Genomic DNA, 57671 nt, shown 5'->3' on the forward strand with positions numbered 1-57671 from the left:
GGGATTCGAACCCACGCGCCCTTTCGGACAAACGGTTTTCAAGACCGCCTCGTTATGACCGCTTCGATACCTCTCCGTATCATTGCCCGATAAGCAATAATAATTATACTACCAAAACGAGGCGGTGTCAATCCTTTTCCATATCTGCGTGAGTTTTTCCTGCTTAGCGGACTTTATCCGCCCATTCGCCTTCCTTAAAGCCCACACAAACAAAATCATCCGCTACAAGCAGCGGACGCTTAACCAGCATCCCATCGGTCGCAAGCAGCGCGTACTGCTCATCTTCCGACATCTCCGGCAGGCGGTTTTTCAGATCGAGCTCCTTATATTTCAAGCCGCTCGTGTTGAAAAAACGGCGCAGCGGCAACCCGCTCTTCGCATGCCAAGCGCGCAGCTCGTCCTCGTTGGGGCGATCCTGCTTGATATCGCGAACCGTAATTTCAGCCCCCTGCGCCTCCAGCCAGTTCTGCGCTTTTTTGCAGGTAGAGCAATTTGGATAACAAACAAACAGCATCAGTTTTCACTCCTCTGTAAGCGGTGCGTCCATGTTTTTCGTAGCGGCGCGGGGGCGGGTGAGCATGGCCAATTCGGCCAGCAGCATAATGCAGCCCGCGGCGGCCAGAATGCTTCTGGTAAGCGTTTTCGCATCCCACGCGACCGCGCGCATGCCCATCAGGTAAGCAATGCAGTAGCCGCCCAGATCAGAGAAAACGACGGTCACAGCCAGCGCGCTGAAAAAGCCAAGTTGTGCCGGACGCGGCTTGGCAAACAGCAGCCGAGCGAGATGGTAAAAGCCGAGCACCAGCAAAATGTCCGCGATCAAACCGACGGCAAAGGACGGCAGCTTGGGGTCGACACAGGTCATACGGTAAGTGACGAGCAGATGCAGACAGCTCCAGATCAGCGGAGCCAGCGTCAGCTTGGCCTGTCCTTCGGTGATGGTGTCCGTATTCTGCGCTTTGCACAGGCCGATCAGGCAAATGCCGGCTACCACCGTGATCACGGCGTAGATCGATTCTAGCACACGCGCCCAAACCGCGGCGTCCAGCTCTACCGTTGTGACGGTTAAGAACAAATAGTATGCGCCGCCCGCAATCAGTAGCATGCCCGCGATCACCGCGGCCATACGGAAACCGGTGGAGCGGGTGCCTAGCAGCGTTTCAAACGGCGTATCGCGCTCCGCCTTGAGCGGCATGGCACATACCGCGTAAAGCACCGCGGCAACGGCAAACAGCGCCAGCAGCGCGTACAGCAGCTTATTGCCGGGTATAGGCAGGCCGGTATTCAACTCAAACCCGCCCAGCAGGTGCGCGGTACGCAGGGCGACGCCCGGTATACAAAGGCCCACCGCCAGATACGGCAGCACTTTTGATCGATTCATGGTTGTATTCCCTCCAGAAAAAACGCTTACTGATAAGCGAATGCTATACCATTATAGCACGATTTTTGCCAGCGGCAAAGCTCTTTTTTGCGGTGAAACGGAATAGAGCCATGCGTCCCACAGGGTTGCACATGGCTCTTTTGCACGCATAGCGTGTTTTAGATATGGTCGGTGCGGGGCATTTGCGCCGCTTCCTTAGGCGAAAGCTCGGTATTGCCCGGTGTTTGCCGGCGCATGCCGACCTTGAGCAAAATAGGCGTGATAAGCGTCGTAACGATGACCATCAAAACGATCGGCGGGAACAGATCGGGCGCGATCAGGCCGGCCTGCTCGCCCTTCTGCGCAACGATCAGCGCGACTTCGCCACGGGATACCATGCCCAGACCGATGGATACCGCGTCGTAGGTCTCGAAGCCCATCAGCTTTGCGCCCAGACCGCAGCCAATGACCTTGGTCAAGATCGCGATGACCGTGAGCGTGACCGCGAACAGGATCAGCATACCGGTCAGCCCGTCCAGCTCGGTCTTGATACCGATCGAGGCAAAGAACAGGGGCGAAAACAGCATGTAGCCTAAAACGTTCATCTTCTTGCCCGCATAGTTGCGCGTATCGCTGATGTTGCACAGGATCAGGCCCGCGAAATACGCGCCCGTGATATCGGCGATGCCGAAGAAATGTTCGGCCACAAAGCTTAGGATAAAGCAGAATGCCAGCGCATAGATCGCAATACGGCGATGCTGCGCCCACAGGCTGTCCATCTTGGAGAAGGCCTTGTGCATGATGAAGCCCACAACGGCAAGGAATACGAAGAACAGCGCGATGCGGCCGAACACCATGAGCGGCTGCACGTCCGGATCGGTAAAGCCGGTCAGCACGGTCAGCACGATAATGCCGAGAATATCATCGATCACGGCGGCGCCCAGAATAGCGGTGCCCACCTTGCTTTTCAGCTTGCCCATTTCGCGCAGCGTTTCCACCGTGATGGAAACCGAGGTGGCCGTCAGCACGACGCCGACAAAAATAGCCTTGAGCATTTTCTGCGGATCGTCGGGCATTGCGTCAAACAGCATGAAGCACGCGGTGCCGCCGATCAGCGGCACGACAACGCCGATCAACGCGATAATGAACGACGCAAAGCCGGTGCTCTTGAGCTCGTCCAGATCGGTATCCAGACCGGCGGTGAACATCAGGATGATGACGCCAAGCTCACTGGCCTTCATCAAAAAGTCGGTCTCGCCGACGACATTGAGCACGCTCGGCCCCAGAATAACGCCGGCGATCAGCGCGCCGACGACCTGCGGCATGTGCACCTTTTCCGACGCAAGGCCGAGCACCTTGGTCGATAGCATGATCAGTGCGATCACAAGTAAAAAAGTATAATCCATAGAATCCTCCCCCGGAGCAGTTGGTTTACTGTCCCTTACCTATTAAATATAGGCCCCTGTTAAAAACAGATTTCATTATAACCCTCTGCCCCTGTGCGTTGCAAGTAATTTCTATGAAAAATATGACGTATTTTCCGCAAAATAAACCTGCTTTTCTTGTATCAAATGTGCACACGCAAGCCGATCGCTTGTAAAAAAAAGTAGTAAAGTGTAGCGGCCTTGTAACCGTGTATTTTGAAAGAAAAAACGCAAACCCGTATCGTTACTGGGTTCTATGACCTCGCGCTTTGTGCGGCGGACATTGTTGTTTTAGGCAAAATCCATTCCCAAACGAAATACGGGCGCGAATGATTCAACGTCATTCGCGCCCCTGCTCTGCTTTTCTCGGCTATTCCTTTTCTTGCCGTACTCCATCCGGGCCGATCTCGTAGCCGTCGATTTCGGTATTAACGGCCATAGCGCCGTCCGGGTAGAAGTAGTATCACTTGCCGCTGATTTCCTGCCAGCCCCCGGCTTGCATGAGGCCTGAACCGTCGAAGTAGTGCCATGTGCCGTCAATCTGTTTCCAGCCGCCAGCGGCGGCGGGGTCTATGACGATTTCCACGAACCGGCGCAGCACGGCGGCGGCCTCGGCGTGGGTGGCGGGGTCCTTGGGGGCGAAACGGTTATTCCCCTCATGGGCAGCATATGCCCTTCGGGCTTCCCCCAACGAGGGCATATGCGTACACTTAAGCAGCGTATGCATAGAGCGCTCTTTGGGCTTCCCCCGACGAGGGGAAGCTGGCACGGCGAAGCCGTGACTGATGGGGGCGCATGAATTGGCAGCATTGATGCGCGTGGCGGCCTTAAAGTGCGCTATTGGTTACGCCCCCCATTCGTCACGCGCCTACGGCGCGCGCCACCTTCCCCTCGTGGGGGGAAGGCCAGAAAACGGTCTTTGCCCCCCGCGCATTGCTTAAGTTTACGCATATGCCCTCGTCGGGGGAAGCCCAAATGCATACGCTGCTTAAGTTTACGCTTATGCCTCGTCGGGGGAAGCCCAAAGGGCTGCGACGAATTGCGTTTCGTCGCAGCCCCATGATTTTATGTCATACTGTTCCGCCGGAATAACGCTGGAGGATGGCGGCGAGCTGGGCTCTTGTGGCCCCGGTTCGGGGGGAAAGGGTGGCGCCGCCGGTGCCGCTGATGATGCCGCTCCCGCAGGCCCATTGGAATGCCGGGACCGCCCACTCCGCCACGTCAAGGGCGTCCGAGTAGCTGAGGATGTTGGTATCCCCGCCCACGGACACATCCATGCCCGCGTTCTGGGCGTAGCGGTACAGCATGGTCACAAGCTGCTCCCGGGTGACAGGGCCGTCCGGGTCCGTGCCGTCGCTGACGCCCTTTTTCACGGCCCACGTCTGGGCGGGGGCGTACCAAGGCGCGCCGCCCGAGGTATCGGCCCCGTCCAGACGGGCCAGCACCGTCCACACCTGAGCGCGGGTGACGGGCCCATCGGGGCCAAAGGCGGTCTCGGTAACGCCCACCATCAGGCCCTTTTGGTGCACGTACTTTACCGCGTCATAGAACCAGTCGCCTACCTTCACATCCGCAAAGGGGTTTTTCCAGCCGGGCGCGGCTAGGGCCTCAAGCTCGGCCTGCGTGTAAACGCCGTCCAGCACCGCGAAGGGGGAAAGGCTATCCGTTTCTACCTTGGCAAAGCCTTCGGATACCTTCACGCCCGACAGGGTCAGCTTGCCGTCCACACAGTGGGCCACGGTCAGGGTTTGGCCGTTCCGGTCCGCTACGGGGAGGGAAACGGTGAGTTTCCCCCGGAAGCCCCGGGAGAGGGACACGTCCCAGACCCCCGGCAGATGCCCGCTGGCCTGCGCCGCGCGCAGCAGGTCGCAGCCCGCGTCCCCTGTGCCGTGGAGCTCTCCGGCCTTAACGGTCAGCGCGGCGCTTCCGTGGATTTGGGTTCCCTTTACCACAATCCCGGTGGGCTTGTCGGTCAGGGTGCGGGAGAAGTAGCTGGAGCCGCCGCCCCCGCCGCTGGAAACAGTTTCCACGGTAACGGTGCAGGCGGCTTCATAGCTCCCGTCCTCCGTGGTGGCGGTGATGGTCGCCGTGCCGCTCGAAACGGCGGTCACGTTGCCGCTACCGTCCACCGTGGCGATGTTGGTATCGCTCGATTTCCAGCTTACCGCCTTGTTGGATGCGTCAGCCGGTTCCACCGTGGCGGTAAGCGCCGCGGTCTTGGGCTCTTTGTTGGTGTAGAGCAGCAGCTCGGATGGATGCAGCGTCACGCCCGTTACCGGCGTAAGCACGGTGACGGTGCAAGCGGCCGTTTTCCTTCCTTGCCGGGAGGTGGCGGTGATGGTCGCCGTCCCTACCGCCACGGCGGTTACGCTGCCGTTCTTGTCCACCGTGGCGATATTGGTGTCGCTGCTCTCCCAAAGAAAAATAGGCACGGCGTCGTTTGGCGTGGGTGTGACGGTCAGCGTACCGCTTTCATTTGGCCGCAGTTCCAGTGTGGCCGGAAGGGAAATAGACGTAGTGGGGCTGTATTTCACCGTGTTTAAGCTCTCCCACCCGCCTTTGTCATATCCCGTTCCGCCCTTGGGGACGTAGAAAGTGATGTTTGTGTCCCCAAAAACGTCTTCCCCCAGCGTCGGCGCGGCCGTAGATTCCATGATGATCTCGTTAAGGCTCGTGCAGCCGTAAAACGCCTGCTCCTCAATTTGTTTCAGACCTTTCGGCAGCGCGTCCAGAGTAATCCCCGTGCAGCAGTTAAACGCATAACTCTCAATATAGGTCACGCCGTCCGGCAGCTCTTTCAGGGTAATCCCCGTGCAGTACTGAAACGCACGCTCCCCAATATAGGTCACGCCGTCCGGCAGCTTGGTCAGTTTTAACCCCGTGCACTTGGAAAACGCACCCGCCCCAATTTGTTTCACGTCGTCCGGCAGCGCGTCCAGAGTAATACCCGCGCAGTTCCGAAACGCAGAATCCCCAATTTTGGTCAGCTTTTTCGGCAGCGCGGTCAGTTTTAGGCCCGTGCAGCCGTTAAACGCAGAATCCCCAATTTGTTTCACGTCGTCCGGCAGCGCGTCCAGAAGAATACTCGTGCAGCCGTAAAACGCATAATCCCCAATTTTGGTCAGCTTTTTCGGCAGCGCGTCCAGTTTTAGGCCCGTGCAGTAGGAAAACGCAAAATACCCAATTTCGGTCATGCTGTCCGGGAGGGTCAGCGTTGTCAGTTTAGTCAGCAGACCCATCGAAAAATAAGTATCATTCCGTATTGCTTCAAGGTTCGTCATGCCGGACAAATCAAGGGCGGTCAGGCTGTCCCAGCCGCTATCTCTGTTGTACTGGTCTATCAGGTATTTCCAGTTCCAACGGGTGATCTCCGTCACGCTGCCGGTGAGCTTGATGGTGGTGATATTCGCTTGATTGGCTCCGCTGCTGGTAAAGGCGGCGTCAATGGCGGTTTTCATGTCGTTGTCATTGTCGCTCTTACCGCCGCTGCCGTTGTCGTTAAACTTCACGGTCAGCACTTTGTCTTGCGCGTCAAGGGGGACGGCCGGCTCGCCAATCCGCACATAAATTTCCGGCGGCTCCACCTTATCGGTCAGCACATAACCAGCCGGAAGAACCGGGGCGAAGGTATAGCCGCCCTGCTCGGCGGTGTCGTCCCACGGGCTGTCCGGCTCCCACGTCACGCCCTCGATCTGGATATGCGCCGGAACGGGTTGGGTATCGGCGGCCACGGTGTAGACCGACGCGCCCAGCGTCGCGGGCAGGGACAGGCCGTCCAGCGGCGTTCCGGCGGGAACGGTCTGATACTTCACCGCCTCGTCCAGCCCGTCAAAGGCTGTGACGGTGACCTTCCCCGTATTTTCCGGCTCCTCCGCGTAGGCCGTGGCCCCCAGTTGTCCTATGACCAGCGCGGCGGCCAGCAGCAGCGCCCCGATTCGTTTTCTTGTTCGCAACATAGACGATACCCTCCTATCGTTTTATCGGTGGACAGATTGAGGGAAGCCTTTCCTGTAGCTCCTAATGGAGCTACAGGAAAGGGGTATACCCCTTTCCTGTAGCTCCTAATGGAGCTACAGGAAAGGGGTATACCCCTTTCGGCCCAAAAATGTTTACTTGTTGTAAATCCCTTGTTTTCCAGTTACCCGGCGCTAACGAGCATGCCCCGCCTGCGCGGCCTCCTTTCCGTGGGGCTTGCTTTTCATACTTTCAGAATAGGCGAAAACGCGGCGGTTTTCAAGGGGTTGGCCTGAACTTGCAGTTTTTGGCCTGAACTTGCAAGGCCAAAGCCGGATTTTCCGAAAAAAAGGGCTTGACAGACATGGGCGGCATATGCATAGAGCGCTCTTTGGGCTTCCCCCAACGAGGGGAAGCTGGGCCGCGCGAAGCGCGGGTCTGATGGGGGGCGTAAGAACCATTGGCATTGATGGGCGCAGTAACCTTCCAATGCGCTATTCGTTACGCCCCCCATTCGTCACGCGCCTACGGCGCGCGCCACCTTCCCCTCGTGGGGGGAAGGCTAGATCGCGCGCTGCTTAAGTTTACGCATATGCCCTCGCCGGGGGAAGCCCAAATGCACGCGCTGCTTAAGTTTACGCTTATGCCTCGCGGGGGGAAGCCCAAAGGGCTGCGACGTTTCGTCGCAGTCCCATGATTTTATGTCATACTGTTCTGCGTAATGGTATAAGGTCCTACACGGCCTTTTGCGCTGTTTTTTCGCGATTGAAGCAATAAAAAATCCGTTCCATAACGGAACGGATTTTTTATACGCTTGTGTTAAGTAGGATCAACCCTGATTGATCGCGCCTACCGGGCAGGAACCCGCGCAGGAACCGCAATCGATGCACGCATCCGCGTTGATCTCGTACTTGCCGTCGCCTTCAGCGATCGCGCCGACCGGGCACTCGCCCGAGCAGGAGCCACAGCTGATGCAAGCGTCAGAAATTACATATGCCATTGGTAATTGCACCTCCCAAATGATTTACAAACTTATTGTAACACAACCGAACTAAAAAGCAAGTGGAAGAGTTGGTTAGCTTCCACTAACTTTTGCCTATATTAAAAAACGTAAAAAACATCAAAAACAATAGAATAAACGAGATATAATGAGATATCATTATATTAATGCATTCTCACCCGTTTTAATAGTCAGAAATGGTCAGAAAAAGTGCTTGCATTTTCCTCAGGCCCGTGTATAATAGAATCATAGGTCAGGAATGGTCAGATACCAGCCCGATCTTTTTGAAGGAGTGTGCTCACCATGAAAATGTCGGATCTGATCGCCGAGTTTATCGGCGAAATGCTGTCGGACGGCGGCGGCGTGGCTGAGTTACAGCGCAAAAGTCTTGCCGACCGTTTCGACTGCGTGCCCAGCCAGATCAACTACGTGATCGAAACGCGCTTCACACCGGAGCACGGCTATCTGGTTGAAAGCCAGCGGGGCGGCGGCGGTTATATCCGCATTATCCGCCTGATGAACGATAAGCAGCGCACCTTGGTGGAAGCGGCGCGCGGACTGGGCGGGCGTCTATCGCAAAACGACGCGGCCCGCATGACCCGTGCCCTCGTCAGCGCCGAGCTGCTCAGCCCGACCGAAGGACAGTTGTTGCTCTCCGCCTGTTCGGACGGCGCGCTGGCCGAAGTAGACAAGGCGGACCGCGACCGCCTGCGCGCTTCGATCTTCCGCTGCGCGATCTTGGGCATCGCCACTTAAAAATTAGTAAACAAACCACTTTTTATAGCCTATGAAGGAGGAACCTCTTATGAAATGCGAAAAATGCGGTAAGAATGAAGCAACGACCTTTTACAGCGAAAATGTGAACGGCCAGAAACGGGAAATGCACCTGTGCAGCGATTGTGCGAAGGAAATGAACCTTGGCGGCGCGTTTGAAAACGCCTTTCAGGGCTTCGGAGAGCTTTGGAGCGATCCGTTCCACTCCTTCCTTGGCAGCGGCTTCGGCAGCCTATGGCAAAACATGCTGGGCGCGCCCACAGCGGCCATGCTCGGCACCGAGCGCAAATGTAAGACCTGCGGCATGACGGAAAGCGAACTGCGGAGGACCGGCCGCGTCGGCTGTCCGGACTGCTACGGCGCCTTTGCCGACATTCTGAATCCCTATGTGCAAAAGGTACACGGCGCGAGCCAGCACATTGGCGCGGCGCCCGCCGCCGAAGAACCCAAGCAAGACCCGGTCGAAGCGCTCAAAGCGCAGCTTCAGACCGCGATCCAGAACGAAGAATATGAACAGGCCGCGCACCTGCGCGATGAGATCCGCAGATTGGAGGGCGAACAGAAATGAGCATGTTTGAAATATCCGGCGGCTTTACCGGACTGGCGGCCTCCTCCCGCGTACGGTTGGCGCGCAACCTAAAGGGCTACCCGTTTCGAGGCTTGACCGAAGCGCAGCGCGCTGAAATCGCCGACAAGGTGTTCGCCGCCCTGCAAAAACCCCCTGCCATTGCCGCGGAATTTACCAAGCAGCAGCTCGCGCCCCGTTCCGCGGAGGCCGCCGCGCTGGTAGAGACCCATTTGATATCGCCCGAACTGGCGCAAAACGGCGGCTGGCTGATTTTTTCGAGGGATAAGGGCGTTTCCATTATGATCGGCGAAGAAGACCATTTGCGTTTGCAGGTGATCGGCACGGGCCTGTGTCCCAAGGAATGCCTTGAGACCGCCGAACGCATCGCCAAGCTGATCGAAAACGAACTTCCCTTTGCGTATGACGAACGCCTCGGCTACTTGACCGCTTGCCCGACCAACGTCGGCACCGGCCTGCGCGCTTCGATCATGCTGCACCTGCCCATGCTGACCGCGACCGGCAGCATCCAGCAGCTGATCGGCTTTGCCGGCAGCCGCGGCTGCGCGGTGCGCGGCGCTTACGGCGAAGGCTCGGAAGCGGTGGGCGGCTTCTATCAAATCTCCAACCAAGTGACGCTTGGCTCCTCCGCGGCCGATTTGACCGATAAACTGATCGCCGCCGCGACCGAGGTGATCGAAGCGGAAAAGAAGGTGCGCGAACAGGTACGCGCCCAGAACGAACCCGCCCTGCGCGACCGTATTTGCCGCGCGGCAGGCGCCATGCGTTCGGCTTATTTGATGCAGACCGGCGAGGCGATTGCCTGCATATCCGATGTGCTGATCGGCCTGCAAATGGGCTACCTGACCGGCCCCGCGCCGGAAGCGCTCTACGCGCTTGAGCAAGCGATCCGTCCCGCCGTGCTCGGCGGCGCGGCGCAGGAGCGCGACCAAAAGCGCGCCGCGCTGATGCGTGAAACGGCGCAGAGCATTACCATTGTTTAAAATAAATTTTACCCCCATGAAAAGGAGTTGATTTTCATGTTTTTTCAAAACAACCGATTTACAGAGCGCGCGGCCAACGCGTTGACCCTTGCCCAAAAGGCCGCGGGCGAATTTGGACATAGCTATATTGGTTCCGAGCACCTGTTGCTTGGTCTGCTGCGCGAGGGCGGCGGTCCGGCCGCCAAGGCGTTGACCGCCTGCGGTGTGACCGAGGATAAACTGCTGAGCGAGATCGAAGCGCTCTCCGGACGCGGCACACCGGACGCCGCCGCGCCGCAGGGCATGACCCCGCGCACCAAGCGCATTATTGAGCTGGCGATCTCCTCCGCCTCGCAGATGGGCGCGGGCTATGTCGGCACGGAGCACCTGCTGCTCGGCCTGCTGCGCGAAGGACAAAACGTGGCGCTGACCGCGCTGCACAACCTCGGCGTTACCCCGAACCAGCTGGCCGCCAAGCTGTCCGACTCGTTGGGCGGCGGCGGAGAAGCGGGCGAATTCGCCGCCGCGGGCGCGCCCTCCGGCTCTTCGGGCGACGCGCTCGACCAGTTTGGCCGCGACCTGACCGCCGCCGCCAAGGAAGGCAAGCTGGACCCCGTTATCGGCCGCGCGGATGAAATCCAGCGCGTGGTGCAGATCCTTTCCCGCCGCACCAAAAACAACCCCGCGTTGATTGGCGACCCCGGCGTTGGTAAAACGGCCGTGGTGGAAGGGCTGGCGCAAAAGATCGTGGCGGGCGACGTGCCCGAAACGCTGAAAGACAAGCGCATCGTGTCGCTCGACCTGACCGGCATGATCGCGGGCACCAAATACCGCGGCGAGTTCGAGGAACGCATCAAAAAAGTTATAGAAGAACTGATTAGCAAGAAGGACACCATCCTCTTTGTAGATGAGATGCACATGCTGATGGGCGCGGGCGCTGCCGAAGGCGCGGCGGACGCGGCCAATATCCTAAAGCCCGCGCTGTCTCGCGGCGAGGTGCAGGTTATCGGCGCGACCACGCTGGACGAATACCGCAAGCACATCGAGAAGGACGCCGCTTTGGAACGCCGCTTCCAGCCCGTGCAGGTGAACGAGCCCACGCCCGAGGACGCGGTCTCTATCCTGCAAGGTCTGCGCGACCGGTACGAAGCGCACCATCGCATTAAAATTCCGGATGAAGCGATTGAAGCCGCCGTCAAGCTCTCGGTCCGCTATGTGTCGGGCCGCCAGTTGCCTGACAAGGCCATCGACGTGATTGACGAAGCCTGCTCCCGCGTGCGCCTGTCCGCGCTGACCGCGCCGCCCGATCTGGAAGGAGCTGGAGGACGAGATCGCCTCCATCACCGCCCGCAAGGAAGAAGCGGTAAAGGGTCAAGATTATGAGACCGCCGCCCGCCTGCGCGACGAGGAAAAACAGAAACACGACGCGCTGGAAGCCCGCAAGCAGGAATGGACGGATAACCAAACCAAATCCCACGGCTCAGTCACCGAGGCCGATATCGCGGCCGTGATCGCGGGCTGGACTGGCATCCCCGTTTCCCGCCTGACCGAGGACGAGGGCGAACGCCTGCTGCATCTGGAGGATACGCTGCATGAGCGCGTGATCGGCCAGAACGAAGCCGTTACCGCCGTATCCAAGGCCATTCGCCGCGGTCGTGTCGGCCTGCGCGATCCTAAGCGGCCGATCGGCTCCTTCCTGTTCCTTGGCCCTACCGGCGTGGGCAAGACCGAGCTGTCCAAGGCGCTTGCCGAAGCAATGTTCGGCGATGAAAGCGCGATGATCCGCGTCGACATGTCCGAGTATATGGAAAAGCACGCGGTTTCCCGCATGATCGGCTCGCCTCCGGGCTACGTCGGCTATGACGAGGGCGGCCAGCTCTCGGAAAAGGTGCGCCGCCACCCCTATTCGGTCATTCTGTTTGACGAGATCGAAAAGGCGCATCCCGATGTGTTCAACATTCTGCTGCAAATTCTGGAAGACGGCGTGCTGACCGACGGCCAAGGCCGCCATGTGGATTTCAAGAACACCATTATCATCATGACCTCCAACATCGGCGCGCAAAAGATCACCGGCCAGAACCGCAAGGCGCTGGGCTTCCAGACCGGCGGCGACGAAGCCGCGCAGACCTTTGAAAAGATCAAGGAAGACGTGCTCGCCGAGCTCAAAACCACGGTGCGGCCCGAATTCTTAAACCGCATTGATGATATCATCGTTTTCAACCGTCTGAGCGAGGACGAAATCGCGGAAATCGCGGACGGCATGCTCCGTCAGGTAGCCGACCGTATGCGCGATATGGAGATCACGCTTACTTGGACCGAAGGGGCGAAAAAGCACCTTGCAAAGGCCGGCTTCGATCCCATCTATGGCGCGCGCCCGCTGCGCCGCGCCGTGACCAGCGAGGTGGAGGACCTTGTAGCCGAAACCATGCTGCGGGGCGAGATCACAGCCGGTTCCCGCGTCACGCTGGACGTGCAGGACGATAAACTCACCCTGCGCCCCGCGGAAACGCCGGTCGAAGCGTAAAACCGATACAAAAAGACGCACCGCCAGCAAGGCGGTGCGTCTTTTTCTGCGTGTATTTGTGCTTATGCATTGATCGGCGCAATGGAGAACTTGGCTTCTTTCTGTTTCACTGCCGAAGCGTCATTGATCGTGAGCGTCACGTCAAAAGCCTTACCCTTCCATTCGATATCGACCACTGCTGTCAGTCCGCTCGTATAGGTACGGGAGCCGACGAGAGCGTGTGAACCGATCATCAGATGGCCCTCATCATCATCTATGCCGTTTGTAATCGAAACGCCTTTGCCATAGGTCTGGCTGGTAAACGGCGGATTGGACGCATCCGTTTCCGGCAGATCGGTCGCATAGCGCAGCTCGTCCGCGATCGCCTCCGTCAAGGTGGATGCAAGCACGGCGGCTTCGGAAAAGGTGGTTGATTGGCGGTACACACGGGTAGCCGCGCTGGTGCCCGCGCCAATGGCCGTGCCGAGCAAGGCCAACACCGCCATCGCGGCAAGCAGCTCGGTAAGCGTCATACCCGCCCGCGAGCGGAGCTTGCGTTTGAGGGTTTTCATGGTGTGACGCCCCCTCCCGCGCTGCGGTAGGCGCGCAGCTTTTCCTGCTCCGTCCAATAGATTTTTACGCCGGTATCCGTACCAACCGTGACCGTTCCGTGCGTTGCGCCATCATTCTTTTCCACGGTTTCCAGCGCCGCATAATAGGTTTGATCGATCTCCGCGGCCTTGCTATTGAGCTTGGACGCGGACATGATCATCGCCGCGAACGCCGCAGAAGCCAGCGAAACAACAAGGATTGCTGCAATGGTCTCGACCAGCGTTTCGCCCTTTTGACTTTTTAATTTACGAAACAATCGGCGCGCCCCCCTTCGTGACGGTGCCGGTTTGCCAAGTTACATCTGTTTTCCAATACTCTATTTGCGTCGAGTGGTGATGGGTTATCGTTTGCGTCTGCCCGTCCACAGTTTTTGTAGATTGCGTAGTCCATCGTACGGTACGCTCACCGCTATCGGGATTTACCTTTGCTGGAACCGTTAGCGTCATAGGGCTATGATATTTCTCATCTTTTTCGGTATCAAGTTGTATTGTCAGCACATAATTCTTATCTATTTCCCAAGATACTGTTACTTTTTTCAGGTCTTCTCCGGCATCCACGGTAAGCGTATGTGTTTCGATCGTATCAGATGTGGGCCAGCCCGCTTGTTTATCAAACCAACATGCCGCGTCTGTGTGGATATTCTCCATCAACGTAGTTAAGGGTTCGGTCTTTTCCGTAAAATCGTTTTTTTGCTTTGGCCCCTCGTTTCTGTCATAGCTAGCGGGTTTCACACCTTCTGGATTGCTGCTATAATCAGACCCCTTCCACCGCTCATGCTGTGCTGAAAAATGCTTTCCTTGTATTTCATCCCTTAGCAACTCCGCCGCCGAACGCACGGCAAAATACGCCTGCTGCTGGTTTTGGATACGGGTCACACGCCCCACGTTAGCGGTGGCGGCGGTCAAAACGACCGCCCCCACCGTTAAGCACAGCAGGAAAAAAATCAGCGCAATGACGATCGAAGCGCCGGACTGGCTATTCAGTTTTCGGCGAATGATCGACATGATACGACTCCTTAATTAATTATTCGCTTCATATTTTGGCGGATCACTATTTGTAAGTGCAAAGTCCCAACCCGCTGGCGGGTTTCCTTTACCGTCTGGTTTTTTGTCGTAAAAATAAGTCTTCTGACCCGCAACATGCAAATTATTTGCCGTATAGAACTTATAGCCAGAAAGTGTAATATCATTTGCTGCTGTTACTTCAGGCAAGTGTTTCGCTTCCGTATCGCCTCCAAGCTGACTGTTCCAAAAATACCAACGTCCATTTCCACTCATGCCCGGGCCTGTACAGGTAAAATACGCAACATATACGGCTTTATTAACTGTAAAAGTAGTAACCGCCTTGTCAGACCATTCACCGTCTTTATTAATACCCCAAATTTCAAAAGAAGTTTCCTGACGGCTTTCATTCACACCTTTACGCACGCAAACACCAATCACAACATCCCCAAACGTTTTTTCGGGCTCCTCCCCCTTCTCCGGCCAATCGCCGTAGTGCACATATTCTCCATTTGCGTTTTCCACAAACGCGGGGAATGGATAGGGAGGGGTACTCGAATACGGGAATGTGTGGGCTTCATCAGCCCTACCTCCAAAGTCGTTAAAGTCGGCTAACTCGTCATAGGATAGTCCTTCAGCCACTTCACCATATGGCTGCGTCGGCTGGATGGTATTTTTTAAATAGTAGCAATCGTCAACGCCTTCACCTTGTGCTACACCGATGACCGACTGTGCCTTATCCACTGTACATGCGGAATAGCAATTTATTATCTTCGCACTAGCCGAATTAGCACTGGCTATACCAAACACCGCACCATTTGCCGACAGTGTCCCCGTGGCATAACTGGACTCGATCTTTCCTGACTGCGCTAGTGCTCCAACTATGCCGCTTGCTTGATTTCCGCGCACTTGTTTACAAGCGGCTGAACTATTAATAATAGTACCGACATTATAGCCGACCAAGCCGCCTGCCGTGCCATTTGCTGTAACTGTCAGGCCTGCAACAGCGCAGTTACGTATGGTACCGCCATTATATCCAGCCAATGCGCCGACATTTGCGCCGCCCGTAATACTCTTATCCGCATCTCGGAACACGATATTTACCAAAGTGCTGCCTTTGGCATAGCCGAACAGACCCACATACTGCATTTCACCACCATCTATTCCGGTGCCGGTAATCTGATGAAATTGACCATCGTAACTTCCTGTAAAAGCAGCATCTTCTTTAGTGCCAATGGGATACAGCGCCAGTGCAGCAGCATATTCCATATCGTACTTGGTGAAATCAATATCCAGTTCCTGCGTAAGCGATAGCCCAAGCAGATTTTCCTTTTTCCCAAGCTCGCCGAGCGCTGCAAGCTGCCGTGCCGACCGAATGCTTGCCGCGCCATCTAGCGTAGGCGCTTCGTCTTCCGTTTGGTATACGACCGCTTTCGCAACATAAGGATTGAAATACAGCTTTGTCTTGACGTCGTTTACGGAAAGCTGGCGGTAAAAACTGCTGCTATGAAGCGCAGGTCCGATCAAGTCTTCATACTTGATCGGACAGACTGTTATATCAGTCATGTCCAGCATTTTCGTCAGCGCTTCGTCCTTAACGACCGTTATCGAGTTGGTTCCGCCAAATCTAAGATTTGCCGCTTGCGCATAGCCCACATAGGCATAGCCGTCCCGCACGACAACTCCAGCGTTATTCTTCAACGGATGTCCGCTTACAAAAGCCGTCCCGTCAGCCCCAAAGCCGTGCATGCCGATTGTTTCGCCGTTTTCGTAAACTTCATAATAAACAAGCGCGCCGCGCTTTGCCGGCAGCGGCCAATCGCCGTAATGGTCGAACGCGGCAAGATGCGGGAATGGATATTCCTCATGGTTGCCATAAAGCTCTTTGTCTACCTTGCTTTGCAGCGCTCCCAGATCTTCAAACGGCTTCATATTATACTCGTTCGTATTGTCTTTATCGCTCCCGCTCCAAAGGTCTTTGGTGCCGAAACCTGCCCAGTTTTTCAGGCGTTCATAGCTCACCGGCTGCGGTTGTCCTACCTCTACCTTTTCAGGGTAAAGCGGCCCATTTACTACGTCCGCGACATAATAACAACCATCAAACGTTGTATTTGTCATCGTTTTGCTCGTTGCCGCAAAACCATAAAGTCTTTTTAAATAATCAGGATTCTCTGAATTCAAAGTAACCGCCGCATAACAGTTTCTTGCAATACTACCTGTGAAACCCCAACAAAATCCTGCCGGAGATACATTGCTCGAAAATTCAATTTGACTAACTGCATAGCAATTCTGTACTACTGAATTCTGCATCTCACCAACAAAACCGCCCACATTAGTTCCTGCTAGCTTCAATGTATCTGCATAGGATTCATTAATTGTTGAACCGCCAACTTCCCCAGACACCTGTCCAATCAAACCGCCTACTACACCCCAGCTATCAGTGTCGCATGTTACCGCAGGTAATGCAGCAAAACACCGATTTAACACCACCTTATCTGCGTGACCAATTAACCCCCCAACATAAGGTGCTGTTAATTTAATAGGCGCATTCGCTCCGTATGTGCGCTTTTTACTTATCCATTTTTCCAAACCGCTTTCATCTATATAAGCACGGCAGTTTTCAAAACTTACGTTTTCCGCATATCCGACCAATACCCCAACGCTATAATAAAATTTTTGTACATTATTTGCTTCCGCAAAGGGATTGACCAATGAAATATTTTTTAACTGTATAGGAGCCTTTTTCCCGATAAGCCCTGCAAACAATCCAGTAGACTTTCCAATCTTTCCTCCAGATCCATAATCTTCATCGTCGTTCTCATTAATCCACAAGTTGTGTATACCCGCTTCGCTGCCGGTAAAACTCTGGATCGTCGGGTTTGTGATTGAAATAAACGCATTTTCAGCAAACGTTATCTGTGGAGTAGTTCCCCCGGCGCTGATATCGCCCAATTTATATTCCGTTACCTGCGCATGTTTATCAATATAAGGCTGCCAGTCTATCTTCGCTGTTTGCTCCACCTTCTCGACACGATACTTTGAATCTGCCGCAGTGGAAACGCCGGATATGCGCTCCTCTAAATTTTGCAGATGACGGCCGCAGGCGACCTGCACGGTTCCCGGGTCATCATCTTTTTCTGTTACTCTTGCCTTAAACAGGCTGTTTTCCACCTGACTTTCCCACTTCACCGGTACAGACTGATGGTTTGCGCTATCCGTAAAATCGATCGTCACCTTAACGGTAATATCGGAACCCGGATCGATCGCAAATCCGGTACTATCCTGCATCAGCGTGGCAAAATGCTTGCTGTCCAGGCTATCCAGAATAAGCGTGCCCTCTGTGTAATCTCCATTCAAAAACTCAATTGGCGCGCTGTCAGTGCCCGGCTTCGTAATTTTCTTGTAGTTTTCTTTTTTATCCGCCTGCTGCACTTCAACCGTGTACTTAAGGTTCTCTAGAACCTCGGTCCGATAGTTGGGATTCTTCTTTTCCGCTTCCGCAATGACATCTTTAAAGCTGATCGTCAGCTTAAGCTCTTCCCCATTTTGGAGGGCGATTTTAGGCTCCGCGATCACGTCAATGCTCGGAATCCCCGCCGCGTCGCCGCCGTAATATCCGATTAAGTTCTCCCGACGCTCCGTCTTGCCCGCGTCGTCATTACGGGGCATATCTGCCGGATCGTAGGTGAATGGCGCTTCCGCATAAAACACCGCGTACACACTGGCGCTATCCGGGTTATATTCAATCACGACCATTTGCTGGCCGTCCAAAATCGTGGAATCGATCGCGCCGGTAGGCATCATCGCTGCAAACTGCTTATCTTCCGCGCCCGCCTTGCTCTGGGTATAGTAAATATTATCCATCCCATCGGGCGTATCTACCTTTTCCGCGCCGCCGTCCGGACTCACCGCATTTAACCCATCCGCCCCCCTCAGCGCGGTCAGCTGGTTCTGGGCGGCGATAAAAATTTGGCGGGCGGTGTCGTTTAGCTCCAGCAGCTTTAGATCGCGCTGAATCTTTACGGCCGAGGGGATCGCAATAGCCGCCAAAATTCCTAGAATTGCCACCACGGCCAGCAGCTCGGCTAAGCTAAACCCCCCTGTTTTACTCTTTTTCGACCAAAAGCGCAGCATGCCGCAACCTCACTCCAACTCAGCTTTTAGCGGATATCACTTTAACGCGCATATATGCGCCTACCCCTTGGATCTCCACCCGCAACATTTTAGCATATTTTCTCCTCTATCATACCATATATTTTGCCAAAACAACAGCGTTTGGGGTAAAAAGCATACACAATTATGGTCTCATTTACTTGCAACCGCATGGGGGTTATGGTAAAATGGATATTACAAATAAGTAGAGAAAAGACAGACCTAAGCAGACCGGTAACCTGTAAGGGTGCGGTTGCATCGCGCACGCACCTGCTTTTTACGCGTCTTTTAGTTCAATTTTACCGGTAAAAGCGGCGGCCGTAATGAGGGGGGATACGGTTTATGGCCTACATGCGCCTTGGCGACCTTTTGGTCTCTAACGGCCTGATCACGAACGAACAGCTTACCGAAGCGCTTGGCCTGCAAAAGCAAACCGGTGAACGCCTTGGCACCGTCCTTACCAAATACGGATTTATCGGCGAACGCCAACTGATTGAAGCGCTTGAGATGCAGCTTGGCGTTGAGTTTATCGACCTGTCGGCCCACCCGCCCGGCCCCGAAATGGCCACGGTGCTGCCCAAGAATATCGCAAAGAAATATCAGGTCGTCCCCGTGCGGATGAACAAGGATGAGCTTTATCTCGCCATGGCCGACCCGCTGAACTTTGTGGCGCTGAAAGAAGTGCGCACCGCCACGCGCCGCCGCGTGATCCCCATGATCGCAACGGGCGACGGCGTTGACCGCGCCATCATGACCCTGTACGGAAACGAAGGCGCGGCCCGCGCCATCGAGGAAATGAAGCGCGAAAGCCACCGCCAGACCGAGGACGACGCCTCCTTTACCGCCTCCGCCATTGGCGGCGAGGAAGCGCCCGCCGCGCCGACCGTCCGTCTGGTCAACTCCATCATCGAACGCGCCGCGACCGAGCGCGCGAGCGATATCCATTTAGAGCCGCGCGAATCGGAAATGCAGGTGCGCATGCGTATCGACGGCCTTCTGCGCAACATCCTCACCGTGCCGAAGAATTTGCAAAGCTCGGTCATTTCGCGCCTTAAGGTCATGGGCGGCATGGATATTGCCGAACGCAAGATACCGCAGGACGGCCGCGCCGCCGTGCGTATTAAATCCGCCGATATCGACCTGCGTATTTCCACCCTGCCCACGATCTACGGCGAAAAAATCGTAATCCGTCTGCTGGATAAGGCGCACGGCCTGCTGGATAAGGCCGGAATCGGTCTGGAAGGTGAAAACCTTGTCAAATACGACCGCCTGCTTGCCAACCCGAGCGGCGTTGTGCTGATCGTCGGCCCAACCGGTTCGGGCAAATCCTCCACCATGTACACCATGATACGCCAGCTCAATACCGAGCAGGTCAACCTTGTCACGCTGGAAGACCCGGTAGAGTATAATCTGGACGGCGTCAATCAGGTGCAGATCAACGAAAAAACCGGCATGACCTTTGCTAACGGCCTGCGCGCCATACTCCGGCAGGACCCGGATATTATCGCCGTGGGCGAAATCCGCGACGGCGAGACCGCCGAAATCGCCATGCGTTCGGCCATCACCGGCCATTTGGTGCTATCCACCATCCACACGAACGACGCGGTTTCCACCATCGACCGTTTGCTCGATATCGGCGTGGAGCCGTACCTGATCGCGGACGCGGTGCGCGGCGTTATTTCGCAGCGTCTGGTGCGCCGCGTGTGCCCGAACTGCCGCAAAACCTATACCCCGCCTATTGAGGAATTGGAATTTCTCGGCCTGCAAAACCGGAGGGACGTAACCTTTTATAAGGGCGAAGGCTGCCCCATGTGCTTCCATACCGGTTACCGGGGCCGTATTGCCGTGTTCGAGATACTGACCGTCAACCGGGCGCTGCGCGATAAGATCATCTCCGGCGCGCCGCGCGATGAACTGCTCGATACCATCCGTCAGGGCGATTTCACCTCGCTGCGGGAGGGCTGCCGCGATTTGATCTTAAGCGGCGTGACCACCGTGGAAGAGGCCTACCGTACCCTGCACGCAAGTGAGGATTAACGCCATGCCTGAACTAAACGCGATTATTTCAGCCGCCCTTGCGGCGCGCGCGTCCGATATCCATTTTGTGTACGGCCTGCCCATTCGCTTCCGCGTGGACGGCAGCTTGACCGATATGGACGACCACCGACTGACGCACGAGGAGTGCGAAATGCTGGCGCGCGAGCTTACATCCCAGACCCTCGGCCCCATGGGCGAAATTGACGACGCGCTCTCCTTTCCGGACGGCACGCGCGTTCGTATCAATTTATTCCGCCAGCAGGGCCACGCTTCCGCCGCCGTGCGTATTTTGAGCGACCATATCCCCGAACTGCAAAGCCTTGGCCTGCCCCCGGCGGTGAACGAATTTCCAAAGCTGGGGCGCGGCATCGTGCTTGTCACCGGTGAGACCGGCTCCGGTAAATCCACCACGCTGGCCGCCATTTTGAATGAGATCAACCATACCCGGAACGATCATATCATCACGCTGGAGGACCCGATCGAGTATCTTTACACGCCGGACCGCTGCATCGTCAACCAGCGCGAAATCGGGCAGGACACCGCGTCCTACGCGGACGGCCTGCGCGCTATCTTGCGCGAAGACCCGGATGTAATCCTGATCGGCGAGATGCGCGACCTATCCACCATCGAGATCGCCCTGACAGCGGCGGAGACCGGACATCTGGTATTCTCCACCCTGCACACCGGCTCCGCGCCGGACGCGATCGACCGCATGGTAGAGGTCTTTCCCGAGGGCCGCCAGAGACAGGTGCGTATGCAGCTTTCCATGACCCTGCAAGCGGTCATGAGCCAGCAGTTGCTTGTCCGTAAGGGCGGCAAGGGCCGCGTGGCCGCGTGCGAACTGATGATGGTCACCCCCGCGATTCGCAATTTGATCCGCGAGGGCAAGACCCCGCAGATCATGAACGCCCTTGCCACCTCCGCGAGCGAGGGCAGTATCACCATGGACAACCGATTAATCAAAATGTTTAAAGATAAGCAAATCGACGCGCAAACCGCCCGCGAAGCCGCGCACGATCCGGATTATGTGAAGAAAAACACGATGTTTTAACCATAGATGGCTCGCTCCGCTTCCCCGTTCTAGCCTTCCCCCACCGAGGGCAGTCCCGTTCTGGCCTTCCCCCGACGAGGGGAAGGTGGCGCGCGCCGATAGGCGCGTGACGAATGGGGGGCCGAACGATCAGCGCTCTCGAACCCCCTTGCACACAAAAACCCCAATTCCCTGCGCCCCCATCAGTCACGGCTTCGCCGTGCCAGCTTCCCCTCGTCGGGGGAAGCCCAAACAAAGGAGGTGACCACTTATCAACACATTCAAATACAAAGCGCAATCCGCATCCGGTAAGACGGTCACCGGCGTGATGGAGGCCTACGACGAATTTGACGCGGTATCCCGCATCAAAGCCACGGAATGCCCCATCGTCCTCTCGATTGCCGAGGTGCAGGAGGGCAAAGGCAATATCCTCACCCGCGACATCGGCGGCCCCAAAAAGATAAAAGAAAAGCAGCTTGCCCTTGTTTGCAGTCAGTTTTCTATTATTATCTCGGCGGGCTTGCCCATGGTTCGTTCGGTGGAGCTTGTTGCCGATCAAACCACGGACAAAACGCTGCACAAGCTTTTAAAGCAAGTGGCCGGGGACGTTGCCGCCGGTAATTCCTTGGCGGACAGCTTTGAAAACAAGGGCGGCAAGCAACTGCCCATTACGTTTATCGAAACCATCCGCGCGGGCGAGGAATCCGGTACGTTGGAAGAATCCTTTCGCAAGCTTTTCGTTTACTTTGAAAAATCCGCGAAAACACGCGCAAAGGTTACCAGCGCGTTGATTTATCCCGCGTTTCTATGCGTGCTTTCCGTGGTCGTTGTAGCGATTATGATGGTAAAGGTTATTCCGATGTTTACCGAAATGTTTGCCAGCATGAACGCTGATTTGCCGCCCATGACCGCGATTATCATTGCCGCGTCTAACTTTATGGTGCACTATTGGCTAATCCTGTTGCTGATCGTCGTCGTACTTATTTTTGCATTAAAGTTTTGGAGCAAGTCACCAAACGGCATGAAATTCTTTGCTGTTTTAAAGCTTAAACTGCCTCTTGTCGGGCGTGTGCAACGCATGAACGCGGCTTCCCAATTTGCCAACACCATGTCGACTATTCTAGCCGCCGGTATGCCGATGACACGCACAATTCAAATAACCGCTAAAGTGCTTGACAATTATGTGATCGGCATGCAAGTCGGTGATATGGTAGGCGGCGTGGAGGAAGGCATCCGGTTAGGTCAATGCGTCAAGCAATGCCCGTGGTTTCCTCCTCTGCTTACTGAAATGACCGGCGTAGGCGAAGAAACCGGCTCGCTGGAAAACACGCTTACCATTATCGGCGACTATTATGATAACGAAGTGAATCTTGCCGTTGAACGCGCACTGTCCATGCTGGAGCCGATCATTATTTGCGGCATAGCCGTTATCGTTGTGATTGTTGTTCTCGGCTTCTATCTGCCTATGTTCTCTATGTATAATAACATGGCTTAATTCACGGTTTCTAACGGGCCGCTTTTGCAACCCAGCGCCCGGTCGAAATATAACTACATTTCCCGAACAGATAAAAGGAGGAGAAAGATTATGTTTGCAAAACTTTGCGCAAAGCGCAATAAGAAGGGCTTTACCCTCGCGGAACTGCTGATCGTCGTTGCAATCATCGCCGTATTGGTCGCGATTGCGATTCCGGCATTTACGTCTTCACTTAACAAAGCGAAGCATGCTGTAGACCTTTCTAATATGCGTGCTGCCTATTCAGAAGCTGTTGTGGCTTATTTGGAAAGCGCAGACAAAGATACTCCAGATACTGTAACTGCAAATGAACTAAAAAGTACCGCTGGTGTGACAAACTCGACTGTAACATGGAGTAATACTAAAATCACAGTTAAATTGGGCGATATCACTGGTGAATTCCCTATCGACTCAAAGGTTTGCACTAGTCAGGGAACTTAACTAGTTGCTTTCAGCGCCCCTCGGGTTGCGGGCGCTAACTCCCGGCTTGAACGCCGGGCGGGAGCTATTCTATTTGAGAATAGCTCCCGCATGGCGTTCAATTACCAAAGCATACTATTTCTTTAGGAGGGAACGGCAGCTTATGACTTTTTTAACGCCTGCCGTATTCGCCTACCTCCTTTTCCTCACCCTGCTGCTCGGCCTTGTCTTTGGCTCGTTCGGCAACGCTTGGGCGTGGCGAATCGTGCACGGTGAGAAAAATCTCACGCGGGCGGTCGCACTGCGCGGAATGCGGGCATGTGCTCTCCGCGCTTGACCTGTTTCCGCTGTTCAGCTACCTATTCCTTCGCGGCCGCTGCCGCTACTGCGGTAAAAAAATATCGCCCCGCTATCCCATTGCGGAGGCAATCTGCGCGGCCATTTTCCTATCGTTCGTCCTGCGCTATGGGCTGACGCTGGAGGCGCTGGAATACTGCGTTCTGGGCTTTCTGCTGTTCGTCCTGTCGCTTGTGGATTTTGATACCTGCATCATCCCGGACCGGTTTCTCGTGCTGGGCGCGGCGAGCTTTGCCGCCTTCACCGTTCTCCGTTCCGGCGCTATCGGCCATGACCTGCTGGCAGGCCTGACCGGCGGCCTTGCGCTTGCCGTGCCCATGCTGCTGCTCGTCCTTCTGGCCGATCATATCATGAAACGCGAAACCATGGGCGGCGGCGACATTAAGCTGCTGTTCGTCCTTGGCCTTTACACCGGCCCGGCGGCCGGCCTTTTCATGATTATCATCGCCTGCGCCGTCGGCCTTGTTTTCGCCCTGCTCCCCGCCGCGCGCGGCAAGGACGCTGAAAACCCCCGCGCCATCCCCTTCGGCCCCTCGCTCGCCATTGCCGCTTGGATCACCCTGCTGTTTTCCGAACCATTTCTGGCATGGTACTTCGGGCTGTTTTGAGAGAATGTGATGATTATGTCCCAAATACAGCGGGCCCGAGCGCTTCGCGCCAACGCAACGCCTTGGGAGAATAAACTATGGTACGAATATCTTCGTGGCTGTCCCGCCCGGTTTCGCCGCCAGCAGCCAATCGGCCCTTATATCGCGGATTTCTATTGTTCCAAGGCCAAACTGATTATAGAACTGGATGGCGGCGGTCATTTTAACCAAGACCAACAGCAATATGATCAAAACCGCGATGCTTATTTTAGACAAAATGGTATTATAACGATTCGGTTCCTTAATACCGATATTGATAAACGGTTTTATGAAGTATGCGACACCATACATAAAACTGTTCAGCAGCGTATCAACGCCCTTTAGCCTTCCCCCCACGAGGGCATATGCGTAAACTTAAGCAGCGCGCGATCTTGCCTTCCCCCCACGAGGCATATGCGTAAACTTAAGCTGCGCGCGCGATCTAGCCTTCCCCCCACGAGGGGAAGGTGGCGCGCGCCGCAGGCGCGTGACGAATGGGGGGCGTAACGAATAGCGCATTGAAAGGTTACTGCGCACATCAATGCCAATGGTTCTTACGCCCCCCATCAGACCCGCGCTTCGCGCGGCCCAGCTTCCCCTCGTGGGGGGAAGCCCAAAGGGCGCTCTGTGCGCGCGCTGCTTAAATTGACGCTTATGCCCCACGAGGGGAGGCCGTAGCCCTCGCTCCTTTATTTGCCACGGTGTGGCATTTATATGCGAGCGGTGGCGCGCGCCGCAGGCGCGTGACGAATGGGGGGCGTAACGAATAGCGCACATTAAGACAGCCTCGCACATCAATGCTGCCAATTCATGCGCCCCCTTCAGTCACGGCTTCGCCGTGCCAGCTTCCCCTCGTTGGGGGAAGCCCAAAGTACGCCCCATAAGGAAAGGACTTTTCACCATGCCAAAACAAATTATCGGCATTGATATCGGCGACTGCAACGTCAAAATGGCGATGTGCTCGGCGGGCGCCGTGCAGCGCATGGCTGTGCACGAGCTGCCGGAGAACATGGTCACCGGCGGGCGCATCCTTTCGCCCGATTCGATGAGCGAGTTCCTGAAGGATATGAAGCGCACGCACCATATCCCCGGGCGCGACGTCGCCGTGATCTTGCCCGAGCAATCGGTCTTTTTCCGCCAGCTTTCCATGCCCGCCATGACCGCCGATCAACTGAAAATAAACCTGCCCTATGAATTCCGCGATTACATAAACCGTGAAAAGGACAAGTATTTCTACGATTACGCGGTCGTAGACCGAACGGATGATAAGGACGGCGTGCCCGTTGAGTTTGAGCTGACAGCCGCCGCGGTTTTGAAGGAAACCATCTCGGAATACCGGGATATGTTCCGCCGCGCGGGACTGAAACTGCGCGTGGCTCTGCCGCAGGAAATGGCATGGTCCAACTTGTTGCGTAACTATGAGGAAAAGCACCCCTTGACCGGCGAGGGGACGGTTCTTCCGTCAGGAAAAGAACCGTCCCCCGCCGGCGACGGTGCCGACGCCGACGAACCGCAAGAGCGCGAATATTGCCTGCTCGACATTGGCCACACGGCCACGCGCCTATACCTGTTCCATGGCCGCCGCCTTGAAATGAGCAAGCTGATCGACAACGGCTGCTCGCTGCTGGACGCGGCCATTGCGGAGACCATGGATGTGGACCAGCACGTGGCCCGCGTATATAAGCAGACCAATTACGAAAACGCGCTGGACGCGGAAGCCTGCCAAAACGTTTACGGCGCGATCGCGTTGGAAGTGATGAAAGCGCTCAACTTCCACTCCTACGAGCACCGCGACAACCATTTGGAGACCGTGCATTACTGCGGCGGCGGCTCGCGCATCGCCCCGTTGATTGAAGCGATCGGCGGCGCGATCGACCTGCGCCTAGTCAGCATCGAATCGCTGCTCCCCTCCCTGCCCGATGAAGCGGAGGACGCGCTCAGCTGCGCCGCCGCCATCGGCGCGACACAGCAGTAAGGGGGGGCGTAAAGCGATGAAGATGACGAAAAAGAAGCTGATCTATCCCTCTAAGACCTCGCTCAACCTCGCCATACGCGAGCGCACGATCAACAGCCCCAGCCGCATCATTCCGCTCACGCTGCTTGTGGCGCTGCTGATCTTTGCTTTTGCGAAATTCGCGGTCATTGACCGGCTGTTGCAGGTCAGCGCCGCCCAAAGCGAGGTGGACGGCTTGCGCAGCCAGCTTGATACGCTGAATGAGGCGAACGCGGGCTATGAAGACTTGCTCACAGAATACGCGCGCAACTCCTCCGGCTGGATGAGCGCCGAGGAGGTCGCGCTGGTGGACCGCAACACGGTGTTCGACCTGCTGCAAACCGCCGTGCTGCCCTCGGCCAATTTGCGCGATATGTCGGTCAATTTGAACGTGCTTTCGCTCAACCTGACGGGTCTGTCGCTGCGCGACGCTTCGACCATCGTGAACCGTCTGAAAGCGCGCGACGATGTGATAGACGTGATGGTGTTCACCGCCGGTTCCAAGGCGGAGGGCGCGCTGGACCAGACCCGCAAGGGCTCGGTTTCCATGACGATCGCGCTCACCAACGGCTATCCCATGCCGAGCGAGTCCGAGGAAGGGGGCGGGAACTGATGATGTATCGCAGCTTTACCACACGCGAAAAGGTGCTGATGCTGATCCTCGCCGTCCTGATGTGCGGCTTGGCGTATTATTATGTGATCCATTTGCCGGTCACCACGCAGCTTACCCAGCTTACCACGGAGAAAAGCGAGATCGAAACCGAAATGCTGATCGCGCAGGCCAAGCAAATACAGATGCAAAACATGCAGAGCGAACTGGAGGAGCTTGCCGCCGCGCCGGGCGGGCCGATGGCCGCCGTGCCCGAATACGACAATGTGCAAAACGTAATGAATTTGTTGAACCAAACGCTCGCTGGCACGCTCGATTACAGCGTGCGCTTTCAGCAGTTTGATCTAAGCGAGCAGTTCGTCCGCCGCGTGGTCACGCTGACGTTCACCACGCCGGATTACAATCAGGCCAAGGCCACGGTGCAGACCCTTGCGGCTGCCCCCTACCGCTGTCAGGTAGGTAATTTGAGCATTGGCGTAAGCGAGCAGGGTGTGACCACCGATATGACGATCACCTTCTTTGAAGCGCAATCGAATTACGTTGCCCCGCCCGCCGCGGATGAGACCAAGGGCGAGGAAGAACCGGCGGCGTAAACAGCGCGCCTCAGGTCAACGGCCGGGTGCGTCACCCGGCCCTACATTTGGGGGACGCACCGTTTCGGTGTAGGGCCGAGTGACCTCACGCGGCCGAAAACGAAGCGTCGGGCGGCTCACCATCAAATAAAAAAAATCCCCATCGCCGCGGCGATGGGGATTTTTTTATTATGTTTGCTCTTACTTAGCAGCCTTGACAGCCTTAACAGCGTCGATCATCATGGGAACAACCTTGAACAGGTCGCCGCAGATGCCGTAGTCGGCCACGTCGAAGATCGGAGCGCCGTCGTTCTTGTTCACAGCAACGATGCACTCGGAATCCTGCATGCCGGCCTTGTGCTGGATCGCACCGGAAATGCCCAGCGCCACATACAGCTTCGGATGTACGGTCTTGCCCGTCTGACCAACCTGATGGTCGGCCGACAGCCAGCCCGAGTCGATCGCCGCACGGCTGCCGCCCACTACGCCGCCGAACTGGTCAGCCAGCTCGTGCGCCAGAGCGATGCCCTTATCGATATCCTTGGAGATACCGCGACCTACGGATACGACTACCTCGGCGCCGGTCAGGTCGACCAGCTCCTTGGCTTCCTTGACAACTTCCAGTACCTTGGTCTGGATGTCCGCGTCGGATACCGCTACGTTCAGCTTCTCTACCTGTACGGCGGCAGCCTTCGCTTCGTCGTACTCGCCGCGCTTCAGCACGCCCGGGCGTACCGTTGCCATCTGCGGGCGGAAACGCGGGCAGATGATCGTCGCCATCAGGTGGCCGCCGAATGCCGGACGGGTCATCTTCAGGTTGCGGTCCGCGCGGTCAAGCGCGTCGATCTGCTCTACCGGAAGCGTGGAGGCTTCCTTCAGGAATGCCGCGTACTTCTCTACGTCCACATCGAGGTGGGTGCAGTCTGCCGTCAGGCCGGTGTGCAGGCGGGCTGCGCAGCGCGGGCCGAGGTCGCGGCCGATGTTGGTCGCCGCGATCAGCATGATCTCCGGCTTCTTGTCCATTACAACGTCGCAAATGACCTTCGCAAAGCCGCCGGTCGTGTATACGCCTAGCTTCTCGTCGGTGCAGACATAGACCTTGTCGGCGCCGTACGCGCCAAGTTCCTTCTCCATGCCGGCTACTTCCTCTTCGGAGCCGATCAGCAGACCGCAGAGCTCTACGCCCATGTCGTCCGCCAGCTTACGGCCCTCGGAGATCAGCTCAAGCACCGTCGGCTGCAATTTGCCCTGACGCTGCTCACAGAATACCCATACGCCGTGGAAATCGGCGATGTTGGTGTTATTGAAATCAGCCATTTTCGTTTCTCCTTTCAATTAAAGAATGTGCTTCTTCAGCAGTTCAGCCGCAAGCGTTTCGCAGGTAGACTTTTCAGCGCCTTCCAGCATAACGCCCTTGCCCTTCTGGGGCGGCGTGAACGACTTGAAGATGTTTGTCGGAGAACCCTTCAGGCCGATGGTGTCCAGCTCGATCAGCGGATCGTCCTTGAGCGTGTTGTAATCATAGATCGATACCGGCTTGGCATAGCAGTCCATGATACCGCCGAGGGACATGTAACGGGGAGCGTTCAGCTCCTTGATGCAGGTCAGCAGGCAGGGGGTCTCGGTCTGGATGGTCATGTAGCCGTCTTCCAGCATACGCTTAACGGTAACGGCAGAGCCTTCCACCTTGATATCAGCCGCGTAGGAAACCTGCGGGATGCCAAGCTTTTCAGCGATCTGCGAACCGACCTGAGCGGTGTCGCCGTCGATCGCCTGACGGCCGCAGAAAACGATATCATCGTCGTCCAGACCGACCTTCTTGATGGCGGCAGCCAAGATCTGGCTGGTCGCAAAGGTATCGGAACCGCCGAACTCGCGGGCGGAAACCAGAACGCCTTCGTCAGCGCCGCGCGCGATCAGCTCGCGCAGCATGCCTTCTGCCGGAGGGGGGCCCATGGTGACGACAACGACCTTGCAGCCGGTCTCGTCCTTGAGCTTCAGAGCGGCCTCAACGGCGTTGAGGTCATCGGGGTTGGTGATGGTTTGCATCGAGGCACGGTTCAGGGTGCCGTCCGGATTAACCGCAACCTTACCGGAGGTATCCGGAACCTGCTTTACACATACAATAGCTTTCATGTTCTTTCCTCCTCCTTCTTAGCGCAGAACCTGACCGGCGATGACCATTCTCTGAACCTGAGAAGTGCCTTCGTAGATCTCGGTGATCTTGGCGTCGCGCATCATGCGCTCCATCGGGTACTCGCGAATGTAGCCGTAGCCGCCGTAAATCTGCACGCACTTGGTGGTAACGTCCATAGCGACTTCGGAAGCGTACAGCTTGGCCATAGCGGCTTCCTTGGTGAACGGCAGTTCATTGTCGTGGTTGAAAGCGGCGCGGCGCACCAGCAGGCGGGCGGCGTCGATCTGGGTGTACATATCGGCCACCATCCACTGCAGGCCCTGAAACTTATCCAGCGTCTTGCCGAACTGTACGCGCTCCTTCATGTACTGGATCGCCTTGTCCAGCGCGCCCTGCGCGATGCCGAGAGCCTGAGACGCGATGCCGATACGGCCGCCGTCCAGCGTCATCATAGCGATCTTGAAGCCGCCGTTTTCCTTGCCGAGCAGACGGTCCGCCGGGAGGTGGATGTCTTCAAAGATCAGCTCGGAGGTCTGGCTGCCGCGGATGCCCATCTTGTGCTCGATCTTGCCGATGGAGAAGCCCGGATCGTCCTTGTCGACGATAAAGGCCGAAATGCCCTTGTTGCCCTTGGACTTGTCCGTCATAGCGAAAACAACGTATGTATCCGCGCGGCCGCCGCCGGTGATGAACACCTTGGAGCCATTGAGGATGTAGGAGCCGTCTTCCTGCTTGATCGCAACGGTCTGCTGCGCGGCGGAGTCGGTGCCGGCGTTGGGCTCGGTAAGACCGAACGCGCCTACCTTAGCGCCTTCCTTGGGCTCGATCAGCGGACGGAGCCACTTTTCCTTCTGTTCCGGGGTGCCGAAGTGATAGATCGGCCATGCGCCCAGCGTGCCATGCGCGGACATGATGCCGCCCGTGGTACCGCAAACGCGGCTCATCTCCTCGATCGCGATCGAGTAGCAGATGTAGTTGCCGCCGGAGCCGCCGACTTCCTTCGGGAACTGAATGCCCATCAGGCCGTACTTCATCAGCTTCTGAACGGTTTCTTCCGGGTAGCGTTCCTGTTCGTCGATCTCCGCGGCGATGGGCTCAACTTCGTTGAGCGCGAACTCGCGGCACATCTTTTGGAACATTGCTTCCTCTTTCGTAAGCCTAAAATCCATGCCATAAACCTCCCAAATAATATTCGCAGAGCGCCCGGCGTGACGCGGTTTTTCCGCCCCCGAGGGGTGTGTTCCAGAGCGCCCAGCTTTGGAGCATGTCTATTTCTATTATATCGTGCGGGCGGAATATGTCAAGGATTTAACAGAGTTTTTTCCGGTGAAAATCGTCTCTCAAATTTAAGGAACTTGCTATAATTTTACCCTGCGACAAATCGGGCCCAAACATTGCATTTCGTAATCACCCAGCAGCCGCGCCGCGCGCATAATCCCCGCGCCTTCGGCATACAAAGGATGGTAGACCAGAAATGGAGAATAAAGGAGGAACGATCCTATGTGTGGAATCGGCGGCTTTGTCGATTATGACCGGGACGCGCGTGAAAGCAGCGTGATCGCGGCCCGCATGAAACGCACCCTGACCCCCCGAGGACCCGACGCGGAGGGGGAATGGTGCGATCTCGACGCATGCCTCGTACACCGCCGCCTGATCGTCATAGATCCGGACGGCGGCAAACAGCCCATGTGCTCCCCGGACGGGAACACGGTTTTGGTATATAACGGAGAGTTATATAACACAGAAGATATACGCAGAGAGTTGCTCGCGCAAGGCCACAGCTTTTTAGGCCATTCGGATACCGAGGTGGTGCTGCACGCGTTCTTAGAATGGGATGTGCGGGCGTTTGAACGCTTCAACGGCATTTACGCCTTCGCCCTGTGGCAGCAAAGCGAACGGCGGCTCATCCTGTGCCGCGACCGGCTGGGCGTCAAGCCCCTGTTCGTGTCGCACACCAAGGGCGGAATCGTGTTCGGCTCGACGATCGGCACCGTGCTGTGCCACCCCGAGGTCGAGCCTGTGATCGACGCGGACGGCCTGCGCTCGCTGCTGCTGCTCGGCCCCGCCAGACCGCCCGCTTCCGGCGTGTTTCAGCAGATCGATTCCGTGCTGCCCGGCCACTACGCCATTTTGACGCCCGAGCGGTATATCGACCGCGCGTATTGGAAGCTGGAAGCGCACGAACACCCGGACGATCTTGCCGCAACCATTGCGCGCACGCACGAACTGATCTGCGACGCGACCACGCGCCAGCTTGTTTCCGATGTGCCGCTCGCCACCTTTTTATCCGGCGGGCTGGATTCTTCGATTCTTTCCATGCTGGCGGCCAAGGACTACGCGACGCGCGGGGAAACGCTGCACACTTGGTCGGTCGACTACCGGGACAACGCGCGCTACTTTGAAAAAAGCCGTTTTCAGCCGAATAGCGACAGTGAATTCATCGGCATGATGACCGATTTCCTCCATACCGAGCACCACAACGTCATTTTAGAGCCCGAAGCCCTGTGCGCCGCTTTGTTGCCCGCGACCGATGCGCGCGATCTGCCCGGCATGGCGGATGTGGATTCCTCGCTGCTGCTCTTCTGCGGGCAGGTGAAAAAGGATTTCACGGTTTGCCTTTCCGGCGAGTGCGCCGACGAGCTGTTCGGCGGCTACCCTTGGTACCATCGCGAGGAGATCTTGTTTGAGGATACCTTCCCCTGGTCGCGCTCGGTCGATCTGCGGCTCGGCCTGCTCGCGCCGGGCGTGGTCTCCGATGGCACGGACTTTGTGCGCCAGCACTATCTTGATACCTGCCGCGCCGCCGATAAGCTGCCCGGCGACGGCAAAAAGGACGCCCGCATGCGCGAGATGTTCAAGCTCAATCTCGATTGGTTCATGGCAACGCTGCTCGAACGCAGCGTTACAAAAGAATACTATGCCGCCGCCCCCTTTCCTATGCCGATTTTAATATGCAGTCCCTTCATCGTAGGGCGGTGTGACCTCACGCCGCCGCGCCTTTTCATACCCGAACAAATGCCGCTTTTTATTTTGAGAATATTTCTCAAAAAGGAATTGACACGCCCCTCCTTTTGTGCTATTGTGATAAACACAGAGGGAAATATCGCTTCTAAGTTAGGCATTTAGCTACATTGCACCAATAAAATATACCTTTTCTATCTACTTTAAACAAGTTTGATCCTTTTCCCTTTTCTCCGCATGAATCGCGCGCCCCAAAAGTATACTATTTTAATCTGAGATAATAAGAGAACAGCAAAGGAGGCAATGTTATGTACTACCAAACAACCGATCAGCATGAGGAGCTGCGCGCTCAAATACGCGCCTTTGCCGAAGCAGAGGTCAAGCCGATCGCTTTTCTGCTGGACAAAGAAAACCGTTTCCCGCGCGAGATCGTTCAGCAAATGGCGAAAAACGGCTGGATGGGCCTGCCCTACCCGGTCGAATACGGCGGCGCGGGGCTGGATGTAAACAGCTATGCGATCGCCGTGGAGGAGCTTTCCCGGGTAGACGGCGGCGTGGGCGTTATTTTATCCGCGCACGTGTCGCTCGGCAGCTATCCGATCTTCGCCTTCGGCACCGAGGAGCAAAAGCAGAAATACCTAACCCCGCTCGCCAGCGGCGAAAAGCTGGCAGCGTTCGGCTTGACCGAGCCGAACGCCGGTTCGGACGCGGGCGGCACCGAAACCACCGCCGTGCTCGAAGGCGACCACTATGTTTTAAACGGCAACAAGATTTTCATCACCAACGGCGGCGAGGCCGACACCTACGTCGTTTTCGCGGTCACTACGCCGGATATCGGCACGCGCGGCATTTCGGCCTTTATCGTGGAAAAGGGCTGGGAGGGCTTCACCTTTGGCGACCACTACGATAAGCTGGGCATCCGCTCGTCCGCCACGGCGGAGCTGATCTTCAACGACGTGAAGGTGCCGAAGGAAAACCTTTTGGGCAAGGAAGGCGAAGGCTTCAAGATCGCCATGGCCACGCTGGACGGCGGACGCATCGGCATTGCCTCGCAGGCGCTCGGCATCGCGCAGGGCGCGTTTGAATCCGCGCTGGAATACGCCAAGGAGCGCGAGCAGTTCGGCAAGCCCATCGCGTTCCAGCAGGTCATCTCCTTCAAATTGGCCGATATGTCGACCAAGCTGCGCGCGGCGCGGCTGCTGATCTACTCCGCGGCCGAGCTCAAGGAACACCACGAGCCCTACTCGGTGGAAGCCGCGATGGCCAAGCAGTACGCCTCCGACGTGTGTCTTGAGATCGTCAACGACGCCTTGCAGATCTACGGCGGCAACGGCTACCTCAAGGGCATGGACGTGGAACGCTTCTACCGCGATGCGAAGATCACCACCATTTACGAGGGCACTAACGAAATCCAGCGCGTCGTTATCGCCGCGCATTTGATCGGCAAGCCCCCGAAGGAGGGCGCGCCCGCCAAAAAGCGCGGCCCCATCACCGGGCACCGCAAAAAGATGGTGTTAAAGGAAGGCAGCGCGGAGGAGCGCGTGACCGCGCTGGTCGAAGCGCTGCAAAAGGATGGGTACGATTTCACCGTCGGCATCCCGCTCGACACCCCGATCACACAGGCCGAACGCGTCGTTTCGGCGGGCAAGGGCATCGGTGAAAAGGATAACATGAAACTGATCAAGGCGCTGGCCGAGCAGGCGGGCGCGGCGATCGGCTCCTCCCGCCCGGTGGCGGAAACGCTCGGATATGTGCCGCTGAACCGCTATGTCGGCATGTCGGGCCAGAAATTCAGCGGCAACCTGTACATCGCCTGCGGCATTTCGGGCGCGGGCCAGCATCTCAAGGGCATCCGCGAAGCGTCCACCATCGTTGCGATCAACAAGGACGCGAATGCGCCTATTTTCAAGAATTGCGATTACGGTATCGTCGGCGACCTGATGGAGATCCTGCCGCTGCTGACGGAGGCTCTTGACAACGGCGAACCCAAGAAGGAAGCGCCCCCGATGGTCAAGATGAAGCGCGCCAAGGCCCCGAAGCCCGCGCCGGTCGGCAAGTCCTACGTTTGCGGCGGCTGCGGCTACGAGTACGACCCCGCTCTTGGCGATCCCGAAGGCGATATCGCGCCCGGCACCAAGTTTGAAAAGCTGCCCGAGGAATGGATTTGCCCCGAGTGCGGCGAAGCGATCGATCAATTCATTGAAGCGTAACGCAAAGGAGGAATTACCATGTATTGTGTCCGCAATGTGACGGAAGACCTGTATTGGGTGGGCGGCAACGACCGCCGGCTGCACCTGTTTGAAAATATCCACCCCATTCCGCGCGGGGTATCCTACAACTCCTACCTGCTGCTCGACGAGCAGACCGTTTTGTTCGACACCGTGGATTGGTCGGCCTGCCGCCAATTCCTTGAGAACATCGAGCACGTGCTGGCCGGGCGAAAGCTCGATTACCTTGTCATTAACCACATGGAACCCGACCACGGCGCTTCGATCGAGGAAATCCTGCTCCGTTACCCGGAAACCCGCGTGATATCGACCGAAAAGGCCTTTATGCTGATGCGCCAGTTCGGCTTCCATGTCGACGGCCGCATGGAAGAGGTCAAGGAGGGCGATACCCGCACCTTCGGCAGCCACACGGTCACCTTTGTCGCCGCGCCCATGGTGCACTGGCCCGAGGCCATGGTCACCTTTGACACGACAAACGGCGTTTTGTTCGCGGCGGACGCGTTCGGTTCGTTCGGCGCGCTGGACGGCAAGCTGTTCGCGGACGAAGTGAACTTCGACCGCGACTGGATCGACGACGCGAGACGGTATTTCACCAATATCGTCGGCAAATACGGCCCGCACGTGCAGCTTTTGCTCGGCAAGGCCGCGGGCATCCTAGACCAGATCAAGTTCATCTGCCCGCTGCACGGGCCGGTCTGGCGGAAGGATTTAGGCTACTTTATCGATAAGTACGACCATTGGAGCCGCTACGAGCCCGAGGAGCAGGGCGTTATGATCGCCTACGCCTCGATGTACGGCAATACCGAAGCCGCCGCGAACGCCCTTGCCACCAAGCTGTGCGAAAAAGGCATGACGAACGTCGTGATGTACGACGTTTCCAAGACCCATGTCTCCTACCTGATCTCGGAGACCTTCCGGCTGAGCCATGTCGTGCTCGCGTCGGTCACATATAATCTGGGCATTTACCCGGTGATGCACAATTATTTAATGGATATGAAGGCGCTGAACGTGCAAAAGCGCACCTTCGCCATCATCGAAAACGGCTCGTGGGCCTGCAAATCGGGCACCTTGATGCGCGAGTTCCTCGAAAACGAGCTGAAAAACTCGACCGTGCTCGACGAGCAGCTCTCGCTGCAAAGCTCGCTGCATGACGACGCGGCCCCCGATCTCGACACCCTTGCCGATGCGATCATCGCCTCCATGAAATAGGCCCTTTAAAAAACCTCCTTTGCCAAAAGCCAGCGCCGCCGGCACTCTGCCGGCGGCGCTGGCTTTTGCGTTATTCTTCTCCATAGGAGGCTTGCTGCGCTCGCAATAAAAAACGCGGCGGTAGCCGCGCGGCGTGCCGAGGGCGGCACGCCCTACAACCCATGGCTATGCTTCGCTTAAAAAATGAGATATTGCCCACCTGCCGAGTAGGGCGCGACGCCCTCGGCGCGCCGAGAACGAAGCGCCAACGCATGTGGGCGCGCTAATCAGGCCGGTCCGGCCGGACGGAGTAACCCATCCACTGAATCCCTAGGCACCTGATTTGGCACACGCCGACCCGTACAAAAAAACTAAAGGACGGCTCACGCCGCTCCCGGACAGGAGAAGGGAAAGAAATGGAGTCCTAAGGGGAAAGGAAAACCGTCAGGTGTTCCTTTCCCCTTGGCCCCTGCGGCGGGAGCCGCACCGCCCCACTCACCCCCCGTTGGACTAAAAAACAGAAGTTCTTTGCAATATTTCGGATGTGCGCCAAATCCCGTTGACGGCGGGCGCGGCGTACTTTAATTTAAAGGGATAAGACAACAAGAACTGGGGGGCAAAATATGTTTTCCGACTTGATACAGGAAGTCACGAATTGGACGCCTTTTGTCGAAAGCGTCCGGCACTATGCGGCAAACCTATCGATCAACTCCGTCATTGTGACAATCATGATGATCTTTATGCTGCTGGGCGCGATCGACAAGGCGCAGGGCAACAAACGCGGGTACGGCGCGGCGTTTGACGAAGGCTTTCACGCCATGGGCCCGCTCGCGATCGCCATGGTGGGCGTGATCGCCGCCGCGCCGGTCATCAGTATGCTGCTGCGGCCGATCATTGGGCCGATCTACGAAATGCTGGGGTCCTCCCCTTCCATATTCGCCACCACGCTGCTGCTGGCCGATTCCGGCGGCTATTCGCTGGCGGTCGAGCTGGCCGGGCAGGATATCGTCATGGGGCAGTTCGCGGGTATCATCGTGGGCTGTACGATGGGCTGCATCCTGCTGTTCGATATTCCGGTCGCGCTCAATCTGCTGCAAAAGAAGGACCGCCCCGTGCTGGCCTGCGGCATTCTGGTCGGTACGATCACCGCGCCCGTCGGCTGTCTGGTGGGCGGCTTTATTATGAACCTCACGACGGATTACCATATGCCCATGACCGTGATGCTGCTGAGTCTGCTGCCGGTCATTCTGGTCGCGGCCGCTTTGGCCGCCGGGCTGTGGTTCAAACCCATCGCACTGATGAACGGCTTTGCCAAATTCGGCGCGTTCGTGACCGGGCTGATCGCTATTTTCGTCGCGCTCGCCGTTTTGCAGGAAAAGACCGGCATCCACCTGCCGCTCTTCCGCCTGATGGTGGAGGAGGGCGCAAACGGGATTTCCCCGCTTACGAACAGCATTACCATTTTGGGCGACATCGCCTTTATCCTGCTCGGCGCGTTCCCCATGGTGGAATGGATCAAGCGCCATTTTGGCGGCAAGCTGGCAAAGCTGGGCGGCAAGATCGGCATTAACAAGGAAGCCTCGGCGGGCATTGTGGCCACGCTGGCCAATAACATCCCCGCTTTTCAAATGGTAAAGGACATGGACCCCAAAGGCAAGCTGCTGAACATTGCGTTCGCTTCCTGCGCGGCGTTTATGTTCGGCGATCATCTGGGCTTTGTGGCGGGCGTGAACGAAACCATGATCGTGCCCATGATCTTCGCCAAGCTGGCCTGCGGCATCAGCGCGCTGGTCTTGGCAAACCTGCTGGCGCCGCAGCTGCTGGCCAAGGCGGAAAAAGCGGGCGAGCAGGCCGCGCGGGAAGAAACAGCGGAGGCAAGCAAGGGATAACGGCAAGACCCATTTTTCCACCGTCGTATGAGAGGCAAAGGAGCGAGCAACGAAATGAAACCCATTCTCGTGATCGGGCATAAAAATCCGGATACGGACTCCATCTGTTCCGCCATCTGCTATGCCCATTTAAAGCGCATGCTCACCGGCAAGGACTATATCCCCTGCCGCGCCGGGCAGGTCAACGCGGAAACCAAATATGTGCTCGACTGCTTTGACATAGAGCCGCCGCGCTATTTAAGTTCACTCAATCCACGCCTGAGCGACGTGCAGTACCGCGACGTCGCCGGTATCGGCGCGCAGATGTCGCTGCGGCGCGCGTGGGAATACATGAGCGAAAAGGATATTCAAACCATATCCGTGGTGGATGAAAACAACTATATCCAAGGCATTCTCACCTTCAGCGATATCGCCCGCTTCTATATGGAGGACCAAGGCGCGGACGCGCTGGCGGAGGCCAAAACGAGCTACCGCAACCTAGTGGATGTTTTGAACGGCGAGCTGGTGATCGGCGACCCGGAGCAGCAGCTCGAGCGAGGCAAGGTCGTGGTCGCCGCCGCCAACCCGGATGTGATGGAGGAATATCTCCACGAGCACGATATCGTTATTCTGGGCAACCGCTATGAATCCCAGCTTTGCGCGATCGAAATGAAGGCCGGCTGTATCATCATCGGCCTTGGCTCCAAGGTGTCCCGTACGATAAAAAAGCTGGCGGCCGAGGCCCATTGCGCGATCATCGCCACGCCGATGGACACCTATAGCTGCTCCAAGGTGATTAATCAGGCGGTCCCCGTGCAGCACGTCATGCGGCGGAGCGGCCTGATCACCTTCCGGCCCAGCGAGCTGGTCGAGGATGTGAAAAAGACCGTATCCAAAAAGCGCATCCGCTACTATCCCATTCTGGCCGACGATGGCAAGTACATCGGTATGGTCTCGCAGCGCAACCTGCTGGATATTGAAAAGCAGGAAGTTATTCTGGTAGACCATAACGAACGCGACCAGTCCGTGGACGGCATTGGGTCGGCGCGGATCACCGAAATCATCGACCACCACCGCATCGACGCGATCGAGACCAGCAATCCGATCTATTTCCGCAATCAGCCGCTGGGCTGCACGGCGACGATCATCGCGCAGCTTTATCAGGAAAATCGCGTGGAGATCACTCCAGCCATCGCGGGCCTCCTTTGCTCCGCGATCCTGTCGGATACGCTGATGTTCCGCTCCCCCACCTGCACGCCGGTGGATCGCCGGACCGCGGAAACGCTGTCCGAAATTGCGGGGATCGATATCAAGAGCCACGCGGTCGCCATGTTCCGCGCCGGTTCGCAGCTCATTGATCGCTCCATGGACGAGATCTTCCATATGGACTACAAGTATTATCAGGTGCGCGGCAAGCGCGTGGCGATCTCGCAGGTGACGAGCGTCAATCAAGAGGAGCTGGAGGAGATTCAGCCCCAGCTGCTGGAATACATGCAGAACTGCCTGCCCACCTCCGGGCTTGCCATGCTGTTTGTCATGCTGACCAATATTATCGAAGAGACCACCGAGCTGCTTTTTGCCGGGCAGGACGCCGCCGAGATCGTCCGCGCGGCGTTCCAGCAGGACTGTGATACGAATTCCTGCCTGCTTACCGGCGTCGTGAGCCGAAAAAAGCAGCTGGTGCCGCCCCTTTTGACCGCGCTCGAAGACGAGGACTGAGCCGAAACCTTTTTAACAAAAATATGCACCAAGGGCCTGCCGCAAAATAAGAATAACCATGTGTCATTCTTTCATTTTGCAGCGGGCCCTTTAAAATTTTCAGGCGCCCATGCGGACCGCATGGGCGCCTGAAGATAAAGAAGAAAGAAAAATGAGAGGGTCTTAAAAAAAGTCGTCAGCGCGGCAGGATGATCTGGCCGAGCGGCATTTTGGGGCCTGCGTTCGCGCCGAGCAGCAGCTCTTCGAGCATTCGCTTGGTGTGCTTGCCGTCTTGGATCGCGCGCTCCGGGAAGCCGAGCGGGTTGAAGGTTGCGATAGTGTCCTCCGCCTCGCCGAAGCCCAGCTCGCGCAGGGTTTCAAAGCAGGCGTTAAAGTCCACGTCGCCGCTGCCGATTTCGCCGATGTGCGCATGGCAGCGCACGGTGCCGTCGGCGTACAGCTCGGACGGGTTGATGTTATAGCGGAACAGCTTGGTGTAGTTCCATGTATCCGCCACGATGATGTGCTTTAAGTGACGCTGCGTATATTTCAGCATGGACGCGATATCACCCTTGCCGCCGTCGTAATGGAAGGTGTGCGGAATAGAATACAGATAACCGAGCGCCGGGCTGTCATAAGAACGGATGATATCGTAAGCGTCGTTATTGCGCTCGTAAAAATCGTTGGGATGAGCCTGTACGTCAAGACGCATGCCCTTGCTCTCGAGCAGCGGCACCAACACGTCGAGCGAGCGCATCAGCTTGGCTTCGCACAGCTCGGAACGGCTGCGGTCGCCGCCCAGCTCGGTGTTGAACACCTTCACTTCCATCATTTCGGCGATCTCGATCATGCGCTTCCAGCAGTCGATCGCGTACTCGCGCATGAATTCGTCCGGGTGCTCGATGCGGAAGCCGGTCGTCAGCGACGCGATTTCCAGTCCTTCCGCGTCGATCGCCTTTTTGTGCCACATGACCTCTTCGTTGGTCGCCTTGGGGCGCTTCCAGAAGCCCGGGAAATCCGCGTTATAGGGCGAAATGTAGTGGTAGCCCGCTTCCGCCACCAGATGATAGGTCTCTTCATAGGTCATGCCGGTCGCCCAGAACGCGCTGGTATCAAATGTAATCTTCATAAGAAAGCTCCTTTCACTTCAGCATGGTTTCATGCAGGAACGCCGCCGATTTACGAATGGCGATCAGGTTGTTGGGCATGAGCGGGTCCTCGACCTCGATGCAGACCGGGCCGTGGTAATCGCCCGCCGCGAGGGTACCGAAGAACTCCTTCCACCAGAGTTGATCGTGGCCGTAGCCGACCGCCACGTAGTTCCACACGCGGTTCGCCGCGGGGCCGTTATACGCGCCCAGCTCGTATACCTCGGTGCCCTTGATGTGGGGATTCAGGCGGGTATCCTTGCCGTGCACGTGATAGATAGCCTTTTTCCTCGCACAGCTTGCGGGCGATCATCATCGGGTCGCCGCCCATGAAAAACAGATGGCTCGGATCGAGGTTGAGGCCGATGATCGGACCGACCGCGTTTCTCAGATGCATCAGCGTGCCCACGCTAAATACCATGTTCATCGGGTGGTTTTCCAGCGCGATGGTTTCCACGCCGCTGGCCTTGGCCAGATCAGCCGCCTTGCTCCAAAAATCGATGGTGACGTCCCACTGGTACTTTAAAACGTCCTCCATCTCGGGCGGATAGGTATGGATGACCCAGTTCAGCGCCGTGTCCGTCGGGCTGCCCGCCGGCAGGCCGGACTGCGAAACCACATGCTTTACGCCCAGAAGCTCGGCCAGACGCATGGTGTTCATCACGTCTGGGCCGTGGCTCGCCCAGCGCTCGCCGGGGCCGACCGCGTTGGCCGAGCAGTTCAGCGCCGCGATCTCAAGCCCGCGGCTTTCGATGGCGTGCAGAAACTCCCGGCGCGCTTCCGCGCTCTTTAACAGCTTGTCCATATCGAGATGGGGCGCGCAGGAATAGCCGCCCGTGCCAAGTTCCAATACCTCAATGCCCATGCTGACCGCTTCATCCAGCACCTGCTCGAACGACAGGTCGGGCAGGCCGTCCGTAAACAGGCCCAGCTTCATTGGGTTCGGGTTGAACGCGGCAACCGGCATATCAAAATCTTTGGGATCGATGCTCATAGCGATTCTCCTTTTATATGTAGCGTCATGATTGATTCAGCATTAATATTCGACCCAAGCGGAGTCGTGATCGGCGGATTCGACGCACTTTTCGACCCACTTGACGCCCAGCACGCCCGCGTGGATATCGGGATACCAAAAATCGATTTCCTCGCCCTTGTCGCATTTGTCGATCGCCTGCGCAAAGCGGGCGTACAGATTGCTCCAGGATTCAAATAGGCCCTCCGGGTGGCCGCCGCCGATGCGATCGTCCGCGGTCGCCTCGGGATACAGGTAGCCCGCGCCGCGCTGCATCACGCTCTGCGGCTGGCCCTGCACCTCGTAAGCGAGCTGGTTCGGGTGCTCTACGTCCCACGCGATCGAAGCCTTTTCGCCCACGATACGGAACCGCGCGCCGAACTCGGAACCCGCGTTGACGCAGCTGGACCAGATGTAGCCGACCGCGCCGTTATCGTATTCCATGATGGTCATGGCGTTGTCCTCCAGCGGCTTGCGGCTTTCCACAAAGGCCTGCTTGGAGCACATCAAACGGCGAATCTTCATTTCCGGCATCATGGCTTCGGAAAGATAGATCAGGTGCGTGCCGACGTCGCCCAGCACATAGGCGGGGCCCGCCTTCTTCGGGTCGACGCGCCACGCGGTCGAAGCCGAATTTTTTTCCACCGCCACATTGTGCGCGCCATGCGCAAACTGCATGTTGACGATACGGATTTTTCCCAGATCGCCGCGCTCGATCATCCGGCGCGCCTGCTCGATCATCTGGTGGCCCGAGTAGCCGTAAGAAACGAACATGATCTTGCCCGTTTTTTTGACCAGCTCTTCCAGCTCCCGCGCTTCCTCGGTGGTGAAGCACAGCGGCTTTTCGCAGTATACGTGCAGGCCCGCGTTCAGCGCGGCCCGCGCAATTTCAAAGTGCGTAAAGTTTGGCGTCGCGATCGAAACGGCCTGTATGCCGTCCGGGCGCTTCGCCTCCTCCGCGAACAGGGTCTTGTAATCCGGATAGCAGCGCTCCGGGGCAACGTGCAGCTTTTCGCCAAATGCGCGGCCGCGCTCCGCGTCGATATCAAACGCACCGGCCACGAGCTGGAAATTAAAATCCCTGAGCGCCGAGGAACGGTGGATGTAACCGATTTGGCTGCCCTTGCCGCCGCCCACCATGGCCCAGCGGATCGGCTCATTAACTTTCTTTTCTCCGTAAATCATATAACTCACCTTTCTAAGCAGTTATCATCGCGTAAACGCTTGTTTCCCTTGCTTTCGAGTAAATTATATCTGTTTATCCGCATTTTGTATTACCAATTCCTGCTCTATTGCCCGCCGTCTCGCCCGCCATTTCGCGCTTTTTTCAGGGCCGATTGCAATTTTTTGCTCTTGCCCTTTTATCCCCTCCGCAAAGGACCAACAGGCCGCAAAAAGGACCGCTTCCAATCGGAAGCGGTCCTCAGCTTGTCAAAGAACCCCTTCGCGCCGCAGCGCGCATAAAATAGGATTTTGCCGCTTGCGGCAAAATCCATAAAAAGCCGCGACATGTGCGTGGTTTTTTATACAAACCGGCTTCAAGTGTGCCTGTAAGGCGCGCGCAGAAGTCGGAATTCTCGATCGAAATGGGGCTTTGTTTCGATCGACAGACTGTCAAAAATAGTTTTTTGACAGTCTCAGGACCGCTTCCAATCGGAAGCGGTCCTCAGTTTGCCGGAAACCATATGGTTTCCGGTTTTTTGGCGGCGAAGCGGAGCGTTTTTCAGTCAAGGCAGACAGTTCGCTTCCGCTCCCCGCCAAAAAAAATAGGAGGAAAAAGAGAGAAGAAAGAGCGATCAAAATTTGCGGTGAAAGCGAAGCCTTAACCGTTGACCAGCGAAGCGTCGCCAACCTCAGCCGGTGAAACATATTGGGTCACTTCATCTGTGTTCAGGTTTTCTGGGGTAATGAGCATAAAATCCATGGGGATGTATTCGGGTTCCTTGCGTACGGTATTGCCCATCGCTAGGTCATAGGCCATCTGGATCGCCTTCTGGTGCATGCCATAAGGGTTTTGCTGAATAATGCCCGAAATCCACTTTTGATCGCAGAGCTTGCGGGCGTCTGGGTCCAGATCAAAGGTCACGTTCAGCACTTCGCCGGGTGCTTTGCCCATTTCCTGCAACGCAACGCTCGTGCTGTTTGCAATTTCATTGAACGTTGAAAAAATAATCTTAATATCCGGGTTTGCGGTCAGTAGGTCATACGCGATGCTGTAGGACTTGGTCTGGTCATAGTTGGTATACTGCGTGCCGCCGCCGACCTGAACCATGCCCGGGTACTCCGCCAATGCGTCATAGAATCCCTTTTCCCGCTGCATTTCGGTAGAAGCGCCCGTTGTACCTGAAATCATCGCGTATTTGCCCTCTCCGCCCAACTGCTCTAAAAAGACCTTAGCGGCGGAGTAGCTTGCCTGATAATTGTCTGTTGAGTAGAAGTAATCATAGGTGTCGCTGTTGATATTGGAATCGCAGGTGATAACGGGAATTCCCTTTTCATATAGCTTTTCCGCAACTGGGGCGAGGATGTCAATATCGATGGGGTCCATGACTACCGCTAAAGGGTTTGCGATTTCGATCGTTTCAGCGAGTTGGATCTGCTTTTCAAGTTCCGCGGACGAGCTGGCCGCATACACGACAACTTCGGTCCCGCCAATAGAATCCGCCTTATTCATATTAAGGGTACCGGTCATCGCCATTTCCCAAAAGCCGCCGGTGGTGTTTTTCAGCAGCACGTGTATTTTGCCGTCTGATTCCTTTGGATCTCGTATCGATGGCAGCGCGCCATCCGGCTTGTCGGGCGTTTGGGTACTGTTCTCGGCCGGAGCCGGATCAGCCGCCTCCTCGGGGGGCGTTTCCGCGGAGCACGCGCAAAGCGTCAGGGCGAGTACGGGAACCAGCAAACGGGCGAATAATCTCTTTGTCATGGTTTTACCTCCTCTATCTGTTTCATGTTATCCAGTAAAGAAGCCCGGCGGTCATCCGCGCCGGCTTCCAAACCGCATGGGTTGCTATGCGTGATACGACATAATGGCCTTTGCCGCTTGCGCGGAGCCGGTTTGCGGCTCGAGCGCAAAGCCGACCATGCCTCGATAGCCGATGTCCTGAAGCGTTTGGCACAGGGCCTGAAAATCGATCTCCCCCGTACCCGGCTCATGCCTGCCGGGCACATCGGCAAAGTGGATATGTCCGATCAGGTTCCGGTACTTTTTCAGCGAGTCGATCAGACTGCCGCCGTATACCTGCATGTGATAAATGTCGCACAGCAACCGAACGCTCTCACAGTCGACCCGCTCGACAATCGCGGCGGCGGTATCCACATGCGTCATGAATACGCCGGGGTGCGCGATCGGGTTGACCGCCTCGACAAGCAGTGTGACGCCAGCCTCCTGCATGATAGGCGCCAGCTTTTGATACGTATCAAACATCGTCAGCAGTTTGGCGGCGTCGGAAAGCTCCCGGTATTCGTTCCGTACCGGTCCTTCTGGGGAAAGCGCGTTGGAATGGGTAACCAGAAATCTTGCTCCGAGCTCCTTAGCCGTTTTCGCGGAGCGCGTGACCAGATCGATGTACGCTTGCTGCCGCAACGGATCAAGCGGCGAATACAGCTCATCCCCGGTGAAGGCGACAATTTCGATTTCTGCCTTGCGGGCAGCTTGCTTGATCGCACCGATATCCTTGTCCAGCCATCCGGCGAACTCCACCGCATCAAAACCGGCCGCCTTGGCCAGCTCAAAACGCGCTTCAAAAGGCGCCTCGGCGAACAGCATTTCAATATTCGCGCTTCGTTTCATTTCCCTCTCCATATTCCGCGATACCGCGCGTGAAGGACTGAATAAAATTTAGATTGAGCACGTCGTCCATCCAGCCCGGCTTCATGATCATTTCCATCCCCTTTTTCAGCGCTGCCTTCGCGCCGTCCGACATCGCGTTCGGATCCGCATCGCCGAATGAAGTGGCGAGCTGTGGCCGCAGGTGTCCGCGCACGAACGAATAAGTAACCTCTCTGGGAACGCCCATTGCAACGACACGTTCAGCCGCTTCCCGCATCGCCTCCAACAGGGGGGCGGTAATCAGCTCCACAATGCCCGGTTCCAGAATGCACATTTGTTCAGTGGTGATCCAGAAAACGGATTCCACGGGGGAGAACAGCTTCCGGGCCAGCGCTTCCAGTTCGGGCTGGTCCGCTGCTTCGCCCTGAGCCAACGCGCACACAATATCCTGCGGGGCGGTCCCGCCCCAGTAGTCCCGTTGTATGGCCGGGTCAGAGCTGGCGGTGAATACCGAAGGATGATTGGGATGCACCACGAAATACTTTAGATACGGCACCTGACATATCGCCCCGGCGTAGGTAGCGGCCGGATCGAGCGTAATCATGACGGCGCCCGGTTTCATCAGCGGCGCAGCTTGCCGGGAAATGAACTGTAGCAGCCTGTCCGGTACCGCGAGCACAACATAGTCAGCCTGCGGAAGGGAATCTTCCATGGTACTGGGTGTAACGCCCAGCGCTTCGACCGCGTCCGCTTGTGTATCAATAAAAAACACCTTTTCATAAGCGGGATCGCAGCGCAGCTTGCCTGTCAGGCGGCTTCCCACCTTGCCGGCCGCGCCAACCAATGCAACCTTTTTCATTCTTCTCAATCCTTTCAAAGCAAAAATTGGTGAAACAGCAGATCATCTGGGCGGAGGGATTACGCTTGATACATCCCGCGCCAGTCCGCGTCTTTTAAGACCGCGTCATACATTTGCTCGTACAGCGCGGGCCGCCAATCGGGCGCGCCAACTCTGGGGTTGCGCTCGAAATATGGATAGTGCGGCATCGTGCCTGTAAGATCGATCACGGCGGTGGCTATAGCGGGAATCGTGGCGGTTTCCTCTGTAAATGCGCATCCCGCAACGACTTTGCACATTTCAATAGGCTCTGCGGGGGACAGTATGTGGCTTCCGCCGAAGTAGTGTTCGGCAAGCTCTGGCCCGGTCAGGTTGGCTGTTGCAATGTGGATGGAATTTAACCCCGCGTGCCGCCCCAGCATTTGTTGGTAGGCGGCGCGCATCTCGGGGGCGGCGCATGCCGCGGCATTCAGCACAAGACTTGCCCCTTTGGCGCATGCATAGCGGTACATTTCAGGAAAACAGAAGCTGTCATACGAGAGAGAACACATGATTTTGCCGTAAGGCGTTTCAAACAGCAGCGGCAGCTTTTCGCCTTGGGAAGCCCAATGCGGCTCGGCGCCCGCCAGATGCAGCTTGTCGTACTGCCCCACCAGTCCCTGCGGGCCGCAAACCACCAAACTATTGTAAACCGCTCCGCCGCGTCGCACCGGCATCCCGAACGCAATGTAAAGCCGGTTTGCAATGGCGGCCTTTTCCACGGCGTCAGAGGATGGACCGGGCACGGGCTCCGCCAACAACTGTTGCATTGTTTTCTCTGCCGGGGCGTTGGGATCGTCCGCATGGCCGGTCAGCGACATCTCCGGAAAAAGCACGATTTTGCTTCCGGCCCGGCAGGCTTGTTCGCTATATTCTAAAATGCGCTGCAAATTATGGTCCTTATCGCCCCATACCGCCTGAAAATTAATGACGGACAGCGTTACACAAGCAGTTGCCATATCCTTTACTCCTGACTCTATTGATGACCTTATTCGCTGGGAACGCACAGAGTCCGCGCGTCTGCCGCAGACAAATCTATGGTATGGATGTGCAGTTCGGGCGCGCAGCCCGCAGCCTTTGTGGGTAGACCGTTTAGATAAACGGCCGTTCCGTTTGCTCCCTCCCCGGGGCCGAGAATGCAGGCGCCGCCAGCCGCCCAATTTGCCGATGCGAAAAAGATTTGGTATTGCGCTGCACAGGCCGTCAGTTCCTCGTGAAAATGGGCTGACTCCGCCGCGCCGCAGGCGGCGGGATTGAGTACCAGCCTGGCGCCATTTGCATAGGCATGTTCGACGCCCCCGAAATCATCTAAGAAAACAATGCCTATCGTGCCCCAGTGGGTATCGATCAGCTGCGCCCGCTCCGGTGATCTGGTTAGACAGATCGCCTGTCCGCCTGGTGTGCAGACAACAGCCTCGTGCCGCGGCGTGCTTTCTGCCGTCACGGCGCCGAATACCACATAGGCCGACAGCTCTCTGGTAAGCGCCGCAAGCTCCTGCGCCGCCCGGCAGCGCTCCTCCGGCGCGCTGCCTGTCAATCCGGATAGCGCCGCATGCGGGAACAACACAAGGTCCGCGCCTCTTTTGACGGCCGCCCGGATATAACCGGCTATCCTGCTCAGATTTTGCTCTGGCGCGCCGGAATAGGGCAAGAAGCTCACAAGTGCGACTGTGATGATCTGCCTCACTTTTCACACACCTTCCTTTGCCATTCGCCGTCCATCAGCACATCCCTGCACATGGCCCGATAGATCTCCGGTCTCCAATCCGGTGCGTTCGTTAGCGGATTGGTCCGGTATAGTGTGCAAGACTCGTTGTGTGCGGCAATGCTCAAGTCAATGGTTGCGCTGCATATGCCGGGGTGCTGTCCCGCCGCTGCGCCAAAAGGATAGCCCGCGTAATAGTGCATTCGGCCCGGTATGCCGGTGGGCCCCATAATGCAACTGCCACCCATAAAATGCTTCACCAGATCCAGTCCGACCAAATTCGCATTCGCAATGTAAACGCTGTTTTCCAACACCAACGTTTCCAGATCGTCCCGATTGACGCATGGCAGGATATCCTCAAACGGCAGCGCCGTTACGTTGATAAACAGTTGACCTCCCATGGCCTTCGTATAGCGCACCATCTCTGGAAATTTGTAGGTGTCGTAGCAAATGCCAATGCCGATGCGTCCGAAGCAAGTTTCCAGCAGCAGCGCCCGCTCTCCGGCGGATGCCCAGCTGACCTCGCCAAACGGGATATGGGCTTTTCGGTAAGACAAAAGTCTGCCGTCGGGGCAACAGATCACCGCCGTGTTGTAGATCGTCAACGGATCCGCAGCGTCCCGCTCAGGCATGCCGAAGAGGATGTAGGCTCCAGTTTGCGCCGACAGCGCCGCGACCGCCCTTGAGGACGGCCCGGGCACGGGCTCCGCAAGCAGGGTTTGCATTTTTTGCTCCTTTTCTTTGTGCGGCTCGTCGTCGTATCCGGTAAGCGCAAGCTCCGGAAAAACGATCATATCGGCGCCGGCGTCCGCCGCCTCTTTGGAATAGCTTAAAATCCGCGACAGGTTGGCCTGCTTATTCCCCCAAACCGTTTTAAAATTTACAGTGGAAAGGTTCACAATGCTCTCGGTCACAATACTCCCCTCCTGCGCACAGCATTGTCACGAATCGTGTAACGCATCATGCAATGCATCACGTTGTCGCAATCTCTTGCAAAAATGCTCGAATCATGTCGTTTTCTCTTTATCATAGTTTGAATATAGTCGATAGACTTGCGAATGTCAACAATAATTTACGCATCATTTGCGCATCATTGGAAAATATATGTTATTTATTAAGCACATAAACCGTTTTTATTTTTATACAATTTTATATATTATGACGAATAAAGCAAAAAATATTTAAAAATATGGTGTATGCTCGCAGAAATAGTTGTATTTATGCACCCATCTCATTTTGCATCAAATTGCGATAATGATTTTTTGATGCATTTCATATTGACATTAATATTTGAATTGGTGTATGATGTAGGCAATTTAAGCGGCTATTTTATAACAATATGGCGGTGCATCATTACGCATCAAGGAGACTGTTATGATTTCTACCAGAGAACTTGCCCGTATTGCCAACGTCAGCCAATCAACGGTTTCCCGCAGTTTGCGGGACAGTCCCGAGATCTCCGTTGAAACAAAAACCCGCATCTGGAACATTGCGAAACAACACGGCTATATCACGCGGGAAAACCCTTCCAAGACCGTGATGAGCGGTCAGCGTAAGGCCATAGGCGTCTTGATAACCTTTCTCCCTTTCCTGAATGACATTTGCATGAATCAGCTGCTTAGCACGCTTTACAGTTCGATCGAGGAGGAAAACTATTATGCGATCCCTCTGATTAATTACAGCGGCGAGGAAGGGGTACAAAAACTGCGCAATTTCATCAGGCTCGGTTTGGTGGAAGGTTTTATCATTATCAACAGGACCTACGACCCGGCGATTGATGCGTACCTCAACGGGGTGGGCATGCCGGTTGTTTATTTAATCTACTATTCCAGAGATGCGGCCGAGCATACGGTAATTGTGGATGCAGACAACTACATGGGCGGTCATATTGCCGCGCAGCATCTCATTTCGTTGGGGCATCGCGATTTTATCGTAATCACCTCGCAATGGGATGAGTTTAAGGACCGCACACGCGGCTTCTTAAGCGGTCTGAGCGACAATGGGTTATCCATCCCGCCGGAAAACATATTTTGCGAGGATTGCTTTTACGATGTAGGCTACCGTCTGATTTCTGAAAACTTGCATCTGTTTCAAAAAGCCACTGCAATTTATGTGCAGGCGGATATTGTGGCCTTTGGCGTGGTCAACGCGCTTAAGGACCACGGCATTTCCGTTCCGGACGAAGTTTCCGTCATCGGTACAGATGGTTTAGAGCTCGGGGCGCTATGCCGTCCGCAACTCACCAGTATTGCTTCCCCCTTCCGAGATATGGCCAACATCACGATCGGCAAGCTGATGGAGGTGAGCAATAATCCCGGAAAGGAAACCATCACAACGAGAACAATTTTGCCGCCTTCGCTGCTGGTTCGGGAATCCACCGCACCGCCACCGAGGCGCACCGGAGGCGGGGAAATAGGATGAAAGCCGGAATTCTAACATCGGGTGTGGATCAGGATCTGGAGCTTGCATTAAAACGCATATCGGCCGACGGCTTTCGGTATGCGGAGATTCAATACGCTTGGGAACGCGAGGATGGAGACCGAACGACCGGTCAAGAGACACGGGTCCAAGCGCTGCTGAAGCAATACGGCGTGCGACTAACCGCGGTTATGCGCAATTTGTTCAGCGGCATGGAACTGATGGAACTGACCCCAGAGACGCCCGCCTTTAAAACCGAACTGGAAAATTTTCGGCAGACCATTGCGCTGGCCCGCTTTCATGGCTGTAACCTGACAAGGATTAATTCTTTTAAACGGCATACTGTGGTTTTCGGTTACGGCGGCGCATCACAGGCGCTGACCGGTGGAAACGCCGCCTGGAGCCGCTTTTTAAAGCTGATGGAGCCGGTGCTCGCAATCGCCGAGGATACCGGAATCGATGTAATGATGGAAACGGGCACCGGCGGCTTTATACACAGCGCCGCGCTGCTGAAAAGAACAATAGAGGCGCTAGGCAGCAGCCGCTTGAAGGCGCTATGGGATCCGGCCAACTGCCTTTACAGCGGCGAAAATCCTTTACAGGGTTATGAACTGCTGCGGGGGACCCTTGCGGAGATCCATATCAAAGATCTCCGCTTTGATCAACCACTTGCGCAAATAACCTATTGTCCGCTCGGATGCGGCAGCATGACCCCGTATCTGGAACCGCTTGCCGCGCTTCTGCGCAAAGACCGGTTTGACGGCGCCGTGGTACTGGAAAATCAGGTCGTATTCGAGGGCCGCCCGCTCGAAGCCGGATATGCCCAAAGCATGCCCTTATTTCGGAATACCTTCGAACCCGCTTCGTGACACACTTTGCGGTGATGGTGAAAGCCCGCCGGTCTTTGCGTACGTTTCAGCAGTAATTTGGAAAATGGTCAAGAACAGGAGGTAGTGGAAATGGATGAAATATTACGAATGAATCATATATCCAAACGCTTCCCGGGGGTATTGGCGCTTGCAGGCGTTAATCTAACGGTTCATGCCGGCGAGGTTCATGCGCTGATGGGAGAAAACGGCGCCGGAAAATCGACTTTAATGAAAATACTCAGCGGCGTTTATCAACCGGACACCGGGTCGATCATGCTCAACGGACAGCCGATACACCCTCAGGATACCAGACATTCGCAAGAACTGGGCATCAGCGTCGTCTTTCAGGAGTTGAATATTTGCCCGCATCTTTCGGTTGCCGACAACATTTTCATCGGCCGCCACAAGACAAAACGCGGTCTAGTGGACGATAAATGGACAATACAGGAATCCAAAAGGCTCTTGTCCATACTGGACGCGGACATCGACCCCAAGGTGATCGCCTCCAGACTGAGTGTTTCCGCGCTCCAGATGATCGAGATCGCCAAAGCGTTGTCCTTTGATTCCAAGATTCTGGTTCTGGACGAGCCCACCAGTTCACTCACGGCAAAGGAAACGGATAACCTGTTCCGGTGCATTGAAGCGCTAAAGGCCAACGGCATGGGTATCATTTATATTTCTCACCGTCTGGAGGAACTGCACAGGATCTGCGACCGGGTCACAGTCCTGCGGGACGGACGGCAGATCGGAGAGACCCGGATGGTCCGGGATGTGACAATTGACGAGGTCGTTTCCATGATGGTGGGCCGGACCATGGAGGACAAATACCCCACAGAAAAACGAACGATCGGCGAGGTCGTGTTTGAAGCGAAAAACGTACGTACCAAGGCCCTGTTGGATGTCAAACATATGCAGGTGCGCGCTGGGGAGATTGTCGGTCTGTCCGGGCTGGTCGGTGCGGGAAGGACCGAGTTATGCCGGGCGATTTTCGGCGCCGATCCGGTGCTCAGCAAAGAAGTCTTGATCGATGGCAGGCCGGCGACCATCCACAGTCCCAAGGACGCCATTGCCTGTGGAATCGGATATCTTTCCGAGGACCGCAAGGGCGATGGTCTGGCGATCACGATGGATGTGGAAAAGAATATCAACATGGCAAGCCTCAGGCATCACATGAAATACGGCCTTATGAACGATAAGATGCTTACAAGCAACGCACACCAATTTGTAAAACGTCTGCGCATCAAAACGCCCAGCATCAGGCAGTTGGTCAAAAACCTGTCAGGCGGCAATCAGCAAAAGATTGTCATTGCAAAAACATTATCGAATGAGGCGCGGCTCGTGATTTTTGACGAGCCGACACGAGGAATTGACGTTGGCGCAAAATATGAGATCTATGAAATTATGAACGAATTAAGCCGTCAAGGGATCGGTATTATCATGATCTCTTCGGAAATGCCGGAAATTCTCGGCATGAGCGACAGGATTATCGTAATGCACGGCGGCAGAATCAGCGGAGAACTAACCGCACAACAAGCGACGCAGGAAGAAATCATGCGGCTCGCCGCCGGATTAAAATCGTGATGGGAGGATTCTGAAATGTTTGAGGCAAACAACAATACTGCTGCAAAAGCCGCACCCAAATCCAGCTTTAAGGATGTATTTTTTCTGTTTTTTGATAAAATGGGCATGCTTGCGGTTCTGCTGCTTATGGTTCTGGTATTCGCCATGACATCCAAGGTTTTCTTTACGATCGATAACGCAATCGTCATCCTGCTGCAAGTCGCTATATATGGCTTGATGACCTTTGCTATGTCCTTTGTGCTGATTTCGGGCGGCGCCAATCTGTCGGCCGGCGCGGTCTGCGGGCTCGCCGGCATGGTTACCGGACTGGTTATTGAAAGCGCGGTGCAAACCGGCGGGGCGCTTGTCAATTTCGCGATACCTTTGGGCATTCTGGCGGGAATCTGCACCGGTCTGGTCTGCGGCCTGATCGATGGGTTCTGTGTTACCAAACTATACATCGTTCCTTTTATCGCGACCTTGGGCACCCAGTATATCTTTCGGGGCCTGTGCAATATCATCAGCGGCGGCACGCCGATCAGCATTCGCTCTTTGGGCGATTTTCCGGGCTCCGTATTTTTTAACAGACTCGGCACCGGCAAAATTTTTGGTTTCTTTCCCTACATCGTCATTGTCATGATCGTGTTCGGACTAATCTGTGCCTTTGTCCTAAAAAAGACCCGCTATGCCCGCGGTCTGTATGCAACGGGCAGCAACGAGGAGGCAGCCCGTCTTTCGGGCATCAATACGACAAAAACAAAGTTTTTAGCGTACATTATCTGTGACGGCATTGCGGCCTGCGCCGGCGTCGTCATGACGGCGCGTATGGCGTCAGCGCAGGTCACGGGCGGTACGGGCTATGAACTGGAAGGCATTGCAGCCGCGGTTATCGGCGGCGTGAGTATTGCAGGCGGTACAGGAACCATTGGCGGCGCGGTCATTGGTGCCTTTATCATTGGCGTCCTCCGAAACGGACTTAACCTCAATGGTATGAATACCTTCTGGCAGCAGGTGGTAATCGGTATCGTGATCATCGTTGCGGTTTGGATCGATATTATGCGTACCAGAAGAATCCTAACAAAGGTTTGACCCAAATCATAGCCGCTTATGGGCTAATTATTCTAATAAAAAAGCGCCGCGCACGGAAGCAATCCGTGCGCGGCGCGTTATTATTTAGCCAGCCCCAAGGGCGAGAAGAGAATGTAGATTGCGATTGTCAGCACGATCGCGATGCCGGAGGCCACGTGCCGGTATTTCCACGGCGTCAGATCGACCGCGCCCGAATCCTTTAGCGCAAACGCCTTATCCGTTGGGCGGAATCGCTGGAACAGCCACATGATCAGCATGTCGACCGGGAACAGCACCGCGATCGCGTACAGGTAGTGGATCGGCGCGTCCGAGCCCGGATAGGTCGGCGCGATCAGCATGAACGCCGCGTACACGACGACATGGAACACCGCCATCACCTTGGGCGCGATGGCCGGCAGCCGGTCCCAGATAAAGCCGGCCAAGACCGCGACCAGCACCGGCATGGCCAGATACTGCAGCAGCGAATTTAGGAAGGTCGTGATGCCCGAGCTTGCGAAATACACAAAGGGCGATACCGCGATGGACACCACCGCCAGCACCGTGCCCACCCATTTGCCTAGCCTCACGCAATACAGGTCGGTCGCCTTTGGTCGCAAAATGCCGCGGTAGATATCCAGCGTAAACATCGTGACCGAGGAATTGAGCACCGAGTTGAACGAGGAAAGAATCGCTCCGAACATCACGGCGGCAAAAAATCCCATGACCGGCTTCGGGATGATGGCGGCGATCAGCATCGGATACGCTTCGTCCATCATGCCGACCTGATCGCCCAGCAGATAGACCGCGATAATGCCGGGCAGCACCAGATAAAGCGGCCCCATCAGCTTGAGGAAGCCCGCGTAGATCGCGCCCTTCTGCGCTTCCTTCAGGTTGCGCGCGGCCAGCGTGCGCTGCACGAACGACTGGTGCGTGCACCATGCATAGAGGTTATTGAAGAACATGCCCGTAAACAAAAGCGGCCACGGCACCTCGGGCTCGGGCGCGTTCCATGCGTTAATGGCGTTCATGCGCGCCGGGTCGGCGGTGACCATGTATTTTAGGCCGTCAATGAGCGCCACGCCCGAATCGCCGCCGTACATGTGGCCCAGCGCCATCAGGCCGATGAACGGCACCATCAGACCGCCAAGGATCAGGCCTACGCCGTTGATGGTATCCGATACCGCAACGGCTTTTAAACCGCCGAAGATCGCGTAGCAGCCGCCGACGATGCCGGTCAGCACGCAGATGATGGCAATGGCCCCGAACTTGGAAAGGCCGAACATGGTGGAGATACCGAAGATGTTTTCAAACACCAGCGCGCCGGAATACAAAATGACCGGCAGACTGACGCAAATGTAAACGATCAGAAAGCCGATGGAAAAGATAGCCTTGGTAGGTCGGTCGTACCGCGTTTCCAGCATTTGCGGAATGGTGGCCATGCCGCATTTGAGGTAGCGGGGCAGGAAGTAGTACGCCATAACCAGCAGCGTGATCGCCGAACCGGCTTCCCACGCCATACAGCCCATGTTGGACTTCCATGCCTGTCCGTTCGTACCGACCAGCTGCTCCGCCGAAAGGTTGGTCAGCAGCAGCGAGCCAGCGATCACAACGCCGGGCAGGCTGCGGCTGGCGAGAAAGTACCCCTCCGCCGTGTCCAGATTATCGCCCCGCGTTTTCCACCACGAAATGACCGCGACCAACGCGGTGAACAGGACGAATGTAATCAAAATCCATCCCATTGATTGAAAGAACCCCATGTTTTTTGCTCCCCCTGTATATTTTTGTCCCTATTTTGCGCCGTGCGGACTGTTTTCCCGCATTTTCGCGCCTGTTAAAAATTATAGCTTTCACGCCGAAATTTGTATTTGTAATTCGTGCTCAAATGCCAAGGGAATGCGGGGGACTTGGGGAATGGGTTTGCAAATTCTTGCTTTTGCAAGAAAACCGAAAATTTTTGTCTATTTTTTTCGCCCGCGCCAGTGCTCGCGGTAACGCTGCGGCGAAATACCGATCATTTTTTGAAAGGCGTTATTAAAGTTGCTCGCGCTGTTGTAGCCCACCAGATAGGCGATATCGGTCACGCTTTTATCGCTCATCAGCAGCCACGACTGCGCCTCGCCGATGCGGCGGCGAATGACATACTGCATGGGCGAATAACCGAACGCCCGCTTGAAAACGTGCGATAAATAGTAGCGGCTGATGTGCAGGGCTTCCGAGATATCGGCCACCGTGATATCCTCCAGATAGTGCGCATCGATATAATTTTGAATTTCCTTCGCCCAGTCCTCGCTCTCCTTGTGGGAGGGGGTGGCGTGCTGCTCAGCCGCCTTACGCACCAATAGAAGAATCAAATACAGCAGGTGCTCGGTCATTTCCTTGTCTCGCGGTTCCTTGGAAAGCCGGGCCATGTACAGCACACTCAGCAGAGCTTCCAGCTCCGCCGCATATACGCCGTCCTGTATGACCGGGCAAATCTGGGGCGCAAAAAGAGTGTGGGCGGGCAGATCGTGAAACTTGACCCCGCCGATTGAGCAACTGAATATGTCCATGCCGTCCTTGGGATCGGCGCATTCATCGTGCGCAACGCCCGCGTTATATACCAAAATATCGCCCGGACCGGTCATATAGGTGGTGCCGCCCACCGTATGCACGCCGGTGCCCTGCCGAATGAGCAGTATCTCGATCCGGTCGTCGTGCACATGCATCGCCCGGACCATACAGGTACGCAGATGGTCCTCCATATCGATCGCAATCAAATACGGTGATCCTTCAAAGCTGCTTTCCACATTGCTTGGCCGCATCGCAACTCCCTCCTTCTACGGTTTTCCACTGAGTATAGCTCATTATATCACAGCAAACCGTTAAATAGGAAGCGCCTTGGTCAAGGAACCGAAAACCGGGTGGCCGCAATGCGGCCGCCCGGTCGGATCAAACCTTTTTCACATTTTTTCTCATATCGAACACGACCGCAAGCACGATGATGGCGCCCTTGAAGATCTGCTGCAGGTAGGAGGAAATGCCGAGCAGCAGCATGCCGTTTTTCAGCACGCCAAGAATCAGGATACCGGCGATAACGCCCGAAATACGGCAGATACCGCCCGAGTGCGAAGTGCCGCCGACCGTAACGGCCGCAATCGCGTCCAGCTCGTAGTTCAAACCGTTTTGCGAGTTGCCCGAGCCGGAACGCGCGCTGAGCAGCACGCCGCCGACCGAAGCGCAGAACGCGCACCACGCATAGACCTTGATCAGGTTGCGCTCAACGTTGATACCGGCCACGCGCGCCGCCTGATCGTTGCCGCCGATGGCGTAGACCGAAGCGCCAAAGCGCGTCTGCGTGAGCAAAAAGCCGGAAATAACGACAAATACCACAAAGATGAATACGACCGTGGGCAGGATATTCGGAATGATATAGCCCTGTCCCAGCGTTTTAAACTCGCTTTTGAGTTCAGGAATCGGATATGTATTGGTATAGAGCTGCGCGCAGGCGCGCGCGATCAGCTGCGTGCCCAGCGTAGCGATGAAGGGCGGGATCTTGGTGTAGGCGATCAGCAGACCGTTGAGCACACCGAACAGCGTGCCCACCGCCAGCGCGATGAGGATGGGTATAAAAACCGGCATATCCGGAATGTTCGGAAACATCTTGCTCGCATAATCGGCGCGCTGCACCATAGAGGCC

The 57671-nt window shown here is 56.2% G+C and carries 47 protein-coding genes, 1 tRNA gene and 2 pseudogenes (2 of these 50 only partly in view); 22 read left to right on the forward strand and 28 right to left on the reverse strand.

Features of this window, described 5'->3' with window-relative positions:
- From RWV98_RS17795 to RWV98_RS17825, 8 genes and pseudogenes are all read right to left on the reverse strand, one after another.
- Positions 1 to 76 (reverse strand) — tRNA-Ser (locus RWV98_RS17795); it reaches 13 nt to the left of the window's first position.
- Between the two features lie 87 nt (positions 77 to 163).
- A complete protein-coding gene (locus RWV98_RS17800; RefSeq protein WP_280963426.1) occupies positions 164 to 514 on the reverse strand; it encodes an arsenate reductase family protein in 351 nt (116 codons plus the stop codon).
- 6 nt (positions 515 to 520) lie between these two features.
- Positions 521 to 1381, reverse strand: coding sequence for a hypothetical protein (locus RWV98_RS17805; protein ID WP_317862517.1), 861 nt, complete (start codon positions 1379 to 1381; stop codon positions 521 to 523).
- 158 nt (positions 1382 to 1539) lie between these two features.
- Positions 1540 to 2766, reverse strand: a complete 1227-nt coding sequence (locus RWV98_RS17810) for a cation:proton antiporter (protein ID WP_280963428.1) — start codon at positions 2764 to 2766, stop codon at positions 1540 to 1542.
- A 388-nt stretch (positions 2767 to 3154) separates the two neighbouring features.
- Positions 3155 to 3238, reverse strand: a pseudogene (locus RWV98_RS19525) (hypothetical protein); the annotation flags it as partial.
- A gap of 9 nt (positions 3239 to 3247) precedes the next feature.
- On the reverse strand, positions 3248 to 3511 hold the full coding sequence (locus tag RWV98_RS17815; RefSeq protein WP_317862519.1) for a hypothetical protein: 264 nt from the start codon (positions 3509 to 3511) through the stop codon (positions 3248 to 3250).
- A 343-nt stretch (positions 3512 to 3854) separates the two neighbouring features.
- Positions 3855 to 6740 carry a leucine-rich repeat protein gene (locus RWV98_RS17820; RefSeq protein ID WP_317862520.1) on the reverse strand — a complete coding sequence of 962 codons (2886 nt, stop codon included), beginning with the start codon at positions 6738 to 6740 and terminating at the stop codon, positions 3855 to 3857.
- 827 nt (positions 6741 to 7567) lie between these two features.
- The gene (locus tag RWV98_RS17825) at positions 7568 to 7738 is read right to left on the reverse strand and encodes a DUF362 domain-containing protein (protein WP_317862522.1); all 171 of its coding nucleotides are present in this window, start codon (positions 7736 to 7738) and stop codon (positions 7568 to 7570) included.
- A gap of 303 nt (positions 7739 to 8041) precedes the next feature.
- On the opposite strand from RWV98_RS17825, the gene RWV98_RS17830 reads away from it, so the two are divergent.
- The 4 genes and pseudogenes from RWV98_RS17830 (at position 8042) to RWV98_RS17845 (ending at position 12584) form a co-directional block, all read left to right on the forward strand.
- On the forward strand, positions 8042 to 8494 hold the full coding sequence (locus RWV98_RS17830; protein ID WP_317862523.1) for a CtsR family transcriptional regulator: 453 nt from the start codon (positions 8042 to 8044) through the stop codon (positions 8492 to 8494).
- A 49-nt stretch (positions 8495 to 8543) separates the two neighbouring features.
- Positions 8544 to 9080 (forward strand): UvrB/UvrC motif-containing protein, encoded by a 537-nt coding sequence (locus tag RWV98_RS17835; RefSeq protein ID WP_317862525.1) that lies wholly within the window; start codon positions 8544 to 8546, stop codon positions 9078 to 9080.
- Complete coding sequence (locus tag RWV98_RS17840) at positions 9077 to 10081, forward strand: ATP--guanido phosphotransferase (RefSeq protein ID WP_317862527.1); 1005 nt, start codon at positions 9077 to 9079, stop codon at positions 10079 to 10081. The genes RWV98_RS17835 and RWV98_RS17840 overlap by 4 nt, the downstream gene beginning before the upstream one ends.
- Positions 10082 to 10117: 36 nt before the next feature.
- Positions 10118 to 12584 (forward strand): annotated as a pseudogene (locus RWV98_RS17845) (ATP-dependent Clp protease ATP-binding subunit).
- 62 nt (positions 12585 to 12646) lie between these two features.
- Here RWV98_RS17845 and RWV98_RS17850 read toward each other — a convergent pair.
- Genes RWV98_RS17850 through RWV98_RS17865 form a run of 4 tightly spaced genes read right to left on the reverse strand, consistent with a single transcriptional unit; the run spans position 12647 to position 18310 of the window.
- Entirely contained in the window at positions 12647 to 13135 is a 489-nt protein-coding gene (locus tag RWV98_RS17850) for a prepilin-type N-terminal cleavage/methylation domain-containing protein (protein ID WP_317862529.1), read from the reverse strand.
- Entirely contained in the window at positions 13132 to 13431 is a 300-nt protein-coding gene (locus RWV98_RS17855) for a type IV pilus modification PilV family protein (RefSeq protein ID WP_317862531.1), read from the reverse strand. Before RWV98_RS17855 ends, RWV98_RS17850 begins: the two co-directional genes overlap by 4 nt.
- A complete protein-coding gene (locus RWV98_RS17860) occupies positions 13421 to 14179 on the reverse strand; it encodes a hypothetical protein (RefSeq protein ID WP_317862532.1) in 759 nt (252 codons plus the stop codon). The genes RWV98_RS17855 and RWV98_RS17860 overlap by 11 nt, the downstream gene beginning before the upstream one ends.
- Positions 14180 to 14194: 15 nt before the next feature.
- Positions 14195 to 18310, reverse strand: a complete 4116-nt coding sequence (locus RWV98_RS17865; protein ID WP_317862534.1) for a type II secretion system protein — start codon at positions 18308 to 18310, stop codon at positions 14195 to 14197.
- A gap of 360 nt (positions 18311 to 18670) precedes the next feature.
- Between RWV98_RS17865 and RWV98_RS17870 the strand changes: the two genes are divergently transcribed.
- From RWV98_RS17870 to RWV98_RS17910, 9 genes are all read left to right on the forward strand, one after another.
- Positions 18671 to 20365, forward strand: coding sequence for a GspE/PulE family protein (locus RWV98_RS17870; protein WP_317862535.1), 1695 nt, complete (start codon positions 18671 to 18673; stop codon positions 20363 to 20365).
- Positions 20366 to 20369: 4 nt separating this feature from the next.
- Positions 20370 to 21416, forward strand: coding sequence for a type IV pilus twitching motility protein PilT (locus RWV98_RS17875; RefSeq protein ID WP_317862537.1), 1047 nt, complete (start codon positions 20370 to 20372; stop codon positions 21414 to 21416).
- A 307-nt stretch (positions 21417 to 21723) separates the two neighbouring features.
- Positions 21724 to 22890 carry a type II secretion system F family protein gene (locus tag RWV98_RS17880; protein ID WP_317865793.1) on the forward strand — a complete coding sequence of 389 codons (1167 nt, stop codon included), beginning with the start codon at positions 21724 to 21726 and terminating at the stop codon, positions 22888 to 22890.
- A 90-nt stretch (positions 22891 to 22980) separates the two neighbouring features.
- On the forward strand, positions 22981 to 23349 hold the full coding sequence (locus RWV98_RS17885) for a pilin (protein ID WP_317862539.1): 369 nt from the start codon (positions 22981 to 22983) through the stop codon (positions 23347 to 23349).
- A gap of 251 nt (positions 23350 to 23600) precedes the next feature.
- Positions 23601 to 24293 (forward strand): prepilin peptidase, encoded by a 693-nt coding sequence (locus RWV98_RS17890; RefSeq protein WP_317862541.1) that lies wholly within the window; start codon positions 23601 to 23603, stop codon positions 24291 to 24293.
- 15 nt (positions 24294 to 24308) lie between these two features.
- Positions 24309 to 24656 (forward strand): endonuclease domain-containing protein, encoded by a 348-nt coding sequence (locus tag RWV98_RS17895; protein WP_317862543.1) that lies wholly within the window; start codon positions 24309 to 24311, stop codon positions 24654 to 24656.
- A gap of 556 nt (positions 24657 to 25212) precedes the next feature.
- Entirely contained in the window at positions 25213 to 26286 is a 1074-nt protein-coding gene (gene pilM, locus RWV98_RS17900; protein ID WP_317862545.1) for a pilus assembly protein PilM, read from the forward strand.
- A 16-nt stretch (positions 26287 to 26302) separates the two neighbouring features.
- Entirely contained in the window at positions 26303 to 26917 is a 615-nt protein-coding gene (locus RWV98_RS17905; RefSeq protein WP_317862547.1) for a hypothetical protein, read from the forward strand.
- Positions 26917 to 27507, forward strand: a complete 591-nt coding sequence (locus RWV98_RS17910) for a hypothetical protein (RefSeq protein WP_317862550.1) — start codon at positions 26917 to 26919, stop codon at positions 27505 to 27507. Before RWV98_RS17905 ends, RWV98_RS17910 begins: the two co-directional genes overlap by 1 nt.
- 180 nt (positions 27508 to 27687) lie before the next feature.
- Here the strand turns inward: RWV98_RS17910 and acrA are convergent, their stop codons facing one another.
- The 3 genes from acrA to RWV98_RS17925 are packed head-to-tail and all read right to left on the reverse strand — an operon-like array spanning position 27688 to position 30792.
- Positions 27688 to 28803 carry an acryloyl-CoA reductase electron transfer subunit beta gene (gene acrA, locus RWV98_RS17915; RefSeq protein ID WP_317862552.1) on the reverse strand — a complete coding sequence of 372 codons (1116 nt, stop codon included), beginning with the start codon at positions 28801 to 28803 and terminating at the stop codon, positions 27688 to 27690.
- Between the two features lie 18 nt (positions 28804 to 28821).
- Positions 28822 to 29622, reverse strand: a complete 801-nt coding sequence (gene acrB, locus RWV98_RS17920; protein ID WP_280963600.1) for an acryloyl-CoA reductase electron transfer subunit gamma — start codon at positions 29620 to 29622, stop codon at positions 28822 to 28824.
- 18 nt (positions 29623 to 29640) lie between these two features.
- Entirely contained in the window at positions 29641 to 30792 is a 1152-nt protein-coding gene (locus tag RWV98_RS17925; protein WP_280963601.1) for an acyl-CoA dehydrogenase, read from the reverse strand.
- 331 nt (positions 30793 to 31123) lie between these two features.
- Between RWV98_RS17925 and asnB the strand changes: the two genes are divergently transcribed.
- The 5 genes from asnB to RWV98_RS17950 all read left to right on the forward strand — a co-directional run bounded on the left by asnB (position 31124) and on the right by RWV98_RS17950 (position 39587).
- Positions 31124 to 32749 (forward strand): asparagine synthase (glutamine-hydrolyzing), encoded by a 1626-nt coding sequence (gene asnB / locus RWV98_RS17930; RefSeq protein WP_317862556.1) that lies wholly within the window; start codon positions 31124 to 31126, stop codon positions 32747 to 32749.
- 143 nt (positions 32750 to 32892) lie between these two features.
- Positions 32893 to 34794, forward strand: a complete 1902-nt coding sequence (locus tag RWV98_RS17935) for an acyl-CoA dehydrogenase family protein (protein ID WP_317862557.1) — start codon at positions 32893 to 32895, stop codon at positions 34792 to 34794.
- Positions 34795 to 34812: 18 nt separating this feature from the next.
- Positions 34813 to 36021, forward strand: coding sequence for an FprA family A-type flavoprotein (locus RWV98_RS17940; protein ID WP_280963604.1), 1209 nt, complete (start codon positions 34813 to 34815; stop codon positions 36019 to 36021).
- A 602-nt stretch (positions 36022 to 36623) separates the two neighbouring features.
- Positions 36624 to 37889: an ethanolamine utilization protein EutH gene (locus RWV98_RS17945; protein ID WP_317862558.1), complete on the forward strand. Its 1266-nt coding sequence runs from the start codon at positions 36624 to 36626 to the stop codon at positions 37887 to 37889.
- 54 nt (positions 37890 to 37943) lie between these two features.
- A complete protein-coding gene (locus RWV98_RS17950; protein ID WP_317862559.1) occupies positions 37944 to 39587 on the forward strand; it encodes a putative manganese-dependent inorganic diphosphatase in 1644 nt (547 codons plus the stop codon).
- A gap of 175 nt (positions 39588 to 39762) precedes the next feature.
- Here RWV98_RS17950 and RWV98_RS17955 read toward each other — a convergent pair whose 3' ends face one another.
- From RWV98_RS17955 to RWV98_RS18000, 10 genes are all read right to left on the reverse strand, one after another.
- The gene (locus RWV98_RS17955) at positions 39763 to 40695 is read right to left on the reverse strand and encodes a sugar phosphate isomerase/epimerase family protein (RefSeq protein ID WP_317862560.1); all 933 of its coding nucleotides are present in this window, start codon (positions 40693 to 40695) and stop codon (positions 39763 to 39765) included.
- 13 nt (positions 40696 to 40708) lie between these two features.
- Positions 40709 to 40984, reverse strand: coding sequence for a hypothetical protein (locus RWV98_RS17960; protein WP_317862561.1), 276 nt, complete (start codon positions 40982 to 40984; stop codon positions 40709 to 40711).
- Positions 40914 to 41708, reverse strand: coding sequence for a sugar phosphate isomerase/epimerase family protein (locus tag RWV98_RS17965; RefSeq protein WP_317862563.1), 795 nt, complete (start codon positions 41706 to 41708; stop codon positions 40914 to 40916). Before RWV98_RS17965 ends, RWV98_RS17960 begins: the two co-directional genes overlap by 71 nt.
- Before the next feature lie 42 nt (positions 41709 to 41750).
- Positions 41751 to 42911 carry a Gfo/Idh/MocA family protein gene (locus tag RWV98_RS17970; protein WP_317862565.1) on the reverse strand — a complete coding sequence of 387 codons (1161 nt, stop codon included), beginning with the start codon at positions 42909 to 42911 and terminating at the stop codon, positions 41751 to 41753.
- Positions 42912 to 43548: 637 nt separating this feature from the next.
- On the reverse strand, positions 43549 to 44652 hold the full coding sequence (locus RWV98_RS17975) for a sugar ABC transporter substrate-binding protein (RefSeq protein WP_317862567.1): 1104 nt from the start codon (positions 44650 to 44652) through the stop codon (positions 43549 to 43551).
- An 84-nt stretch (positions 44653 to 44736) separates the two neighbouring features.
- Entirely contained in the window at positions 44737 to 45519 is a 783-nt protein-coding gene (locus RWV98_RS17980; protein WP_317862568.1) for a TIM barrel protein, read from the reverse strand.
- Positions 45497 to 46357 (reverse strand): phosphogluconate dehydrogenase C-terminal domain-containing protein, encoded by an 861-nt coding sequence (locus tag RWV98_RS17985; RefSeq protein WP_317862570.1) that lies wholly within the window; start codon positions 46355 to 46357, stop codon positions 45497 to 45499. Before RWV98_RS17985 ends, RWV98_RS17980 begins: the two co-directional genes overlap by 23 nt.
- Positions 46358 to 46416: 59 nt before the next feature.
- Positions 46417 to 47334 (reverse strand): carbon-nitrogen hydrolase family protein, encoded by a 918-nt coding sequence (locus RWV98_RS17990; RefSeq protein ID WP_317862572.1) that lies wholly within the window; start codon positions 47332 to 47334, stop codon positions 46417 to 46419.
- Between the two features lie 29 nt (positions 47335 to 47363).
- Complete coding sequence (locus tag RWV98_RS17995) at positions 47364 to 48062, reverse strand: carbon-nitrogen hydrolase family protein (RefSeq protein WP_317862574.1); 699 nt, start codon at positions 48060 to 48062, stop codon at positions 47364 to 47366.
- Positions 48059 to 48994 carry a carbon-nitrogen hydrolase family protein gene (locus tag RWV98_RS18000; RefSeq protein ID WP_317862576.1) on the reverse strand — a complete coding sequence of 312 codons (936 nt, stop codon included), beginning with the start codon at positions 48992 to 48994 and terminating at the stop codon, positions 48059 to 48061. The genes RWV98_RS17995 and RWV98_RS18000 overlap by 4 nt, the downstream gene beginning before the upstream one ends.
- 460 nt (positions 48995 to 49454) lie before the next feature.
- Between RWV98_RS18000 and RWV98_RS18005 the strand changes: the two genes are divergently transcribed.
- The 4 genes from RWV98_RS18005 (at position 49455) to RWV98_RS18020 (ending at position 54016) form a co-directional block, all read left to right on the forward strand.
- Entirely contained in the window at positions 49455 to 50501 is a 1047-nt protein-coding gene (locus tag RWV98_RS18005) for a LacI family DNA-binding transcriptional regulator (RefSeq protein WP_317862578.1), read from the forward strand.
- Positions 50498 to 51367: a sugar phosphate isomerase/epimerase family protein gene (locus RWV98_RS18010; protein ID WP_317862580.1), complete on the forward strand. Its 870-nt coding sequence runs from the start codon at positions 50498 to 50500 to the stop codon at positions 51365 to 51367. The genes RWV98_RS18005 and RWV98_RS18010 overlap by 4 nt, the downstream gene beginning before the upstream one ends.
- 90 nt (positions 51368 to 51457) lie before the next feature.
- Positions 51458 to 52948, forward strand: a complete 1491-nt coding sequence (locus RWV98_RS18015; protein WP_317862581.1) for a sugar ABC transporter ATP-binding protein — start codon at positions 51458 to 51460, stop codon at positions 52946 to 52948.
- Between the two features lie 15 nt (positions 52949 to 52963).
- Positions 52964 to 54016 carry an ABC transporter permease gene (locus RWV98_RS18020; RefSeq protein ID WP_317862583.1) on the forward strand — a complete coding sequence of 351 codons (1053 nt, stop codon included), beginning with the start codon at positions 52964 to 52966 and terminating at the stop codon, positions 54014 to 54016.
- Between the two features lie 80 nt (positions 54017 to 54096).
- Here RWV98_RS18020 and RWV98_RS18025 read toward each other — a convergent pair whose 3' ends face one another.
- The 3 genes from RWV98_RS18025 to RWV98_RS18035 all read right to left on the reverse strand — a co-directional run.
- A complete protein-coding gene (locus RWV98_RS18025) occupies positions 54097 to 55752 on the reverse strand; it encodes a solute:sodium symporter family transporter (RefSeq protein ID WP_317862585.1) in 1656 nt (551 codons plus the stop codon).
- A gap of 201 nt (positions 55753 to 55953) precedes the next feature.
- Positions 55954 to 56796, reverse strand: a complete 843-nt coding sequence (locus RWV98_RS18030; protein ID WP_317862587.1) for a helix-turn-helix transcriptional regulator — start codon at positions 56794 to 56796, stop codon at positions 55954 to 55956.
- 127 nt (positions 56797 to 56923) lie between these two features.
- Positions 56924 to 57671: the 3' portion of an ABC transporter permease gene (locus RWV98_RS18035; protein WP_317862589.1), read on the reverse strand. 239 nt of this gene lie beyond the right edge of the window; only the last 748 of its 987 coding nucleotides appear in the window; its start codon lies off the right edge, out of view; the stop codon is at positions 56924 to 56926.

Source organism: Agathobaculum sp. NTUH-O15-33 (genome assembly GCF_033193315.1).
Classification (GTDB): domain Bacteria; phylum Bacillota; class Clostridia; order Oscillospirales; family Butyricicoccaceae; genus Agathobaculum; species Agathobaculum faecihominis_A.

What these genes read in the sequence shown, in the direction of transcription:
- RWV98_RS17815 (WP_317862519.1), bottom strand. Translation starts at nt 3,511, where the DNA reads ATGCATACGCTGCTTAAGTGTACGCATATGCCCTCGTTGGGGGAAGCC.
- RWV98_RS18025 (WP_317862585.1), bottom strand. Translation starts at nt 55,752, where the DNA reads ATGGGGTTCTTTCAATCAATGGGATGGATTTTGATTACATTCGTCCTG.
- RWV98_RS18015 (WP_317862581.1), top strand. Translation starts at nt 51,458, where the DNA reads ATGGATGAAATATTACGAATGAATCATATATCCAAACGCTTCCCGGGG.
- RWV98_RS17865 (WP_317862534.1), bottom strand. Translation starts at nt 18,310, where the DNA reads ATGCTGCGCTTTTGGTCGAAAAAGAGTAAAACAGGGGGGTTTAGCTTA.
- RWV98_RS17905 (WP_317862547.1), top strand. Translation starts at nt 26,303, where the DNA reads ATGAAGATGACGAAAAAGAAGCTGATCTATCCCTCTAAGACCTCGCTC.
- RWV98_RS17990 (WP_317862572.1), bottom strand. Translation starts at nt 47,334, where the DNA reads ATGGCAACTGCTTGTGTAACGCTGTCCGTCATTAATTTTCAGGCGGTA.
- RWV98_RS17805 (WP_317862517.1), bottom strand. Translation starts at nt 1,381, where the DNA reads ATGAATCGATCAAAAGTGCTGCCGTATCTGGCGGTGGGCCTTTGTATA.
- RWV98_RS17955 (WP_317862560.1), bottom strand. Translation starts at nt 40,695, where the DNA reads ATGAAGATTACATTTGATACCAGCGCGTTCTGGGCGACCGGCATGACC.
- RWV98_RS18030 (WP_317862587.1), bottom strand. Translation starts at nt 56,796, where the DNA reads ATGCGGCCAAGCAATGTGGAAAGCAGCTTTGAAGGATCACCGTATTTG.
- asnB (WP_317862556.1), top strand. Translation starts at nt 31,124, where the DNA reads ATGTGTGGAATCGGCGGCTTTGTCGATTATGACCGGGACGCGCGTGAA.
- RWV98_RS17925 (WP_280963601.1), bottom strand. Translation starts at nt 30,792, where the DNA reads ATGGATTTTAGGCTTACGAAAGAGGAAGCAATGTTCCAAAAGATGTGC.
- RWV98_RS17830 (WP_317862523.1), top strand. Translation starts at nt 8,042, where the DNA reads ATGAAAATGTCGGATCTGATCGCCGAGTTTATCGGCGAAATGCTGTCG.
- pilM (WP_317862545.1), top strand. Translation starts at nt 25,213, where the DNA reads ATGCCAAAACAAATTATCGGCATTGATATCGGCGACTGCAACGTCAAA.
- RWV98_RS17980 (WP_317862568.1), bottom strand. Translation starts at nt 45,519, where the DNA reads ATGAAACGAAGCGCGAATATTGAAATGCTGTTCGCCGAGGCGCCTTTT.
- RWV98_RS17860 (WP_317862532.1), bottom strand. Translation starts at nt 14,179, where the DNA reads ATGTCGATCATTCGCCGAAAACTGAATAGCCAGTCCGGCGCTTCGATC.
- RWV98_RS18020 (WP_317862583.1), top strand. Translation starts at nt 52,964, where the DNA reads ATGTTTGAGGCAAACAACAATACTGCTGCAAAAGCCGCACCCAAATCC.
- RWV98_RS17825 (WP_317862522.1), bottom strand. Translation starts at nt 7,738, where the DNA reads ATGGCATATGTAATTTCTGACGCTTGCATCAGCTGTGGCTCCTGCTCG.
- RWV98_RS17895 (WP_317862543.1), top strand. Translation starts at nt 24,309, where the DNA reads ATGTCCCAAATACAGCGGGCCCGAGCGCTTCGCGCCAACGCAACGCCT.
- RWV98_RS17810 (WP_280963428.1), bottom strand. Translation starts at nt 2,766, where the DNA reads ATGGATTATACTTTTTTACTTGTGATCGCACTGATCATGCTATCGACC.
- RWV98_RS17950 (WP_317862559.1), top strand. Translation starts at nt 37,944, where the DNA reads ATGAAACCCATTCTCGTGATCGGGCATAAAAATCCGGATACGGACTCC.
- RWV98_RS17835 (WP_317862525.1), top strand. Translation starts at nt 8,544, where the DNA reads ATGAAATGCGAAAAATGCGGTAAGAATGAAGCAACGACCTTTTACAGC.
- RWV98_RS17975 (WP_317862567.1), bottom strand. Translation starts at nt 44,652, where the DNA reads ATGACAAAGAGATTATTCGCCCGTTTGCTGGTTCCCGTACTCGCCCTG.
- RWV98_RS17870 (WP_317862535.1), top strand. Translation starts at nt 18,671, where the DNA reads ATGGCCTACATGCGCCTTGGCGACCTTTTGGTCTCTAACGGCCTGATC.
- RWV98_RS17970 (WP_317862565.1), bottom strand. Translation starts at nt 42,911, where the DNA reads ATGATTTACGGAGAAAAGAAAGTTAATGAGCCGATCCGCTGGGCCATG.
- RWV98_RS17885 (WP_317862539.1), top strand. Translation starts at nt 22,981, where the DNA reads ATGTTTGCAAAACTTTGCGCAAAGCGCAATAAGAAGGGCTTTACCCTC.
- RWV98_RS17840 (WP_317862527.1), top strand. Translation starts at nt 9,077, where the DNA reads ATGAGCATGTTTGAAATATCCGGCGGCTTTACCGGACTGGCGGCCTCC.
- RWV98_RS18010 (WP_317862580.1), top strand. Translation starts at nt 50,498, where the DNA reads ATGAAAGCCGGAATTCTAACATCGGGTGTGGATCAGGATCTGGAGCTT.
- RWV98_RS17940 (WP_280963604.1), top strand. Translation starts at nt 34,813, where the DNA reads ATGTATTGTGTCCGCAATGTGACGGAAGACCTGTATTGGGTGGGCGGC.
- RWV98_RS17985 (WP_317862570.1), bottom strand. Translation starts at nt 46,357, where the DNA reads ATGAAAAAGGTTGCATTGGTTGGCGCGGCCGGCAAGGTGGGAAGCCGC.
- RWV98_RS17875 (WP_317862537.1), top strand. Translation starts at nt 20,370, where the DNA reads ATGCCTGAACTAAACGCGATTATTTCAGCCGCCCTTGCGGCGCGCGCG.
- RWV98_RS17945 (WP_317862558.1), top strand. Translation starts at nt 36,624, where the DNA reads ATGTTTTCCGACTTGATACAGGAAGTCACGAATTGGACGCCTTTTGTC.
- RWV98_RS17850 (WP_317862529.1), bottom strand. Translation starts at nt 13,135, where the DNA reads ATGAAAACCCTCAAACGCAAGCTCCGCTCGCGGGCGGGTATGACGCTT.
- acrA (WP_317862552.1), bottom strand. Translation starts at nt 28,803, where the DNA reads ATGGCTGATTTCAATAACACCAACATCGCCGATTTCCACGGCGTATGG.
- RWV98_RS17910 (WP_317862550.1), top strand. Translation starts at nt 26,917, where the DNA reads ATGATGTATCGCAGCTTTACCACACGCGAAAAGGTGCTGATGCTGATC.
- RWV98_RS17880 (WP_317865793.1), top strand. Translation starts at nt 21,724, where the DNA reads ATGGAGGCCTACGACGAATTTGACGCGGTATCCCGCATCAAAGCCACG.
- RWV98_RS17800 (WP_280963426.1), bottom strand. Translation starts at nt 514, where the DNA reads ATGCTGTTTGTTTGTTATCCAAATTGCTCTACCTGCAAAAAAGCGCAG.
- RWV98_RS17965 (WP_317862563.1), bottom strand. Translation starts at nt 41,708, where the DNA reads ATGAGCATCGATCCCAAAGATTTTGATATGCCGGTTGCCGCGTTCAAC.
- RWV98_RS17820 (WP_317862520.1), bottom strand. Translation starts at nt 6,740, where the DNA reads ATGTTGCGAACAAGAAAACGAATCGGGGCGCTGCTGCTGGCCGCCGCG.
- acrB (WP_280963600.1), bottom strand. Translation starts at nt 29,622, where the DNA reads ATGAAAGCTATTGTATGTGTAAAGCAGGTTCCGGATACCTCCGGTAAG.
- RWV98_RS18005 (WP_317862578.1), top strand. Translation starts at nt 49,455, where the DNA reads ATGATTTCTACCAGAGAACTTGCCCGTATTGCCAACGTCAGCCAATCA.
- RWV98_RS17935 (WP_317862557.1), top strand. Translation starts at nt 32,893, where the DNA reads ATGTACTACCAAACAACCGATCAGCATGAGGAGCTGCGCGCTCAAATA.